This window comes from Sphingomonas sp. (genome assembly GCF_024508665.1).
Lineage (GTDB): Bacteria > Pseudomonadota > Alphaproteobacteria > Sphingomonadales > Sphingomonadaceae > Sphingomonas.
On the sequence record NZ_JANINP010000007.1, the window covers coordinates 1 to 57,671 of the forward strand.

Here is a 57,671-nt window from a genome sequence, read left to right on the forward strand (position 1 = left end):
TCTTTCCCCGTGGTCCAACTTCACCGAGAAACGAGTCGGTCACAGTTGAGCCACAAAACTCACAACTCACGCGGCGGCCGCGAGGTGCGGATTTGCTGGTGGAGCGTAGCTCACGGCCTCAAGTTCGATGCCGTTTCCATCAAAGAAATAGAAGCGGTTCAACACCGCATGGTCGAGCATCGCATCCGCCAGCAACCGCGTCAGCCGCGTGCTCTCATCTCGAGCACCTTCAGCTTGCGCGCCTGCGAAACGTCCATGCCGCCATAGGTCGCCTTTCACTTGTAGTAGGTCGCGCTGCTCACGTCGTGCTTACGGCACACGTCCGCGGTCGACGACCCAGCTTCCTGCTCACGCAGGATCGCTATGATCTGCTCCTCGATAAACCTGCTGCGCTTTATCTCCGTCCTCCTCAATGAAGGACTCTGGCTCAAACTGGAGGAGTTTCAGGGTAGCACGTCACGAGCCCCGCCGATCCCGTCGCGTCAAACGTCGATTCATGCATCGCTCAGCGGCGCTTGCATATAGCGCGAAAGGATGCGCCCCTATGGAATTCCGTATTCTCGGGATAATTCAGCCGCCCGGAGCTCGTCCATCCATAAGGAAAGCCGACCTGGAGTATATCCGTCGCTAGGTTCCATTTCGCGCAACGGAGTGAACTCTACCCCCATTATATTATTTTCGACGACGATGTCCCGAACGCGGGCTGTCGCAAAAGTGAAGAGCGGCAACGGCCAAATCATGAAAACATCGCTTCCATCCCACTGATCCGGATCGAAAAGGAGGCTTGGCTCCTTCAATCCAGAATAGTGAACGCGCCCGCAGCCGGGGCAAGGTCCTTCGTCCAGATGGATTCCGCTCTCGGGCCTTGCCAGCCCACCCCAGCCCGTGGGACGCAGAACGGAGTAATGTCCCGGTGGTGGAATACCGGCGCCGCTCTTCAGATTGGCATCGGCGAGGCGGTATCCACTAACATCGTTGCCACGAAGTATGTCGACAGCTTTGTCCCCTATTAATATGTCTCTCGTCCATGACCACATGAAATCAGCGGCAGAGTTCTTTTTCCTTGCAACGAACTCATACGGCGGGACGATGATACTCTGCCCATTGTGATCGGGGTCAACGTCGCATGGAATCGAATTGTACTGCATTTTCCCCCATTCAACTGTTGGTCCACGCAATGGCGGAGATAGGAGAAAGATGAAGTCAGTATCGTTCAGCAAAAGTCCTTCTCCATTTGGTTGAGTTGCCTCATAACATCGCTAGGTGATGCTAGAGGATTTTTGGAAATCCACGCGCCCCATGTGCCATTCCAGTCTCCTCCCTCTGTGGTGTGCAGTCCATAAGGTTTGCAACGATGAAGCGACCTGGGGATCGGCAGCAAGTATTGTACATCATTTATGTTAAAACCCCTCGCTGCGAAAAAGCTTTCATATTGCTGCGGTAGGAGGTGATGAATTTCAATTGGGTCGGATTGCGCCTTTGCCTGCGGGATAATGATCTCCCCGAGGCCACGGAAAAAGCCGTTGAAGCCGGACGAGATGGAGTTTCCGAGACCGTGGAAGCTCCCGTAGCCGTACCAAGGCCCGAAGCCGCCATAATAATTGAAGCCGAACCAATCGTCGTCCCACCAGCTGTCGCCCGGTCCTGATCCATTGCCATCGTCACCGCCGGGCACTTTGATTGGACCGGTTACGTGGCCGCAATCCTGGCTGTGGTCGTAGGGGCACGGATCCAATCCGGTCGGATCGGTTTTGTTGATCGGGTTGTTGCGGGCATAGGCATAGAGGTTCGGCAGGTCGCCATAGCCGATCGGATCGGTCTGCATGAACCGACCAAGCGTCGGCGAGTAGACACGCGCCTTGTAGTAATAGAGGCCGATCTCCGGGAGATAGGCCTGGCCGGTATATTGCAGGCGTCCGCTATTGCCCGAACCCGGAATGCCATATTCGTCATAGCTGTCGAGCGAGGCGCGCGCGCCGCTGATGTTGCTCGTGGCGATCACGCTGCCGCGTTCGTCCGTATGATACCAGGTCGGTGCCGTGAGACCGGCGCCTTCATAGGCGAAGGCCGGTTCGTCGGTGGACGCGCCCGGCACGAACCGGCGCAGCCGCGTGTTGCTGCCATTATATTCGGCGGCTATTTGCCCATCGATATATTGGAATCGCGTCGTCGTCCCGCTCGTGGCGATCTGATAGAGGCGCCCGAGCGGGTCGTAGGTGAGCGTCGCTCCGGGTGCGGTCGTGAGAAGATTCTCGGAGCTATAGCCATACGTCAGGCTTCCCGATGCCGTGAGGTTGCCGCGGACATCGTAGCCGAAGCTCGTCGTGCCGGCGGCGGTATATTGATTGAGGCCGTTGGTCGTGTGGTTGCGGTCGGCATTGGCTGCGTTGGTCCATGCGTAACCGTCATTGGTGGATGTTCGGCTCGCGATTTGGCCGGCCGGGTTGTAAGCATAGGTGAAACCGACATTATTGGCCGTCGTCGTGAAGCTATGGGTGAGGCCGCCCAGCCGCGAGACGGCGTCGTAATTGTAGCTGGAGCCCGCGCCATAAGGGCTCGCCATCGACGTCCGTCGACCCAGGCTGTCATAGCCGTAGGTCGTCATCACCGTCGAAGTGCCGACGCCCTGATAGATGCCGGTCATTTTGTTGGCGGGGTTGTACGCAAAGGTCGTGATGGCGCCGTCGGGCCAGGTGATCGCGGTGCGGTTGCCCGCCGCGTCATATTGGTAGCCGATTGTCCCGAGTGGTCCCGTCTCGCTCGTTTGACGCCCGAGCGCGTCCCACGCCTGGTTGATGGTCTGCGCCGAGGTGGCGGCGCTCGTCATTCGACCCAGCAGGTCATAGCCATAAGTGACGTCGAGTTCCGTCCCCGGCAGATCCTTGGTCTTCAGCCGATTGAGAAAGTCGTAAGCGTAGTTGATCGTCGTTGCGCCGCGTAGCCTGCGGCTGGTGACATTGCCGTTCGCGTCGTAGCCGAGCTGCTCATAATCGGTCGTCGAACTGGTTCCAGATCCTTTGGTGGGGCTTGGGAACTGGGTCTGCGACAAGCGATCAAACCCATCATAGATGTAGGTCGTCTTGTTGTTTTCGGCGTCCGTCAGCGTGAGCAGACGACCGTCATTCGTATAAGTCAGCGTCTCGTCGTCGGACGCATCGCCGGTAGCATATCCGCTGGTGATCTTGGTGGTCTGGTCCGCGCTGTCATAGGTGTAGCGCGTGATCTGGTCCGAGCCGCTCGACCCGGTGGTGGAGAGCGTGCAGGCCGCCGGAAGCGAACCATATACCACCGGGTTCATCCGAATTGCCGTACAATCCAGCCGACCCGCGGCGTCGTAGCTATACTGCGTCAACGAATAGGTCGTGCCTGCCGAATTGGTCGTGACCTGGCTTTTTCGGGCATTGGCGTCATAGACGATCGCAGTGTTTTCATAAGGGGTGAAGGCATTCCAGGCGGTGTCGGTCACATCCGTAACCGTCCCTCGCTCCACGAGCGTCGCCCGGCCATCGTCATTGTAGCTAGTCCGCAACGCCAATCGCGCTAGCGGCCCTGTCGCATCGGGATCAGGTGCGATTGAACCGACGATCTGGCGATCGGCATTGTACCGAGACGTCTGTGTGTCTGCCGTACCCGAAAGCGGCCCATCGACCGTCAGGTTGTTCCCGACATAATCATAGGTGTAGGCGGTCGTCGCCGTCGGCGAACCGTTGCCGGCGCCCTTGCTCGAGCTGACGGGAAGCAGGTTGTTCATCGTGCCCGCCACTTGCGGGCCATAATTGATGCTGGACTTCACTTCGTCCGTGGTGCCGGCGCAAGACGCCGTAGTGGCACAGGTCGATATGCCGGTCTGCATCGAGATCGGAAGCCCCGATGCCACGATCATCCCGCCGCTGTTCTTGTAATAGCCCTGATACGATGTGTAGCTGTAGGTAGTCGTCGGCCGGATCGCGCCAGCCGTGGCCGCCGGATAAGTGACGGTTGTGAGTTGGCCTGTCGACGACGAATAGGTGAAATCCGTTTGGTTGCCCTTGGCGTCCTTCACCCAGACCGGTTTGTTGCACGTCGCCGCGACCGAGCACGACGTAGGATAATTCGCGGTGACGACGATGTCGGCGAGCGTCGACGAGGCCTTGGCCTTTTTCAGGATCTGAGTGACGTTGCCGCGCGCGTCATAAGTGTATTGATCGTAACCCGCGGTGGATGTGCCCTCGGGCCAGATCACCTTGGTGATCCGGCCGTAGCTGTCGGGCATATAGGTCGTCTTGCGGCCTAAGGCGTCGGTGTCGGTGAGGAGGACGCCCTTGGAGGTGTCGGCGGTCGTCACCCTTTTACGCGACAGCGAGTCATTGCTTGTCGCGGTGAGCGTGGTTCCGGCCAGCGACCAGCTATAAGTCGTCGTGTGGCCATCCTTCAGCACCGACGATACCCGGCCGTCGGCGCCGTAGCCCACGGTCATGGTGTCAGTGGCGGAGGCGGCGCGCTTGTACCCGATGACGCGTTGCGAAGCGTCGATCGTGTACCGGCTGACGCGGTTCGCCGGGTCGGTGACGGTGATCGTCGTGTTGGCCCCGCTCGTTCCGTAGGCATAGGTCGTGATCGGCCAGGATTGGGAGAGGCTGGTGCAGGTAAGCGCGGTGGGATCGCAATAATCCACGCCGCTATTGATCGCGGTGGCCTTGGAGACCTTCAGCCAGTTCGCCAGGTTGCCGGGCTGAATGGCCGTGTTCGAGACATATTCATATTTGAGGTGGTATCCTCGATTGCTCTGCACCGAGGTGACGCGGGTCAAGTAGGTCGGGGGATTGCTCAGCCCGAGCATGTAAAAGGGAGCGGCCAAGTAGGTGATCGTCTCGGTCGTCCCGTCGGGATGCACGATCTTGTTGGCCTGGGCCTTTCCACCGTTGGGAATTACATCGAAGCTGATGACCGTGCCGTCCGCTTCGGTATAGTTAGCCGTCGTGCTCGTGGTCGTGAGGGTCGCGCCATTGGCTTGGTCGGATACCCATATACCGCCGCTCAGCGTGAAAGTGTTGCTCGCGCCGCTCAGGCTGACCTTGATCGTGGTGGTAGTGGAGTAGTAGATTTCGATATCGTACTTATCGCGCCAGAAGCGTGCACCCCACCAGTAGCGGGTTTGGCTAAGGCGGGCGTCGTCGCCGCCGATCGACATGTCGGTGGCGCTGACGATGAGGGCGCCGGACGCCCGATCGACGCCGTTATCGTCAACCACGGCACTCACGGGTGGGGCAGGAACATCCGTCGAACTCTGCGCGAAGGCTGGTGCCGCGAGACCGGTGCACAAGATGGTGGTAACGCACAAGATCGAGGAGCGTACGTGCAGGCTGCTGCGCCCGGCAATCGCCGAGTTTGTCATGTTCATTCCCCAGAATTTTCGAGAGTATCGAGCGCGACCGACGCTCATGGCGCGCCGGTTGTCTTCACGTTGGTTCGGTTGTCGGCATGGTCATGCGTGTACTGGGCGGTGACGCCATTGTTCACCGTGCCGGCATGGACGACTTTGATCAGCCGGCCCTTGGCATCATAGGTGTAGGTAATGGTTTCGCTTGCACGTGCGACGCCGACCACCCCTAGAAGCAGGACGGCAACCAATCGAAGGCTTGGACGCAATGTCGATCTCCCCCCTTTCCGCGTGAATCACGGGTCTCGAAAAGGGAAACGTTTGGAGCCACTCGCCCCCGCAGCGCGTTTGCCGACAAATTTGATCCAATTCGGATAGATGATGACCCGGTGCGTCCAGCAATTGCGTCAGGCATCCATAAGTGATGACGCCGTTCCTGGATAAATTCGCTCAGCCCAACTGCCTATGTCGTTCGGGCACCCCGTGCGAGAGGGCAGCTACTTTGCCGGCTTGCTGGCATCATGCCGGATGGCGAGCGGGCGCTGACGGCAGTGATTGAGGAGGCCTATATCCAGGGTATCTCGGCCCGCTAGATCGACGGTCCGGTCAACGCGCGGGTATGGACGGAATCCGAAGATCAAGGTCAGTCGTCCGTGCGAGGAGATTGACGAGCGCTTCATCGCCTTTCAGTCGCCCTATCAAGAGGGACTGGCTCTACCTGTGGATCGACGCCACATACGTCAAAGTCAGGCAGAACGGCGTCATCGTCTCGGTGGCCGTGATCGTTGCGGTGGGCGTTAACAGCGATGGCCGGCGTGAAGTTCTCGGCATGAACATTCGGTCCATCGGAAGTGGAGACCGTTCGAGATGCGGTAAACTTCGACCTCGCGTCAGATTGCGCCCCAAACGAACGACATATTACGTCATCCGCGAGCAGGGCATAAAATGTTGGCTATGACGTCGAAACTACATCGGTGGGCGCATGCATTCCCGCGTTCCCGACGCCTGAGCGCGGCACCCAATGATCTTTGTCTTGATGCCGCGCCGCGCGGGCCGGGGCGGACCGCGCGGCGCGGACGGGCGGCGCGTGTAGCGATTCGGGAAAACCACAACGCGCCTGCAGGGTGGTGCCCTGCGCTCAGGGGTAAGAGCGCAGGATTAAGGAGCCACCGCCCTGATCCTATGGCCTGTCGCCATCATCCGCAGGCCGTTCGCATCGGCGGACTGTTCGCGGCGATGTCGATTCCGCGTTGCAGGGCAGCCCTGAACGAAGAATCGCGAAATGGGATGCGCGCCAGGGTCGCGGCGGCGAACCCCGCCTTGTCGCGCAGATTGCGGTCGTACGCCGCCGCTGCGTCATCCAGCCGATCGGCGCTCGCCAGAGCGCTTACCTCGAGGATTTGCGCGAGGACATAATGCGGATGGGTCGTGCGAATGTCGCGCACCAGCTTCAAACATCCCGACGTGTCGCCGAGCAACAAGCGCGCCGTCGCAAGCTCGCCCATCGCGATGAAGCGGAACGGATCGATCGGGGCGAGGTCGAGCGCTTCCTCAAGCGGTGCAACGCCGCGCTCAGGATGGCCATCCAGGCAATGCGCGGTGCCGAGCAAAGCATGAGCGGCAGCAAAACCCGGTGCGATGCCGGCGCTGCGCTCGAACTGGCGGCGCGCACTCGCGCCATCGCCTTGCCATAGATCGAGGATGCCGACGAACAGCGGCCCGCGTGCGTCGGTCGGGTCGCCGCGCAAGGCGCTGCGCGCCAGCGGCATGAGCGCGCCGCCGCTCGCAAGCGGCGCGCGGCTTGCCCACAAGGCGCCGATTGCCTGGTGCGCCTTGAGCATCGCCAGTTCGCCATGATGCGGCTTGAGTTGGGCGGCCTGGCGCAGGAGGCGTCCCGCCACGTGCATGCCCGCGCTGGTGAACTTCTGCAGATGATGGCGTGCGCGCCACAGGAGCGTTCCGAGATCGGTGGCGCTGTCCTCGCTGGACAGCCGATGCCGCTGCTCTGTCCGATCGACGATCTGGGCCATCGCATTGGCCGCACGCAGCAAGGGCCGCCGGACCTCGGCGATGCCGGCATCGAGCGATACTTCCGAGGTCTGGCTCCACAGCACCTTGCCATGCGGCCGCTCGGTGAGCACCAGGCTGACAAGGCCGCGCCGTGCGTCGCTGACGAGATCGGTCTCGACCACATAACGGCTGCGGGGCGCCGCCACCCGATCGGAGGCCGGCGCGACCACGGCCAACCACCGCATTTGGGACAGCGAGTCGACGAGCGTCCCGGTCACCGCGGTAAGCAGTGGATCTGGAATGTCGCCGCCAGTGGTGTCGCGCGCCGCAATGATGGCGACTTCGGCCTCAAGCGGGACGTCGGCTTGAGGAACTGCCTGCACCAAAGGTGCGTCATTGGCCGTGATGCGGCGATAATAGCCCCTCATCTCGCGCAGCCAGTCCTCGAAATCCTCTTCGCCGGGAATGTCGATGCCTTCGAGGAATTCGCCCGTGCCACGCGAACGGCTCACCGGTCGCCGGATATCGATGTCGACGACAGCGAAATCGAGCGTCACCGAACGGTGATTGGCCTTGAGCCAGGCAATGCCGTCCGGCAGGCACTTGCGTAACCCCGACAATTCGCGGCGCAGGCTCGCCTGGGCTTGCAGGACTTCGCGCGCACCCCATAATTTTTGCTGCAGCCAGGCGCGCGACCGCTCACCGGTGTCGGCGGTCGCGAGCAGGCCGATCAACGCGAGTCCCTTCTTTGAGCGGATTTCGATGCGGCGTCCGTCGCGCAGGGTAATACGCGGATGGCCGAGCAGATCGACCCGCACGGCGTAATAATCGTCTCCCCGCGCCATTGTTCGCATAAAACCCGATAGTATCTATAGCCACGGGCGAACGGGCCAAGTAGCGAAAGGCCGCAATAAAAAGAATTGGACATTTTCGACACGGCTTTCGCCGTCTCATATTACTTGATCCATTTCGGCTGAATTCACGCTTTACGAACTTTGTACTCACGATCCGCGAGCGTTGAGGCGGCAAGGGCGCGCCCAAGACGCTGGCGATAGCTGCTGCTCGAGCGGCGGCACGCTGGCGTCCCCACTCAACCAACCGGGGGAACCCATGCGGAATATCAAGGTACGTACTACCAAGAAGACCCTGGCGCTCGGCGTCGCCGGCGCGGCCCTCGCGGTCGGGCTGTCGGGCACGGCGCATGCGCAATGCGCAACCACGGGCGCGGCCGTCGATTGCACCGGCACGGTCACCGCGACCGACGTCAACACCGCAACAGCCGGTGTCGCCGGCAGTGATGTCACCGTCACGATCGGTACCGGCGCAACGGTTACCCAGCCCGGCGCGACCGTGTCGCCCGGCCAGCAGGGCAGCGTCGTGATCGACAATCGCGGGACGCTCGGCACGACCGCCAATCCCGTCGGCATCAGCTATTCGGGCAGCCCGACGCTCGCGACCAATCAGCTCACCATCACCAATTCCGGCATCGTCGCCGGCGGTATCTCAGTAGGCGGCGTCGGCGGCCCGATCTCGATCACCAGCAGCGGCGGCATCGCCGGAGCGGTCAGCGCGCAAGGTCGTGGCGATGTCACCATCGCGACCACCGGCACGGTCGGCACGCCGGGTACAAGCATGGTCTCGAGCGATCTGCGCTCGGTCGGCGCCTTCAGCATCGACTCGGTCGTCGACAGCACCAGCAACACCGACACGACCGGCGGCGTCACGACGACCACCAATACGAACAGCCAGGATCTGGTCGGTGGGACCGGCTCGGTCTCAATCGGCGCGGGTGCCATGACCGGGACGGCGGCAGCCTATGGCATCACCGGCGCGACGGTCGATGTGGCGGGGGCGATCGGTGCCGACGACCAGGTCGCCGGAGCGGCGGCCGTGTCGCTGTTCGTGACTGGCCATCAGGCCTCGAGCACCACGACGATCACCGACGGCACGACCAACGAAACCGATACGCATTACGAAACCGCGACCACGGGCGGCACGTCGGCGATCGATGTCCAGACGACCGGCAGCCTTTCCGGCAATGTCGCCGTCTATGGCCTGGGCGGCGCCTCGCTCAATGTCGACGGGACGATCGGTCTCGACGGCGGCAGCCTGACGAGCTCGGTTCAGTCCAGCGGCTACACCTATGCGCGTGACACCAAGTCGGTCAGCGCGCCCGGCACATCGCACTACGAGGAGACCTCTTCCTACGCCCGGACCGGCGGCAATGCCGATGCGACGGTCGGCTCGACCGGCGTCGTCAATGGCAATCTCACGGTCCGCGCCGATGGCGATGCGACGCTCGCCAATGCCGGCACGATCGCGCGCAATGCGACCGTTTCGGCCGAGCAATATGTCGGCGATGTCGATCACGCATATACGAGCGACTATAGCGCGACGACGACGGCGGACGGTGAAGTCGACGTCTCGACCAGCAGCGGACATGACCGCTACGACTTTGCCGGCGGCACCGCCAGCGCGACCAACGACGCGGGCGCGTCGATTGGCGCAATCAACGTGACCGGCCTGACCGCGGCGTCGCTCAGCAACGCCGGCACGATCGGCGGCAATGCCTCGGTTCGCTCGGGCAGCGTCAATGCGACGGCCAACGACTTCGCCAATTCCGACACCTTGACCTATACCAATCTGTCGGGTGGCGGCACGGCCCTGACCAAACGCGTCATCGACAATAGCTCGAACAGCAGCACGGCCGCGCTCGGCGGCACCGCTTCGCTCGAAAACAAGACCGGCGGCCTGATCGACGGTTCGGCAAGCGTGAGCGGCTTGGCCGGAGCTGATGTCAGCAATGCCGGCCGCATCAATGGCAATGTGTCGCTCTCGGCAACCGGCAACGACACCACCAGCGGCTCGACCTACAACGCTGTCTATAATTACGACAGCACCGGTACCTTTACCGACAGCACAACCACCTCGGGCTCGACCAGCACGTCGAGCGCGACCGGCGGCGATGCGTCGTTCGGCAATGCCGGCATGGTGGTCGGCGGCGTCTCGGTCAACGCCAATGGCAATGCGACCATCGCCAATTCGGGTCTCGTGACCGGCCAGACCTATGTCGCGACCTATGGGTCGAACGACCAGTCCGCCAACAGCCAGACCAATGGCTATGCGATTGCCGCCGACGGCACCCAGACTTCCACCTATGATGCAAGCTCGAGCAGCTCGAGCGCGATCACCGGTGGCGACATCACCGGCACCTATGCCGGCGTCAACGGCGCCTATCAATTCTCGCCGACCGGCGCGAGCGACGGCTCGGTGGCGCAATATGCGGCGGGTTCGAGCACGGCGACCGTGACGGGCACCATCATCGGCAATTTCACCGGCGATGCCGGCGGCGCGTCCAATGAGTCGAGCAGCACGGCCTCGTCGACCGACATCTACGTCCCGTCCGCAGGCACAACCCCGTCGACCGAAAGCTATGTCGGATCGAACGAGGCGGCGAGCAACACCACCTATAACGACGCTGCAAGCGTGCTGGCGGTGAATGGCGGGACGATCGTCGGGAGCGCGCAGCTCTACGCCAATGGCGATGCGACCGCCTCGCTTGGCAATGATGCGTCGATCGGTGGCAATCTGTCGGTGTCGACCAACGGCTTGTCGGGCTATGGTTCGACGAGCAGTTCAGCGTTCAACGACTCCTATGAAGGCGGTTCGCTGGTCGCCAGCGACTATCAGTCGCAGTCGAGCAGCAGCCAGACGGCCGGGACCGGCTCGGTCGCGGTTACGATCGGCAAGGCGACCGTCGGCGGCTCGGTGTCGCTGAACGGCGCCTCCGGCACCAACAGCTTCTCGCTCGCCGGCGACGGCGAAGTGGGTGGCTCGGTGTCGCTCAACAGCCTGTCGACGACAACGGCGACCGATTACTCGGACGTCTACTCCCTGGCCGGCGGCAGCTCGACCGAGACCGTGACCGGCAATTCGAGCACCACCGGTACGGGTGGCGACGTCACCGCGACGGTGGCCGGCGTGGTCGGCAACACCCTCAACGGTGCCTATGCCAATGGCAGCTCGGGCGGGTCGGGCGACCTCTTCTTGCGGACCAATGCGGGCAATGCTTCGGCAACCGTCACGGGTCAGGTCGGCGACCAGATTTCGGTCGCAGCCTATGGCACTGACACTACCAACGGCTCGGTCACCGACTATGCCGATGGGTCGGTCAGCCGCTATGCGACGACCGCCAGCTCGACCGCGACCGGTGGTACCGCCACGCTCGCGATCGACTCGGCTGACGGCCAGAATCCGGTCAATTTCGGCAACATCACGGTTGCCGGCCTGGCCGGCTCGACCGCGACCGTCTCGGGCGACAGCGTCGTGCTCGATCGTCCGGGCGGGGCATCCTTCTATGTCGGTCGGGTCGGCTACGACACCGTCTCGGCGAGCGAGGATCTCTATCCGGCGACCGGTCTCGCCAGCGGCACCCGCTCCTATAGCGAAACGGCCGTCGGCGGCGCGTCGTCGCTCACCAATGACGGCCAGATCGGCTATGACGGCGGCGCCTCGTTCGGCGGGTCGAATGCCTATGTCGGCGTGTTCAGCGCGACCGATGCGGCGCTCACCAATACCGGCCGCATCTACGGGTCGGTTGGGGTTTCGGCCTATGCCGACGACTTCGCCAGCTCGACCAGCATCGTCAATCTCGGCGACGTGACGCGCGTCGATACCGTGACACGCACCTATTCGGTCACGGGCGGAACCGCGTCGTTGGTCAATAGCGGGCTCATCACCGGCAATAGCTGGCTGGCGGCGGGCACCGGAGCCATGACCAATAATGGCGTGGTGCGCGGCGACGCCTCGTTCGGCACGCGCTTCGACAATTATGTCACGCGCTCGGTCGATACCGTGTCGCAGATCGGCGTCGAGAAGCTCTATGCTACGCAGCCGCTCATCGCCCAGACCTATACGTTCAACCAGAACGGCCTGTTGGGCGGCTCGGTCTATGTGAACGGTGCCTTCGGCTATATCGACGATGCCGACGGCAATCCGGTCAAGACCAGCGACATCAATGCGACGATCAACCTCAACAATGGGTCGGTCACTGGCGGCGGTGTCTATGCTGAATATGACCAGGCGACCGGCGAACGCTACACGACCACCAATGTCAATCTGGTCGGCGGCGGCTATCTCGGCCTCGATGGGACCGGCGTGGCCGCGCTCGGTACGGCCTTTGCCGGCGTCGACCCGGCGATCGCCGCGGCAGGCGACCTGTCGGGTTATGAAGGCGGGGCGCGCGTGCTCGGGGTCAATACCCTGACCAAGTCCGGTGACGGGGTGTTCACCATCGTCGGCGCCGCCTACCAGCCGGTCAGCAACGTCAATCCGGTTGCCGATTACACGCTCGATCTCGGTCAGTTCGAGATCCAGGGTGGCGAAGTGCAACTGGCGACGTCGGGCAACGAAACCTTCGGTATCCGTGGCGATGTCCAGAATGATGCGAGCTTGGTCCTCGGGACGCGCGTCGTACTTCCCGCGCAGCAGTTCGGGTCGAACCTGACCAGCCTCGGGACCCAGGGTATCGATGGTGTGGCGATCTACCAGAAGGGCAATTTCGTCCAGAATGCAGGCGGTAGCCTGACCGTCGGGATGATGCCGTCGCTGGTGCGCGTCGTGGATCCGTCGCTGAGCGGCGTCGTCCTTTCCAACGAACCGCTCGGCACCCAGCAGGTGGTGTTTGGCCAGGGCCTCTTCACCACGCCCGACAAGGCCTGGGGCTCGGCTTATGCTGCGCTTGCTCCGAGCTCGTATACGCTGGATGGCAACCTGACGCTCAATGGCACGGTCAACCTGGTCACGCCGAAGGGCGGCCTGTTCCTGAACGGCCAGGCGCTCGACTTGTTCGATGTGTCGGGGACGGTGACGGAGAACGCGACCGTCGCAACGTCGTCGGCCAACAATTTCGTGACGTTCGACGTTGCGGAAAAGGCCAATGGCAGCCGCACGCTGGTTCAGGTGGTGGCGACCCGCAAGGGCTATGAAACCGCTGCGACCACGACCAATGCCAAGGCGGCCGGGACGGCGCTCACCAATGCGCTTCCGGGCGTGGTGTCGGCGCTCACCGCGGACGCCCAAGGCAACGGCACGTTCACCTCGGTCAACCAATATTCGCTGACCCAGGACTTGGCGACCGTCATGGCCGGCCTCGACAGCCAGCTGACGATGGCAGGCGCCAAGCAGGCGCTCACCGAACTGGCTGGCGGGTCCTATTATGGCTCGCTCGTCACGCTCAAGACGACCGCGCCTTTCGTCGACGTGCTCAGCAGCCGCCGCCTGCCGGAAGGCGCCAAGGGCTTCAACTTCTGGCTGCAGCCGACCGGCGAATTCGCTCGCACCAGCGGCGATTCGACGACCGGCGCCTCCAAGCTCTCCGCTGACAATTATGGCGGATCGCTCGGGTTCGGTGTGGCTACGGGAAGCGGCGAGTTCGGCCTTGGCTTCGGTTATGGCCGTACCAACAGCCACTCGGAGGACGGGCTCGCCCGGGCAACGGCGGACACCTACCTGCTCGGCCTTTATGGTCGCCAGGACTTCGGTCCGCTGACCATCGCGGGCGATCTGGTCTATGGCTGGAGCAACTGGGATGCCGATCGTGCGTTGCCGACGCTGTCGCGCAACACCAGCGCGACCTTCGACAGCAAGGAAGTCCGCGGCGATCTGCGCGCCGAATACGGCCTCCAGTTCGGTGCCGCCACAGTGGCGCCGTTCGGGCAGATCGAATTGCGCCACTACAAGTTCGACGGCTTCACCGAAGAAGGCGCCGGCGCGGTCGATCTGGTGGTCGACTCGACCAGCAAGACGGTCTTCACGCCGACCATCGGTGTGAAGCTCGGCACCGAATATCAGCTGTCGCAGACCAAGCTGCGGCCGGAGATTTCGGTGAGCTACAGCTTCATGGGCGACAACAACTCGTATCGCGACGTTGCCTATGCCGGCGCGCCGTCGAACAAGTTCCGGCTCCAGGGTGTCGATCCGAACGGCTATCTTACCCTCCAGGGTGGCGTGACCGCGGAGATTGGGACCAAGTCGAGCGCCTTCGTGCGGGGTACCTTCTCGACCAGCGGCGGCAATGATGTCGCCGGTGTTCGCGCGGGCGTCGTGATCGGCTTCTGACGATACCCGCCGGGGCACCGCTCGGGTGTCCCGGCGGTCTGAGCGGTACCATCGAGGAGAGCCTGCCGACCGGCAGGCTCTCCTTTTTTTTGAGCGCCTTGGTGGCGACGGTCCTGCGCTTGGTCCGTTTGTTGGAACGCGTAGAAAGCTCGGCTGGCGGCCCCTATCGGGCAGGCCGATTGCCGCGCCGCGCGATTGGGTCGGATCGCGCGGCGCGGTCTTCAGAACAGGCGTGCCAGGAGGGAGGCAACGCTTGCTCCTAGGGCATAGGCAGCTGGTGGGTAGGGGTTTCCACCGGCCAGTAGCTAATGCTGGTTTCGGACAGGAGATGGCAGCGGACCCACCGCTCGACCCTGAGGGCAACTTGCTCATCGAGCCAGATCAGCGACCGTCGCCCGTCTTCGGGGTCGAGGGCCCGGTGGATGGCGCCGGCCTCGAGCAATTTGGTGATCCAGCGCAATGCCGTGGTCCAGGGCGCTTCCGCGGCGACGCAGGCCGCCGACACCGCGATCGGACGTCCCTCGATCCGGCAGACGAACAGGTCGAGGAGCAGGTCCCAAGCCGGATCGGCAAACCAGCTTCCCTCCAGTATCGACGTCCGCGCGCGGCGGCTCGCGAGATAGGTGCGAACGGCATTTGCCATGTCGTCCTGCGCTGCCCATCGCGGTGAGGGAGACGAGACCGCATCCGGGCGGGGCGTTGTCCGCATGCCCGGCGCGGCCCCGCCGCGGCAATGTTCAAGCGTTGCCAATGTGGCCCGCAATTGTTCGATCTTGCGATCGAGGGCGGTCGGATCCGTCGGTAGTTCGAGCAGCCAATCGAGCATCTGGATGGTCATCGGCAATCCCCCGCCGACGGTCGATCACGACGCCGATAGCCAGCGTCATGGCCAAACCGAACGGCCAATAAGCGTGCAGGAGTGAAAATAGGGCCGGTACATATCCGGGCGCTGTCAACGCCATCGCCTGCGCGAGGACGGCGGTAAGCTGGAAACCCGCCAGCCAGACGGCGATCCAGCGGTCGCTTTGAAGCGCAACGAGCGTGAAGGCCGCAACCGGCAACACGTCTAATGCGAGGAATGCAAGCGGCATCGGCCCCTTGTCGCCGCCGCCACGAAAGATTGTGGGGGCAAGCGATGCCGTTACGATCAATGCTGCGAGAGCACTCCCGGCCCGACCGCCAAGGGCCACGCCGGCACCACAGGCTCCCAAGCCTAACATCCAGAAAACGGGCGCCGCAAGCATGTCTGCGACGCGCATTGCCACGCTCTTTTCCGGGCATGTCTGGACAGCTCAGGCAAGCAGCGGCTCGACACGATGTGCGCCGGTGAAGGCGTGAGGGCGCCGCCGGGACAGCCGGTTGCGACCTCGCGTTGATCGCTGCGGTCCTTGACCAGGGGCAGCCGGGTAATCAGCTGGCGCCGGTCCTCGCGACCCTCGACCAGCTTGCCGCCATGCGTGGCGATGCGCGAATGGAGATCCTGGGTGACGGCCAACGGAAGATCAGAACCGTCCGCGGTTTCGAGGACCGATGGTACCATCTGGACATGGGCGAGAAGTGCCTGATCGGTCGACTTGAGCGCGGCCTGGGTATCGGCGGCCACCACACGAACACTGTTTTCGGCAAGTCGATGCATAAATCCTCCCATGTGCGGGAAAAGCACCCTGGTGCTTCCCCGCGAGTTCGCCGGCGCCACTGTTCAGAGACCGACTGGCAGCCAGCTGCCGTTGCCGCCCGGTCACCGGCGTAGACCCTTGGCTTCGGTCATCCGCTGGACCCAGCGTGCCGGTCCGGCCGATGGCCGGCAAGCGTCGCCGCTTGACTAGTCAACGGCTGACTATCCAGGTGGCGAGGGCCAGCCGTGCGGTGCCGACAATCGAATATGTGGCCCGAGGCGCGCGCGCCTGGATAACCGCCGTGAAAGCCCCGCTGTGGCACCGGCAGCGCGGCGGATGCGTCCCGCACTGGCGGGTTCGACCGATCCCTCGGGTTCTCAGCGTCGGTCTTCGGAGCTCGAAGCGGCCTGCAGATCGCGGCAATCCTGCATTAAGTGCCGTGCCATCCGGTCAGCTGCGGATGCGCGAAAGCGGCCTTTCGATGATGGCGCTTGGCGCCCGGCCGGCCTTCTTGCTTGCAACGGCTTCGCCGTCCTCCGCTCGGCGCTTCGGCCCAAGGGTGCACGCAAGCCGTCCGGTCGCCCGGGACATCGCCATCGAGGCCGCAATCGGGCGGTCGCGATGACACTGACACGGAGGTTTTCATGGCACAGATTGGCAGCTTCACTCGCGACGATGCCGGCGCATTTTCCGGCACGATCCGGACCCTCACGCTCAACGTCAAGGCAGTGATCAAGCCGGTCACGGCGGAAAGCGACAAGGCGCCCGACTATCGCGTGACGGCAAGCGGCGGCGTCGAATTCGGGGCGGGATGGTCCAAATCGTCGCGCGAGGACAGGCCCTATGTCTCAATCAAGCTCGACGATCCTTCCTTTCCGGCGCCGATTTATGCGACGCTCGCCGAGGGCGAGGACGGCCAGCATGTCCTGATCTGGTCGCGCTGACCCGCGCGAGGGCCGCGGCGCCGGGGGCGCCGCGGCCTCAAGGGTGTCGAAAACGCGCATCGCCGATTTCGACACTCTGCCGGACCCCGACCATCTGGCAACCAACTCCGACCGAGCGGCCTCACGCGCCGTCAACCGGACAGGCACCTATGGCGGACGATGACATCCAGCGGGCCGAGCGCGCCAAACGCGGCAGCCCCTATCTCAACACGGCCCAGGCCGCCCATTATCTGGGCATTTCGGAGCGCTCCATGCAGCGCATGCGTGCGCGCAACGAGGGTCCCGTTCCCCGACGCCATGCCCGCATGGTGCAATATCATATCGACGATCTCGATGCCTGGTCGCGCGCCAGAGCCGACGGGCGGCAGATATGAGCGGCCCGCTTACCGCCTTGGACAGGCCTGCCCAGCAGGCCGATGCGCGGCTCCGCCGATGGTTTTACGGCCTCTATCTGGCCTTCGGGCCGCTTGCCCTGACAATCTTCGACCCGCCGGCGCCGCGGCTCTTGTGGAATGCAAGCGCGAGCATGCCGCGGGGGCTCTACCGCGTTCATCCCGGCACCACGCCGCGGCGCGGCGACGTGGTGGTCGCGCACTTGTCGCCCGCCATGCGCGACCTCGCCGCCGCGCGCCGGTATCTTCCCGCCGGCGTGCCCGTCGTGAAGCCGGTTGCCGCCGTCGCCGGGGACCGGCTTTGCGCGCAGAGGCGCGTCATCCGGGTTAATGGGCGACACCTCGCCGACCGGCTGGCGGTGGATCCGGCGGGGCGGGCTTTGCCGATCTGGCAAGGTTGCCATGTCCTCGGCAAAGGCGACGTCTTTCTTCTGGCAGATGCGTCGCCCGATTCGTTTGACGGGCGCTATTTCGGGATCACCCATCGCACCGACCTGGTGGGCACGGCCGAACTGCTATGGCACCGTTGATCCTTCTCCTGGCAACCGTTCAGGCACCCGCTTCGAGCGAGGCTGCCTCCGATTGGCGGCCCTTCGTCGCCGAGGCAGCGGCGCGTTTCGGCCTTCCCGCAGCCTGGATCGAGCGAGTCATCGCTGTCGAAAGTGGCGGGGTGGCCGTCACGTCGAAAGGGCCGATCCGATCGGCCAAGGGCGCCATTGGGCTGATGCAGCTGATGCCTGACACCTGGGCGGTGCTCCGCGTCCAGCTGCAACTCGGCGACGAACCGGATGACCCTCGCGACAACATCCTTGCCGGAAGCTGCTATCTGCGGATGATGTACGACCGGTTTGGCTATCCCGGCCTGTTCGCAGCCTATAATGCCGGGCCGTCGCGCTATGCTGCCTGGCGCGCGGGCCGAATGACACTCCCGGCCGAAACCTGGCAGTATGTCGCGCGGCTCGGTGAATCCTTGCCCAGAACGAGACTGCGATATCGCGCAACCCTGCGAGCCCCGGCAGGTGTGCCGGGATCGGGGAAAGAGGCTTCCGAACCTGCCGTTGCCGATGGGGCGAGTGCTGATTTGTTTGCCATCCCCAACCGTGCGCGATGAGGCCAAGGGTGGGAGAGGCTGGTCTTGGTCGTCCGAGCATGACGGACGCCGGGGCGTCTCTCAAGGCCCGCGGGTACCCCCCGATTTGCTGCGCAAATCGGCTCCCCCCGCGTCCGCTGCGCGGCGCCGCGGCCGAGGCCGCGACGGCCCTGACAGACGCCCCGGCGCCCTTCTTTCGACTGTTGTCCTCGATCGCGAGGACGACAGCGAAGGAGCATTCCAATGACCCATTTCGAGCCGATTTCGACCGCCGCGGATCGCGTTCTATCATCCTTGATGGCTGGCCTGGAAGTGGAGTTCGGCCATGTTGCCGGGGCCGCATTGGCAGCGCGGTTTCTCGCGGCCGAGGAGGTAGATTTCTACTGGGAAGCACGAAGCGACGAGCGATGGATCGGCTGCTACGAGCAGCGCGACGAAGACGATGTAGAGCTCGATCGCGTCGCTATCCTGGGAACGCTTGCTGGCCGCTGGTTCGTCGCGACGATGATCGTCGATGGCGACGGTAACCCCCGGGGGATGATGGGCAAGCGGACGTTTCGCCGCCGCAGCGATGCGCTGCGCATTTTCGCGCATTGACGCGATCGGCAGACCGGGAAGGTGCGGTCTTCCCGGTCCTCATTTCTTATCGAGCGCGCATTGGCGCCGCGCGCGTCTCGCCCACGCCGGAAAGGCAGATCGGAATGGTTGAGCGTCGCACGGGAGGCAGGGAATGCCGGGAGAAGGGAGGGGAGGGAGGGGAAGGCAAGATAAAGGCAACGCCTCCCCGCGGTTGCCAAGTGTTTGTCTGCACGTCCGTTTTTTGGGAGGTTGGCAAGTGTGCCCGGGAGCACCGCGGCCGAGGCTGTATGATCGCTCTGTCGCCGCTCACGCGGATAGGATGGCGGGAGGGCGGTCGCGATGAGTGATGATGAGGATTTCACACCGCGGCTCGGCCGGCAAAGGGCGCAAGGCAACAGCAAGAGTGCACGCCGCTATCTCGCCGCCGTTATCGCTGCAGCGGCGCTAGCCGGCGCTGCCGGTGGTCCGCGCGGGCGACGATTCACCGGAAGCAGGATAGGGCGTGGCGCCAGCATGGCACGCGTCTTGGTCGGTCGGGATCGCCTTGCAGGCTTCAGGGCCCGTCGCGCGATGGTGAAGACCAGGTTGGTTCGTCTGGGTAGCAAGGGCGTTGCCGGAGCCCGCGCGCATTTGCGCTACATCCAGCGCGACGGCGTTACGCGCGACGGGTTGCCGGGCGAACTCTACGCGGCAAATGACGATTCCGTAGACGGCAAGGCCTTTCTCGAGCGCGGCGCCACCGATCGCCACCAGTTTCGCCTCATCGTTTCGGTCGAGGACGGTGCCGATTATGCCGATCTGAAGCCTTATGTCCGCCGGCTGATGCTCCAGGTCGAAGCAGATCTGGGGACGACATTGGATTGGGTTGCAGTTGATCATTTCAACACCGCCCATCCGCATACCCACATCATGGTCCGCGGGGTCGACGATCAAGGGCACAATCTCGTGATTGCACCCGAATATATAGCGCACGGCATGCGGGAACGCGCAGCCGAACTGGCGACGCTTGATCTCGGCCCGAGAACTGACGCCGAAATCCAGGCAACCTTGCGCCGTGATATCGATGCGGAGCGGCTGACACAGATTGACCGACAATTACTGCGCGCAGCGGATGGCGATCGGCATCTGTCGGGGGTGGCCCGTGACCCATTCATCCAAGCCCTGCGTGCGGGGCGGCTGCAAAAGCTGGCCACAATGAACTTGGCTAAGCCCATATCCAGCGGGCGTTGGCAGCTGGCGGAGGATCTCGAGAAGGTCCTTCAGTCGCTTGGCGAGCGCGGGGACATCGTTCGGACAATGCAGCGCGAACTGGCGGCGCGCGGACTCGAGCGCAAGCCGGTCGTCGCTTTGCCTGGCGAAGATGCATCGGGTGCCATCGTTGGAAGCGTGATTGGCCGGGGATTGGCAGACGAACATCGCGATCGTCATTATCTCATCATCGACGGCACCGACGGCCATGCCCATTATGTCGACATCGGTCGGCCTGACGCAGTTCCGCCTCTCATTGAAGGGGCTATCGTCCAGATCATTCGGCGGACAGCATCTGCGCGCGCGTCGGACCGGCTCATTGACGAGGTCGCGGCGGCGCACGACGGCCGCTATTCCCTGGATGATCACTTGCGATACGATCCTTGGGCGAGCCCGGCTTACGCCGAAGCCCATCTCCGGCGCCTCGAGGCGCAGCGCCGGGCAGGTCTGGAGATCGAGCGGCATGGCGACGGCTCTTGGACCATTCCGCGCGATTATCTGAACCGCGTCACGGCACTCGACGAGAGACGGCTTGCCGATCGTCCGATCGAGCTCGAAATACTGGCGCCGCGCCCTCTCGCGGACATCATCCATGCGGACGCTGGTACCTGGCTCGACCGCCAGCTGGCTGGGGAGGATGTAGTGCCCGCGCGCGATGCCGGATTCGGTAAGGAGCTTCGATCCGCGCTTGCGATCCGCCAGCAATGGTTGCTCGAGCACGATCTGGCCGATTTGGTCGATGGCAGGCTTCGGGTGCGGCCCCTCGCCTTTGAATTGCTGCGGCGGCGGGAGATTTTGCGGTTAGGCAAGGAGGTGGCGCAAGAACTCGGCAAGGAATTCGTCGAGGCGCAAAAAGGCGAGTCGATCGCTGGAAGGCTCTCACGGCGGATCGATGCTGCCGGCGGGCAATATGCCCTTGTCGAAGGGAGGCGGGAATTTGCCCTGGTCCCTTGGCGGCATGTGCTTGAAAATCGGCTCGGCACGGCGGTGACCGGATTAATGCGTGACCATGACGTTACTTGGCGCTTCGGACGCGATCGAAATGGTCCTCAATTGTGATGGCATTCGCGGCGGTAACTGGAGTTCGCTGTGATCTGAAACCACTTTGGTGCGGCGGACTTCCGTGGCCATTCAAATACAGTTCTTGTACCCGAGCTTCTCAGCGCTTGCACTGGCCTTACCGAGCCGTCTGCCGATACCAGCGCTGGAGCGACGCCTTCATTGATCCCGCCGCCGAAGACATAGACGCCGGACGCCTTGGCCTCATCGATCACCGCACGGGCGTCGATACCGGCTTTCCTGAATTCCTCCTCGCTCAGACGCATGGCTTCGCTCGGGAACGAGATGAGGTACTTAGTCATCCCGGTACGATGGACCGCGTTCCCCCTGTCGGCAACAGCGCGGGGTCAGTCAATTGGCGTCGAGTTTGAATGGCGGCTATCGAGAAGCGGGCTCGGGAAGGTTGTCAGTCCGCTCCCGGCCCAAACGCTGCCCGGCGGCATCAACATAATTTGCCCGACGGGAATGCGCCCCAATTGTCGCCATTCCGCTCAGGCTTTCGGCCACCCAAAACCTGGCATTCGCTTTGTCGATAGACTCGCTGGCCTAGGTCTCGGCGGGCGGAGCAATTCGGATAGCTCATTTGCAAGTTGAGCCTTACCGGATAGTCATAATCAACCGGTTCTACTAACTGCGGCCGATGCCACACGGCGCCCTCAACCCCGATGAGCTTGGACGTAAGGGCGAAGGTCGATTCGAGGAAATTTGGTTGGAGCCCGATGCTTATTACGTTTCTCGGTGCGAAGTGACCCCATTTCGGGTCAATTTTATTATTGACCCAAAATCGGGTAAATTTTAATGTTGACCCATATATGGCCAAATTCGACCTCTATGCGGTCTTGATGGGCGACTTGGTGCGCAGCGAGAGCAATGCGGCCATTGGCGAACTGCATCACCATTTCAACGACGCCGTCGATCGTCAAAACGATGAACGCGCACCCGTCGTGGCATCCCCGCTCACGATCACGCTTGGCGACGAGTTCCAGGGGTTATTGGTGTCGTTTCTCGAAGCCGCCTCGGCAATGCGCGCGATGCGGCTCGATCTGCTCGCAAAGGGCATCGAATGTCGGTTTGTCGTCGGTGCGGTTTCGCTTCGCACGCCACTCAACGACAAGCGGGCTTGGAACATGATGGGCCCTGGACTTGGCGCGGCACGCGCTAAGCTCAATGACAAGCGGAGCCCGTCGCTTTACCGTTTCTCCTTCCCAGACGATCCCCAGTTGGAGCGGCTGCTCGACGCGATCGGCGCCAGCCTCACCGCGATTGAGCGGCGTTGGACTGATGTCCAGCGGGCCGACATATTGGCGGCGCTAGACGGAGTTACTGTCGCGGAGATTGCGCAGCACCGCAACGTGTCGGTGCACACCGTTTACAAGGTCCAACGATCCGGTGAGCTCAATCTCTACATGACCCAATGGCACGCCGTTATCGAAGCGCTTGCCGCATTAGATCGAAAGGCGGGGAGGGGCTGATGCTGCAGATCCTTCACGCGCTGACCTACACTATCGTCGGATATTTTCTTCTCACTTGGTTCGGCAACGTTCTCTGTCGTCTGATCTTCAATCTGACTGGGCTCAAGGATGCGACCGCCAGCGACGGCGAGCCGGCGCACAATGCCGGCCGGTGGATCGGCACGCTCGAACGGATCATCCTCGCTATCGGGGTAGTTCTGCAGCGCTGGGAAATTCTTGCCGCGGTCATCGCCCTCAAGACAGTGTCGCGCTTCAAGGATTTGGACGAGCGCGACTTCGCAGAATACTTCCTGGTGGGTTCGCTGTTCAGCATCCTTTGGGCAATATTGGTGGCTAGCGCCTGGCAAGCCTACGACCATAGTGTGGGCGTCGATCTGCGTCATCGTGCCACGATTCTCCTAGGCGCGGACGATACTAAGCCAAAGACGTGACCACATCGTTAGAATCCCTCCGGTTATTGTGGAGACCTACTCGGCCCAGGAGCGATGAACTCGTCGGATCGCCATTCCACCATCGCGAGATTGACCGCGGTCGTGCGCCGGATCGGCGACCGTAAAGGTGTGCCCGATGCCGGCGCGATGGCGCCGGACTGGCCGAGACATCGCACCCAAGCATCGCCTAATATCGCTCGGATTGAAAGCCCGGCCAGCGCGTTCGAGCATTGCGACCGCCACGCCGCGCTCGACGCACTTTTCCGATGGCCGATGGGTGCTTCGGTCAGGCCGTGGCTTTTCGCGGACGTCCCCGCTTGCGCGGCCGTCCGTCCACCTCGGTGGTGACTTTGCCCGTCAGATCTTGTTCGTATTGCCTCAGCCCGCGGATCACGGTGCGGCGGAATCCGGAGCCCATCTCGAACATGTCGATCACGAGGGCGTGAAGCCGATCGGCATCGCGCTTGGTGACCGCGTCGACGATTTCGCGATGCTTGCTGTGATGGTCGAGAACGAGATCGAGCTCATAGTCCGCGAAGAGATTGATGTAGCGCTCCAGCCGCGCGTCCAGGTCCATCCAGATGCGCATCATGACGGGCGAGCCGCATCCCGACAGCAAGGTCGAGTGGAGCACCGAATAGGCGCGCTGCCACATCTCGCGATGTTCCGGATCGTCGAAATTCTTTTCGACCTTGAGCGAGCGGTGAAGCTGAATGACGACCGCCTCTTCCCAAGCGTCGTCGCCATTCTCGAGCGCCATATCGAGCATCAGCAGGTAGATCGCGCGATAGGCGCGTGAAAGATCGCTGTAATCGGCCAGCGATACAGGCGCGACGCGATGCCCCTTCTGGTGCTCATGCACAACCAGTCCGCTGGTCGAAAGCCGCAGGATCGCTTCGCGCACCGGGCTGTGGCCGACCTCGTAAAATGAAACGAGCTGCTCGACCTTGAGCCGGTCGAGCGGCGCGAAAACCCCGCGAATGATATCGCGGCGTAACCAATATTCGAGTGCCAGCGTCGGATTACGATCAGGATCGACCGGCGCGACAATTGACGGCGCGGTGAAGTTCTTAACGGACGGCAGGTCGGTCGGCACCCTGAAACTATTAGACGAGCCTCGCAGCCGCGCAACCAGCGCGCCCTCGAACCTCTGGCTGGTCTGAAGTCGACCGGCGTTCTCGCGAGGCTCGGATAAAGGCGGTCTCGCGGCGGGCTTGGTTGAAGGCATTCTTGTCAAAACTGTTGCGCCCGTCCGGTGGCCTCAATCGCGAGAAAAATGCCACATAATTTATCGAAAACGCAATAATAATGTATCATATGATAAAATGACAATTGACATGGCTATAAAATATCGAGATTTGGTGAGCGCGGACCAGCCGTAATCAGGCGACTCCGACGCGGCGGCTGGCAATCGACCCCCGCGCGAATGAGAGTCCGAAGGACCAGGAAGGGGAGGGAAATGAACAGCAACAAGGTCAATCAGGGGCGGCGACTCCGCGGCCCGAAACTGGCAGGGTTATCGGCCTTCGCGCTGGCGACGGTGCTTGGTTGGGACGGCGCTGCGCACGCCCAGACCGCGCCAGCCGCCGATGCGCCCCGGACCGGCGCGGCCCCGATCACGGACGACGGTAACAGTTCCTCCGGTCAGAATGAGCAGGACATCGTCGTCACTGGAACGTTGCTGCGCGGCGTGGCGCCGACCGGCACCAACGTTATTGGCGTCAATCGCGACGCGATCGTCGCCAGCGGCGTCAATTCGTCCAACGACCTCCTCGCCAAAATCCCGCAAGTGGGCAATTTCGGCACGATCCCGGTGGGCACCGCTCAATTCGGCCTCCCGATCGTCCGGCCCAACATCCGAAATCTCGGCGCGTCCGGCGGCAGCACGACATTGGTGTTGATCAACGGCCATCGCGGCGTCGGCGCGGGTATCCTCCAGACGACGGTCGACCCGTCGATATTGCCGCCCGAGATTCTCGAACGGGTGGAGGTGGTGCCCGATGGCGGCTCGGCGATCTACGGATCGGACGCGATCGGCGGCGTGGTCAATTTCATCACCCGCAAGCGCTTCGACGGCGTCGCCGCCAATCTGCGCTACGGTGTCGCCGACAACTATCATGCGATCGACGGCAACCTCACGGTCGGCAAGGATTGGGGTAGCGGGTCGCTATATGTCGCTTATGCCTATGTCCGGCACGACGATATTCTCGGCGCCGATCGCGGCTATGCCTCGGCCAACCGGACATCGAAAGGCGGCGGTGACTTCCGCGTCACAACCTGCGCGCCCGGAAACGTCCAGGTCGGCGGGGTCAACTATGCCCTTCCTGGCTTCATCGCCGGCAGCGTAAACAAGTGCGATCAGAATGCTTATGCCGACCTTTTCCCGCGCGAGCTTCGCAATTCGGTCTTCGGCTCGCTGACGCAGCACCTCAATGCGAACGTCGACTTTTCCATGACCGCTTATTGGTCGCGGCGGGATACGACCGTGCTTGAGGCACAGGGGATGATGTCGGGTATCATCACTGCCCTCAATCCCTATTTCCACTCGATCACCGGCGAATTGCAGCAGAACGTGTCGATCTCGTTCGCCAACGCCTATGGCAACAGCCTGACGAGCCGGCAACGGTTCGAATCCTATGGCGCCACGCCCGGCTTCGCCTTCTCCTTCGGCAACAACTGGCAATTGCGCGCTGAGAGCAATTTCGGACGCAGCTACAATCTCGTGCGCGAACGCGCGCTCGACACGACGACCGCGACGCTGGCGCTCGCCGGGCTCATCCCTGGCGCCGCGCTCAATCCCTACAACCTGTCGGCCAGCGACCCCGCGGCACTTGCCGCCATCTCGAACTACGAGAATTTCGGCGACGCCACCCAAGAGCTCGCCGAAGGACGCCTGGTCCTCGACGGCAGTCTCGCCCGGTTACCCGGCGGCAATGTCCGCCTCGCGGTCGGCGTCGAATATCATTACGAGAATATCGCCGCGCGCATCGCGCAAGGCGCGATCGGATCCTATGCCAATGCGCGGGTTTCACGTGCGTCGCGCGACGTCCGCTCCGCTTATGGCGAATTGCTGATACCATTGGTCGGCGCTGACAATGGCCGGCCCGGTTTGCGCGGACTGCAGATTTCAGGTTCGGTTCGCTACGACGATTATAGTGACGAGGGCGGCACCACCAATCCCAAGATCGGCATCAACTACAAGCCGTTCACCGACCTCGTGATCCGGGGCAATTACGGCACCTCGTTCCACGCGCCCAGCCTCGCCGATACGACCAGCACCTCGGACTCGCGAGCGACCGTGCTGCCGTTCAGCCCGTTCCTTGCGCCGAGCGCGTCGCCGCTCGACGTCCTGCGTTCGACCATCGTGCTGGCGGGCGGCAACCCCAATCTGAAACCCGAACGCGCCGACACCTGGTCGGTCGGCTTCGACTGGACGCCGGCCGCGGTCCCGGGGCTGGTCGCCAGCGTCACTTATTACAATGTCCGCTTCAAGGACGCGATCGGCCTCGCGCCGTTCGTATCGCCGACTCTCTATACCGACCCCAATTATGCGAGCTTCTACATCCTGAGCCCGACGCTCGCCCAGGCCAAGGCGGCGGTCGGTAAATTGCTGGTGGTCGGCACGCCGAGCATCGACAGCCTCTATGCCGGCGGCGGCGTGCCGTACGTGCTGATCGATGCCCGCCGCAACAATCTGGGTGCGGTCAATACCGACGGCATCGACTTCAATCTCGCTTATATACACAAGACCGGCTTCGGCATGGTCAACGCGAGCATTGCCGGGACCTACACGCTCAACCGCAAATCGGCAGCGATCGCCGGGGGTGCCTTCAGCAACGACCTTGACAATGGTGTCGGCCGAGCCGCGTTCGTTGCTACCCTGGGCGGCAAGGCCGGCGCGTTCACGGGATCGGTGTCGCTCAATTACAAGGGCGGCTATCCGATCCTCGGGGTCAAGCCGCAGACGCGTATCGACGCGTTCAAGACGGTCGACCTCTATCTCGCCTATGACCTTGGCGAACATGGCATCCTGAAGAACGCGATGCTGACGCTCAACGTGGATAATGTCTTCGACCAGGATCCGCCCTGGCTCAACACCGCCACGGCCTATACCAACGGAAGCACGCTAGGACGACTGGTCACTTTTGGCCTGCGGACCAAGTTCTGAGAGGACCATGCCGGCACCACGACCGTCATCGGCCGCAACGGGGCTCCTCGCGATCGGGGCTAGGTTCGCTGTCGCAGCCGCCGCTGGGATTTCGCTGGCAGCGATGTCGCTTTGCGCCGCTTCGGCGGTCGCAGGGGAGGGCGAGGTTACCCCATCGGCGCTAACCGTCGAATATACGGACGCGGCGCTCGGCATCGACGAGCCGGCGCCGCGTCTTGCCTGGCATCCAGCCGCCGACCGCCAAACCGCCTACCGTATCCGTGTCGCCGACAGCGTGAATGCGCTGGCCAGCGGGAGGATTGTTTGGGACAGCGGCAAGGTGGCCTCGGATGCCGATGCCCAAATACCCTATGCCGGCCCGGCGCTCGCGTCGCGCACGCGCTATTGGTGGCAGGTCAAGACCTGGGACTCGAATGGCCGCGAGAGCGGCTGGAGTCGCCCCGGCTGGTGGGAAATGGGATTGCTCCGCCCGTCGGACTGGGCCGGCCGCTGGATCGCCGGACCCGAGCGCCGCGATCATGACTGGGGCGACGTGAGCTTCGACACGGAGCTCACCTTGACCGGCGGATCGCTCGATCTGCTGTTTCGCGCGCGCCCGGCCGGCAAGGTCTATGGCGAAGCCTATGTCTGGACGCTGAGCGACGACAAAACCGGCCCCGTGCTCATTGAGCGCGTCCGCCATTATCCCGGCGGGAGCAGTTCGGCCGTTACTGTCACCGAGATCAAGCGCGTGCCACTCACCGGTCTGGTGTTGCGCAACGTACGGCATCGGGTGGCGATCACAGCACGTGGCAGCCGGATCGTTACCGCGATCGACGGCAAACAGGTCGACCTGCTCGACGACGGCGCTCAGAAAAAGGGCACGATCGGTTTCGCGTCCCGGGAGCCGAATGCCGCGATCATCCATTCAGTGCGCGTAAACGGCACCGGCAGCCCCTCGGTGGCGATCGATTTCCGGGCGAACGACAATCCGTTCGTTGGCGGAACCGTGGAGCGGGAGGGGCTGGTCGTCGCGGGCGGCGTCCCCTCGGTCGATATCGTCCTCCCGCAGGAGGCGCCGGCGCCGCTAGTCCGCAAGGCCTTCGTCCTGCTGGCCAAGAAGATCGTCGCCGCGCGACTCTACGTCGCGGGGGCGGGCTGGCCGCGTCTCCACCTCAACGGATCGATGGTGGGGGCGACCGCACTCGCCAGCGGCTTCACCGCTTATGACAAGCGCGTTCTCTATCAGACCTATGACGTGACCAACCGCGTCCGTCCCGGCGCGAACGTTCTGGGCGCCGAATTGGGGCGGGGCTGGTACGGCCTGACCGATCCCAACGAATGGTATTTCAACCAGGCACCCTGGCACGGCGAGCCGGCGCTCAAGGCGCAGCTCGAGGTGGCTTTCGCCGATGGCTCGCGGCAGACGATCGCGACCGATCCGAGCTGGCGGACGATATCTGGACCGACGCTCGACGACTCGCTCCATCGTGGCGAGCGCTATGATGCGCGGCTCCTGCCCACCGGCTGGGACGCGGCGGGGTTTGCGGCAAAGGGCTGGACCGCCGCGCTGGCCGTCGCCGGTCCCGCGGGCGTGCTGCGCGCGGCCAATCTCGAACCGATCGCACCGGTCGAGGAGATCAAGCCGATCGCGCTCAAACAGGTCAGGCCCGGTGTCTGGGTCTATGACTTCGGACGCATATTTTCCGGCTGGACGGCGATCGACGTGGCGGGACCGCGCGGCAGCACCATCTCCTTGGTGGCAAGCGAGCGCATCGGCGATGACGGTATGGTCGTGCCTGCCTCCGGGCTGATCGATGCCCAGCTCCAGACCGACCGCTATACGCTCGCGGGCAAAGGACGCGAGCTCTGGCAGCCGAGCTTCGGCTATCGCGGCTTTCGTTATGTCGAGCTGCGCGGTTTTACCGGCGTGCCGACGCTGGCGACGCTCACCGGCAAGGCGGTGCATTCATCGGTTGCCCTGGTCGGCACCTTTGCCAGCGCCAATCCGCTGCTCGGCGAGATCGACCAGGCCGCGATCCGCACCATCCTCAATAACATGCACGGCTATCAGACCGACACGCCGACTTATGAGAAGAATGGCTGGACCGGTGACGCCCAGGCATCGGCGGGCGCCGCGGTACGCAGCCTCGGCGTCGCCCGCGTCTGGAGCAAGTGGCTCGCCGACTATCCCGACGCACAGGCTCCGAGCGGCGAACTGCCCGAGATCGTCCCGGCGACACCGTGGTACGGTTATGACAAATCGCCGGGCTGGCAATTCATGTGGGGACCGACGACGCCATGGGATGTCGCCGCGATGATCCTGCCGTGGGAGCTCTACCAGACCTATGGCGACACCCGCGTCCTCGAGCAGATGCACGACACCCAGAAGCGGCTGGTCGACTATACCGCCACAATCTTCAAGGCGCCGGAATACCGCCACGACAGCGGTCTCTCCGAATGGAGCGCACCGGGGGGCTTCGACATCTTCAACGCCAATAATGGCGGCATCGACGCAGTAACCGCCGCCTATTTCTTCGAAGAGGCCAACCTACTGGCCAAGTCGTCGGTCGTGATCGGCAACCGGGCCGATGCGGACCGTTATTCGGCTTTGGCCGCGGACATCCGCCGCGCCTACAACGCGCGCTATTGGGATGCGGCCAATGGCTGGTACCGGACGATCGATAAAGGTGTCGCCAAGCAACCCACCCAGACGCAGAACATCCTGCCGCTCGCTTTCGGCATGGTGCCGGCGGGCGAGGAGCAGAGGGTCGCCGATGCGATCGCGGCCGACGTCGATGCCCGTGGTTTGCGAGCGGGCGTGTTCGGCACGCGGTATCTCCTCGATATCCTGAGCGACTACGGCCATGCCGATCTAGCCTATCGGGTCGCGATCCGGACCGACGAACCGAGCTGGGGTTTTTGGCTGAAGAACGGGCACAAGACCCTGTTCGAATCCTGGGGTCTTAACGCGCGGTCGCGCGACCATCACTATTTCGCGTCGATCTCAGACTGGATGCGGCAGCGGCTCGCCGGCCTGCGCCCGGGCTCTCCGGGCTATCGGAGGGTAATCGTGCGACCGGCGATTCCGCAGGGTCTCGCCTGGTCCTCGGCGACCATGGCGACCGCGCAGGGAGAGGCGCGCTCGGCATGGCGCGTTGATAACGGCAAGCTCACGATCACCGCAGTCATTCCCATGAACAGCAATGGCGAGATCTGGGTGCCGGCCGGCTTCGGCGCCGTCGGGGCGCCGCCGCCAGGCGCGACGCTAGTGCGCACGACCGGTACCGCCACGATCTATGCTGTCGGGCCGGGAACGCACGACTTCGTCACGGAAGGACGTCGATGAAAAGGTCGCTCGTCACACTCGCCTTGCTGTTGGTCGCGGCCGGCCCGGCCGATGACGGGCCCGTCGCCCGGACCGACGGCGGCAATGTGCGCGGCTCGACCGTGGCCGGCATCACCAGCTTCAAGGGTATTCCCTATGCGGCGCCGCCGGTCGGACCCTTGCGCTGGCACGCACCGCGGCCTGCGGCCGCCTGGACCGGTACGCGCGATGCAAGGCGCTATGGCAACGACTGCATTCAGGCCCGGCTGCCTGGCGACGTCGCCAATACCGACCTGCCCATGAGTGAGGATTGTCTGTTCCTCAACGTCTGGACGCCGCGCGGCGATGGCCGCGCCAAGCGGCCGGTCATGGTCTATATCCATGGTGGCGGCTTTTCGACCGGGTCGGGCAGTTCCGCGATCCTCGACGGCAGCCGTCTGGCGGCGCGCGGCGTCGTAGTGGTGACCTTCAATTACCGCCTCGGCCGGTTCGGCTTTTTCGCCCATCCCGCACTCACGCGCGAAGCGGCTGGCGGCGCGACCGGCAATTGGGGTCTGATGGACCAGATCGCAGCGCTCAAATGGGTCAGGCGCAACATCATCGCGTTCGGTGGCGATCCCGCCAACGTCACCATTTTTGGCGAATCCGCAGGGGGTGAATCGGTCGATCGGCTGATGGTGTCGCCCGTCGCCAAGGGGCTGTTCGCCAAGACGATCGCGGCTTCGGGCGGCGGGCGCGACAATTGGCCCGACCTGAGGATGGCGGAGGCCAAGGGCGTGGCGTTCGCGGCCCGCGAACGCGCCGGCAATCTCGCCGCGCTGCGGGCTCTGCCCGCCGACAAGGTGCAAGGCGGCATCAACCTGCTCAACGGCGACGAGGCGCATTATTCGGGGCCGATCACCGACGGGCGGATCGTGACCGGCGGTGCCGATGCGCTGTTCGCGGCCGGCAAGGCGCGCGGCATCCGCTACATCGTGGGCTCGAACAGCGACGAGCTCGGATTCATCCCCGCGCCGTTCCTGACCGGCTTTGTTGCCAAGGCGACCGCCGCTTTGGGTGCCGGCGCTGGGGCAGTGCGCACGGCCTATGGTTCGACCGCCGCATATGACCGGCACATCCCAAGTGATTTCACCTTCAGCGAGCCGGCCCGCGCCCTCGCCGCGCGCCAGGCCAAGGCCGGGGCGCCGGTCTGGCTCTACCGTTTCGGCTATGTGAGCGAGGACAAGCGCGCGACCCTGGCCGGGGCATCGCATGCCTCCGACGTGCCGTTCCAGTTCGACAATCTCGCGGCCGCGGGCGGCAAGGTCAGTACGGCCGACATGGGAGCCGCCAAGCTGGTCGCCGATTATTGGACGCAATTCGCCAAGACGGGCGATCCCAACGGTAAGGGGCTCCCCGCCTGGCCGCGCTTCGATGCTCGCGCCGGGACGATGCTGCTGATCGATAACTACAAGGCTGCGGTGACGACCGCCAATGTCCCCGAGCTCGAGGCGATCGCGGCCGTCCGCGACGGCGCCAGGGCGACACGATGAGGAACCCATTAATGCGGGTGTTGACCTGTTTCTTCGCTTTGTTTGCGCTTTTGGCCGGCGGCACTGCCGCGGAGGCGAGGGAAAGCGAGACGATCAAGCTGTTCCCGAACGGCGCACCGGGATCGATGGGGCCGATGCAGCCGGAGACGACCGCGGACCAGCCGCCGTTCGGGCATGTCACGCGCAACGTTTCGCATCCGACGCTGACGGTCTTCGCACCCGATCCGAAAATCGCGACGGGAACAGCAGTGATCATCGCACCGGGTGGCGGTTTCCATCTGCTGTCGATCGAGAATGAAGGCACTGGCGTCGCCGCCTGGCTCAACAGCCTCGGCATCACCGCGTTCGTGCTGCGCTACCGGTTACTGCCGACCGGCGACGATTTCGGCCCATTGTTGATGCGCCGCCTGATGAACTTCAGCGAACTCGAAGCAGCGATTGCGCCCCTCCGGCCGCTGGCGACCGCCGATGGCGAGGAGGCGGTGCGCTACCTGCGCGCCAATGCCGCGCAGTTCGGGGTCAAGCCGGACAGAGTCGGCATGATGGGGTTCTCGGCCGGCGGGGCGGTGGCGACGTGGACCGCGCTCGCCGCGAAGGCGGACAGCCGGCCCGATTTCGTGGTGGCGATGTATCCAGGCCTGGTCGGCGGCCCGCTGGCCGTGCCGGCCAAGGCGCCACCGCTCCTGGCGATGGTCGCCGATGACGATCCGATCGTCCGGCCCGAGAGCGACCGGCTGGTCAAGGCGTGGCAGGCAGCCGGCGCTGATGCGACCCTGGTGACCTTTGCAAGCGGCGGTCACGGCTTCGGTATCGCCAAGAGCGGCAAGGCATCGGACGCCTGGACGGCGCGGGCGCAATCATGGTTCGAGGCGAAGGGGTTGCTCAGGAAATGAACAGGATCGCGCATATCGGCGCCTTGGGCGCGTTCGCGGGCGCGCTACTTGCCTCGGGCGGGCGTCCCGAACCGGCAGTCGCCCTTCCCATCGCCGATCCGGCCACGGGCAGCTGCGCCGCACTCATCGGGCTTGCCTTGCCTGGCGGCAAGGTGGCCGCCGCCGAGGAGGTCATCAAGGGCGGGATGGTCTCGACCCAACAGGGATCGCCCGGCTTGCCGTCGCAGGCGGCGTTCTGTCGCGTTCATGTCGAGCTGACGCCGTCACCGGCTTCGTCGATCAAGGTCGAGGTCTGGCTGCCCCAGATGGCGGCCTGGAACGGCAAACTGCTTGGCGCCGGCAATGGCGGCTATGGCGGCAGCCTGCTGCTGCCGCAACTGACCATGCAAGGGGCGCTCGCAAAAGGCTATGCCACGGTCGGCACCGATATGGGCCATCTCGGGACCGCCGACACTGACGCCAAATGGGCGCTCGGCCAGCCGGACCGGATCGCCGATTTCGGCCATCGCGCCAATCACCTGGCGAATGCGGTCGGCCGTTCGGTGGTCGCGGCATATTATGGCAGCAAGCCCAAGGCGGCCTATTTCCAAGGCTGTTCGGACGGTGGGCGCGAGGCGTTGATGGAGGCGCAACGCTATCCCGACGATTACGACGCCATCATTGCCGGCGCGCCGGCCAATGCCTGGACCCGCCTGATGACCGCTTTCATGGCTGACGATCGCGCGGTGTTCGGCCGGCCCGAAACGGTCATTCCGAACGCCAAACTCAAGTTGTTGCAAGACGCCGCGATCGCGCAGTGCGATGCCAAGGACGGCCTCAAGGACGGGGTGATCGACGATCCCCGCACCTGCCGCTTCGATCCCGTCGTACTTCAATGCAAGGCTGGAGACGGACCCACCTGTTTGAGCGCGGGGCAGGTCGAGGCGGCGCGTGCTTTGTATCGCGGTGCGCGCGACGCCGGCGGCAAGCCTTTCTTTCCTGGCTATATGCCGGGCGCGGAAGCGGTGCCGGGGACATGGGATGTCTGGTTGACCGGCCCCAAGGCCCAGCACGGCATCTTCGCCAGCGAATTCTTCCGCTACATGGTCTATTCGAACCCCGACTGGCAGTCCGCTTCCTTTAGTCTCGTCCGCGACTATCAGGCCGCACGGCGGCTGGCGCCGGTCCTCGACAGCGACAATCCCGATATCGGCGCCTTCCTGAAACGGGGCGGCAAATTGCTCCTCTATCACGGCTGGAACGACGCCGCGATCGCACCCGAGAATAGCATCTCTTACTACCAATCGGTGCTCAGGCGTCAGCCCGATGCGGCGCGATCGGTGCGGCTGTTCATGGTGCCGGGCATGTCGCATTGCCTCGCGGGTCCGGGTCCGAACGTGTTCGACGCGCTTGGTACGCTTGATCACTGGCGCCAAGGCGGGGCGGCTCCCCAAAGCATGATCGCCACCAAATACGACAACGACCTGTTCGGGTATCTGGGCTTTCCGGCCAAGCCGGTACGGACACGGCCGCTCTGCGCTTATCCCCGAGTAGCGCGATGGACCGGCAAGGGGTCGAGCGACGACGCCGCCAATTTCACTTGCGTGGCCCCCATCCAAGGAAAATGAGTCTCACGATCAGTCATGTTCGCGGCCCGACCGCGCCGCCGTTGATCGAGCAGACGATCGGCGAGGCATTGGCGGCCGCCGCCGTGCGTTGGGGCGACCGCGAAGCCTTGGTGTCGGTCGGGCAGGGGGTACGCTGGACGTTCGCGGACCTCCTCGACCAGGTCGACCGCTTCGCGGCGGGACTGCTTGCCCTCGGGCTCGAGCCCGGCGAGCGGATCGGTATCTGGGCACCCAATTGCGCCGAATGGACCGTGACCCAATTCGCGGCGGCCCGGGCCGGATTGATCCTGGTCACGATCAACCCGGCCTATCGCACGTCCGAAGCGGCATTCGCGATGGCCAAGGCCGGGCTCGCCGCCTTGGTGTTCCTCGACCGCTTCAAGACCAGCGACTATGCCGCGATGGTCGCCGAGCTGGCCATCTCCTTCAGGTTGCGCACGATCATCTGCATCGGGTCGAGCAACGACGGCGGCTGGATCGGCTTCGCCGACGTCGCCGCTTACGGTCGTCCTGCGGACCACAGCCGGCTGGCGATGATCGCGGGCACGCTTCGTGCGACGGACGCGATCAACATCCAGTTCACCAGCGGCACCACCGGCCAGCCCAAGGGGGCGACGCTCAGTCACCGCAATATTCTCAACAACGGCTATTTCGTAGGGCGGGCCCAGCAGCTCGGCCCGGGCGACCGGGTTTGTATCCCGGTACCGCTCTACCATTGCTTCGGGATGGTCATGGGTAATCTGGCGTGCATTACCCATGGTGCCGCGATGGTTTATCCAAGCGCGGGGTTCGAGCCCACCGCCGTCCTCGCCGCGGTCGTGGGCGAGCACTGCACCGCGCTCTACGGCGTCCCCACCATGTTCATCGCGATGCTGGCCCATCCCGAGCTAGCGGGTTTCGACCTCTCATCGCTGCGCACGGGCATCATGGCCGGCGCGGTCTGTCCGGAACCGCTCATGCGCCAGGTGATCGACCGGCTGCACATACCCGATATCACCATCGCCTATGGCATGACCGAGACCAGCCCGGTCAGCTTCCAGACGGCAACCGACGACACCATCGAGCGTCGCATAGGGTCGATCGGCCGCGTCCAGCCGCACCTCGAATGCAAGGTGGTCGACGAAGAAGGAGCGATTGTTCCGATCGGCACGCCGGGCGAATTATGCACGCGCGGCTATTCGGTGATGCTGGGCTATTGGGATGAGCCCGAGAAAAGTGCCGCCGTGATCGACAGCGATGGCTGGATGCATTCCGGCGACCTCGCGGTCATCGACGCCGATGGCTACGGCACCGTCGTCGGCCGGCTCAAGGACATGGTCATCCGTGGCGGCGAGAACATCTATCCGCGCGAGATCGAGGAATTCCTCTACGGCCATCCGGCGGTCGAAGACGTCGCCGTCATAGGCGTACCCGACGCCAGGATGGGCGAGGAAGTCTGTGCGTGGATCCGTCTGCGCCCCGGCGCGAGCAGCGACGAAGAGGAAGTCCGCGCGTTCTGCCAGGGGCGGATCGCGCACTATAAGGTGCCCCGCTACGTTCGCTTCGTCGACGCCTTTCCCACCACAGTGACCGGCAAGGTCCAGAAATATCTGATCCGCGAGGCGATGATCGCCGAGCTCGAACGCGTCACCCTCAACACCAAAGGATGAAACAATGAAATCGTTGCTGATCGCCACCTTGTTCGCACTTCCCGGCACCGCGATGGCGCAGACTGCCGTCATGCCGGCACCGGCACCGGCGCCCGTTCCCGCGCCTGGCCAAGGCGGGGCTGCCGCTCCCGCCACCGCATCCGCGAAATTCACCCTGGACACCCCCATCCAGGACATCGTGGCCGATACGCAGGGCAAGGCGGTACTGGATAAGAACCTTCCTGGCCTGGTCGACCTGCCGCAATATGAGATGTTCAAGGGGCTGAGCCTCAAGCAGGTCCAGCCCTATTCCAACGGCAAGCTGACCGACGAACTGCTCGCGAAAACCGCGACCGACCTCGCCGCTATCAAGTGATGCGGAGCACGTCCCTCTTGGCCTGTGTCGCGGTGATGGCGCTGGTCGCAACGGGTACCGCCGCTCCCGCCCGGCCACAGGCGCAAAAGGATCGCATGATCTATCGCGACAAGACCGCGCCCCTCGAAAAACGCGTCGACGATTTGCTCGGACGGCTGACGCTCGAGGAGAAGGTTTCGCTGCTTGCCGGCGCCAGTTCGATGAAGCTGCACGCGATCCCGCGGCTGGGCGTGCCGGAAGTCAAGATGACCGACGGTCCGACCGGCGTCCGCTCTCCCGAGGGCAATCCGGCAACCGTGTTTCCGGTCGGCGTCGCGATCGCCGCGACGTGGAATCCCGAAATCGCGAAGGCGGTCGGCGGCGCGATAGCTGAGGAAGCACGGGGCTATGGCGCGTCGGTGCTCCTGGCGCCGACGATCAATATCGTGCGAACGCCGCGCTGGGGCCGCAATTTCGAAACCTATTCGGAGGACCCGTATCTCGCCGGGCAACTGGCGCTGGGCTATGTCAGGGGTGTGCAAGGCCGCGGCGTCGGTGTCTCGGTCAAGCATTTCGCCGCAAACAACCAGGAAACCAATCGCTTCTTCGTCGACTCGGTGGTCGACGAGCGCACGATGCGCGAGATTTATCTTCCTGCCTTCGAAACCGTGGTGAAGGACGCCGACCCGTGGTCGGTGATGGCATCGTACAACAAGATCAACGGTACCTATGCCAGCGAGAATCGCTGGCTACTCACCGACCTCCTCAAGACCGAATGGAAGTATCGGGGCTTCGTCGTTTCCGATTGGGGAGCGACGCATTCGACCGCGACCGCGGCCAATGCCGGTCTCGATCTCGAAATGCCGGGCCCGGCCAAGAATTTCGGCGACAAGCTGGTGGCCGCGGTCCGTGCCGGTACGGTGAGCGATGCGCAGATCGACGACAATGCCCGGCGCATCGTGCGGCTGATCGTTCGCAGCGGCGTGCTCAATGGTCCCTTGCCCAAAGGCGAGATTGGCGGCGAGCGCCATCGCGCGGTCGCCCGCGCGGCTGCCGAAGAAGCCATCGTTCTCCTCAAGAATGCGGGCGTTCTGCCGCTCAAGCCTGGAATCCGAACGCTCGCGGTAATCGGTCCCAATGCCGATGGCGCGCGCATTCAGGGCGGCGGCAGTTCGGCCGTCGTCCCGTTCGCCAAGCTCGAAACGCCGCTCGACGTCATCCGCGCCGCCTTGCCCGGCGTGCGGATCCTCTACGAAAAGGGCGTCGACAGTGAGGAAACCCCGGCCGCGCCGTCGCCCACCTTGTTCAGCCCTGTGGCGGCCAGTACCGAGACCGGACTCACCGCCAGCTACTTCACTAGTACTGATTTCAGCGGCCAGCCGGTCAAGACGGAGCGCATAACCGACTTCAGCAAGCGAGTGAGCGGCAACATCGCGAGTGCGCAGGTGGTTGGCTATAGCGCGTTGCGCTGGACGGGCATATTCAAGGCGCCGGCTACCGGCACTTATGAATTCAGCGTGCGCGGTACTGGCACGGCGACGCTGTCGCTCGATGGCAGGACTGTCATCGACAAGACGACACCGTCGACACCCGACAATCGCGACGTGACCGGCCTCGCGGTGCCACGCCGGACGATCAAGGTCGAGCTAGAGGCAGGGCAGACCTATCCGGTCCGCCTCGACTATGTGACCGGTCAGACTCCTTATGAAGCATTGTCGTTGGGCGTGAGGCTGCCGCGCCCTGATTTCGATGCCGCCGTCGCTGCCGCGAAAAGTGCAGATGTTGCCATCGTCGTGGGGGGGGCAGCGTCGCTGACCGAGGGCGAAGGCTATGATCGCATGACAATCGATCTGCCTGGCGAGCAGGACAGGTTGATCGCCGCCGTGGCGGCGGCCAATCCCTCGACCGTGGTGGTGGTGAACGCCGGCGCCCCGATGGGCATGCCATGGGCGGACAAGGTCTCCGGGATCGTCGATATGTGGCTGCCCGGCCAGGAGGGGCCTGCGGCCTTGGCTGATATCCTGACCGGCAAGGTCAATCCCTCGGGTAAGCTGCCCGTGACCTTTCCGATGCGCACCGCCGACGATGACGTGTCCCTGACCGGCTTGCGCAGCTCCTATCGCGAAGGACTGCTGGTCGGTTACCGCGGCTATGAGGCGAGATCGATCACACCATTATTCGCATTCGGGCACGGCCTTTCCTACACGACCTTCGCTTATGGCGGCCTGAAGATTCCCGCCCGCGCGACGCCGGACAAGACGATGGTCGCAACTATCGCCGTTACGAACACCGGCAAGGTAGCAGGCAAGGAAATAGTCCAGCTCTATGTCGCGCGTGCCGACCGCACAGCAGGCGAACCGGTCAAGCAGCTCAAATCCTTCGCCAAGATCTTCCTGCGGCCGAGCGAGACAAGGACCGTGGAGCTTGCCCTGGATTCGCGCGCCTTCGCCTTTTGGGACGCAGCGACGCATCGCTGGACCGTTCAGGCCGGTACCTATCGCGTGATGGTCGGCGGCGCGTCGGATGATATCCGAGCTATCAAGGAAATCGTTATCAGCGCGACGAAAGCGGTCGAGTGATGCTGGGAAGCGTCCCAATTGGGAGCAGGTCGATCATTACGGCATGTAAAGCGATTTTCGCTTGGCTCGAACGGGCATAGCCGTCGTGCCGGTCACCAATTCCGTCCTTTCCGTCTGAGATGCCGCCTCAGCGCAGAGATCAATGTCTGCAACGGGGTCGGGGACCGGTGGCTATACTGGCCAGTTGTGACGCGTCAGCTACGCGCCCTAATTTCGGCCGTTCGCTGGCGACTGCGGCATATCCGAAACCGGTCGTTAGATCGGTCCGACCCCTGGGAGTCTTCAATTGGGTGATGGGGGGGTTAGCTGCCGCAGATCTGGACAGCGGCGTCCGACTTCCGCAGCATAAACAAATGGGAAAACTTGCGGCAATTTACGAGCGAAAGGGCGCGTTGTTCGTCACGGCCGCCCATCGAACCATTGCAGGATTCTGGATTGACGACGAGCGCGTAGACACTCTCGATCGACCCATGCCCGAAGATTTGGGCCGAGCTGTCGAAGCGGCACTGGCTCGCTCGCAAGATGGTGTTGCCACGCCGCCGCCAACAGCGCGACCCGACAAGCCGCTGTTGAGGGCAGCTGGTGTGAGTTCGTGGGCAACGTTCATGAAGTTGTCCAAACACATCAGCGTTTCGCTTGATGGTGACGTGCTAAAGATCACCCCATACCGCAACCTCGGCGGGAAAGAAGGCTTTGAGCCGCAGCAGAATGTGGCGGTCGCACTTCCAACTTCTGCATCAACCGTAGGCACTAAGCTTATCGAAATGCTCAACGAGGCAGAGTGACGCCAAACGTCCGCTATGGGGCCGTGGTCGCCATGCGAGCCGCTCTGGGTTGTTCGTCAGCTACGCGCCCTAGTTTCGGTCGTTCCGTGACCTACCTGCCCATGCCGAAAGCGGTCATCTGCATATCGTCACTTTTCTGCGAGTTCGGCGACGTGTCGTTTCGCCGATTCGTTGCTCGGATCCAGCTCCAGCACGCGTCGATACTCACGTAGCGAAGCTGCGGCATCTCCGACGACATGATAGGCCTGCGCCAAGCTATCATGTGCGTTCGCGCTGTTGGGATATTCGTGTGCGATGAAAGCGAATAGCGGTACAGCGTCACGCGCGCGTCCGGTGCTGAGCAGACGATAACCCCAGTCGTTGAGTTCGCTCTCAGGCCATACGAGGTCAGGATTGCGCGCCTTGATCGTAGCCGCCGCTGTCGCAGCATGGTCGTATCCCTGTTCCTCCAGCGCGATCCGGAGTGCCGGCACGCCGGCGAGCGGCAGATCGGGAGCGTACAGGGAGGCGATCTTATCGACCATATCCTCGGGAAACGAACCCGCCAGGTTGGTGAGGATGACCACGCCGACGTGATCCTCGGGATAATAGAACACCGCCGCGCGCCCGCCGCCGGTCATGCCCACCGCGCGGTGGCTGCCGCGAGAGAAAACTTCCCATCCCATACCCCATTGCCCGGTCGTCCCATTGGTAAACGACACAGGCGTCCACATTGTCTCGCGCGCGCCCGTCGTAAGCAGCGAACCCTGCGAAACGGCGATCAGCCAGTTTGCCATGTCGATCGCCGTACTGTTGAGCCCCGACGAGGCGCGCCGGAATGGCAGGAAGCGTTCCGATGCCTCCTTCAGCGTGCGCGGCGCGTCGGGCGCCGCACCGCTATAGCCGTTCACGAACGGGCCGGGCAGCGACCAGCGATAGGTCGGCACCCTGTTCGGGATCATGTCATAGGCATCGCCATAATATGTGTGGGCCATACCAAGGAGCCGCAGCTGCTCCTCGGCAAGAGGCGCATCGAGGGCTTGTCCTTCGAGCGTGTTGAGCACGCGCTGGATGAGCGTGTAGTTGGTCTGGCAATAGTCGAACCGAGCGCCCGGCGGGAAGCGGACCGGTTGCTGCTGCACCCATTTCCATGCCGCGGCGGCATCGGTTTCGACAGTAGGCGCGCGCATCACGTCGGGCAGGCCGGATTGGTGGCTGAGCAGCTGACGGATCGTCACGGCGCGCCATGTTTCTGGCAAATCCGTCAAATAGCGTCCGACCGGCGCGGCTAAGTCGAGCTTGCCCTCGTCGACCAGCCGCATCGCTGCGACGCCGGTGAACGCCTTGGTGATCGAGTTGATCGCGAAGACCGTGTCGTCCCGCGCCGGCAGCCCGAATTCGACGCTGCCGATCCCGTAGCTGCGCGAAAGGACAATCTTGCCGCCCTTGACCACCGCCATCGCGAGACCGGGGATCCGGAGCTTGGACATCTGCGCGCCGAGATAACGATCTACGCCAACCGCAGGATCGACCTGTGTGTCTTGTCCCAACGCAGGCATTGGCATGGTGGCGAGGATCAGTAGCGCCGTGTCGCGCATAAAGCGCCGGCGGCTGGCAGGCCGGAGGATCGGGCTCATAATAGTCTCCAAGGATTTTGGGCGTGGTCAAAATAGGGAGTGGACGCGGGATCGGCGCGCGCCGGGTGTAAGCGTGGGTCATTCCTCTTGACGCTGGGGGAGGCGAGATTTGTCGATCCGGGCGGCGACCCCAACACTACGCCCGGCGAGGTTGGGTATGCTGAAGCGGATCGATGTGCCGATGACCTTGGCTGCGTCCGGCAGGCTCAATCCATAATCCTGTTGCAGCCACTGGATCAGTCCGCTGCCGGCCGACTTCAGGGCTTCATCGAGCGATCCAGCCTGTCCCAAGACCATCAATTCGGTGGGCGACTCGATCCGCGGCACGCTAATTGCCTTGTTCTTGATCAGGTCAATCCGGATGACGACGTCCATTGACGTCTCCAAGGCGTATTGGCTGGTCTCGCCGTCACCCTGCAGCGCATGAGCGTCGCCAAGGTACAGCAGCGCCCCGGGCTGTTGCACAGGCAGATAGACGGTATTGCCTTCGACGATCTCGGGAAAATCCATGTTGCCGCCAGCGCGTCCGGTGTCCCCGGTCGAGAGCGGCGGCGAACCGAATCCACTCGCCAATCCCAGCCCACCGAGCATTGGCCGCAGCGGAACGCGGTAGCCCTCAAGCTTGCCGGTTGCGCCTTCCGGCGTCGCGAAACCATGGTCCCGATCGAGGCGCCAGCGAACCTTCCTGCCCAGCTCACCCGCTTTTGCAGCAAGTCCCGGAGTCAATGCGCGCGCGACGATAGTATCCAGGCTATCGGCCCAGTCGCGATTGGGCGTCAGCTTGACGATGTGGATCGCAAGAGTGTCGCCGGTAGTCGCACCGGCGATGAAGAAGGGGCCGGTCTGAGGATTGCCAAACAGGGCTCGCGTCTTTCCCGTCGAGTCGATGCCGCCGGAATCGATCGTACTGGTTCGCAAAGTGTCGCCCGGCCATAGCGTCAAAACGGGTGTTCGTTCGGCCGAGAAACTGTTGGCAAAATCTGTGGGTTCGAAGTCGACGACCCGGGGTCCCCCAGCCGGCCGATCGGGAACGCGACGCGCGGTCAGGTGGAACTGCAGGCGCCGGCCGGGAAAATTGTTGTCAGGATAGTCCGCCGTGCCTTGAAGCGTTCCATCCGTCGGCCTGGCTTCGAACCGATATGTTGCGCCGTGCGCGTCGGTGACAGTCAGCTTCAGTACGCTGCCAGACCAGCTACCCTTTACCGTGTCACCGTCCCAATCGCCGGAGATCAATGGGCCATCAGATCGCAGAGTGAGGGTGGAATGTTCCGGATTCCCGAAGCGATTGACCGTCAAGATCCAATGGCCATCCACGGGCGTCGCTGCACATGCCGGGGACGGGAGGCCGACAACAACCGCAAGACCGACATAGCGCCACATAGAGTTTTCCTTCGAATCGATTACGTCTGTAGTCGATGCGGTTTTAGCTGCAAGTGTTTCTTCCGGCAGTCTAGTGAGGTGGAGATTGCGATCAGTGGATGATCGGAAAAAGCAATGGATGCAGTTTCTGCGCTAGCGCCAAGACTGGTATTGGCCCATAGGGAGGCTGATGAGAAGAAGATCCCCCGGTTTCGCGCGCGAGATGCTTCAAATGTGCGATGTCTACGCCAGCGAATTAGACCGAGTTCAATCCAGTTTCATGTCATTTTTCTTCTGGCAAGTAACTGCCATTCGTCGAAGTCTTCGAACTGCCTGAAATCGGGCGTTCGTTTTGTGCGGCAGTCAAATGCCTGCCTAATGGGTGGATAAACTTCAAGCGACTTTTCCGGCAAAGGCAGCTAGACCAAATTAAGGCGCTGCTTCAACGGCGAACGTGGAATCGGCGCTGCCGACGAGAGCAGACCAGCATGTAAAGTGAGGAAGCGGTGGTGCATCGTCAACGGATCAGAAACTGCTTCAGATAAAACCGATAATTGACCACGTCATAACTGCTGCGATATCCCTCTTTGTCGGCATGGTGAATCAGGAAGCGGATCGTCCGATTGTGATATCCCTTTAACCACGTCATCTTCGCCTTGACGGAGGCGTTCATCGCCAACGTTGCCAGGGCGAGATTCGATAGGATCATTCGCTTGTGCTGCCGGAGGAAATCTGCCCAATCGGCCTCTTCGTCGAGTAGGTGGCGCCAAGCCCACAGATAGTCGAGTTGTAGGAGATCATTCGGTAGCTGCGAGGTGAACTCCTTTAAGTCTTCTATGAGGAGGTGGCTGTCGACTCCGTCGTAATAATCGTCGGCGTTCCGAAGTGCGCTATCCTCGGCCTCGACCCGCCTATAGAGCGCATCGACGAGGTCCGGGTCGATCACAATCCGGGGTTGGATCGCATATTTGCTCTCAAGTTCATATGCGCGGACGAGCGCCGGGCCGAAGAGAACGTTGCCATCCGTCTCATCGAGATAGATCTCGCCAGCGGAAATCCCTCCACGAACAAAAATCCCCTCTCGGACCATCTCGCACTGTGCGACGACCATGTCGCGCAACTCCAGCATGATAGTGTCGGCGCTGGGCTCCCGACCGAACAATCGCACCCGCACGACGCTGTCCGAGAAGGCGATGGCTCGAACGATCGGATCGGCCGGCGCGGAGAAGTGCTGGCCGTATAGATCCCGAGAAGACGAGAAACGCTGCAAGTGGCGGACTGCGCGCGCGATCGTCGGGGCGTCTGCGGTTTCGATCAACGATCGAAAACCGAGAATGTCGACGAAAGTCACTAAGCCGAATGCATAAGAAACGACGTCTTGCTCCATCCCGAACTATGATCTTAGATGTCTGGCAGTGGTCAAGCTGTCCCGAACTCGATTTGAAGCGTTGGCGGCAGCGGTCGGCAGCGATCCCACCGGATGGCGATCACCGATTCGAATATCGCATAGCGGCAGCCCCGCATTGGACGTGGTCACAGGACTTAACGGTATACCGTCGGGTGTGATAGTCGAACTCTATGGGGGCGCGTCCGCCTGGAAATCTACCTACGCACTTCAGTTGGTGTCGGCTGCACAGCGGGACGGAAGCAAGGCGCTCTACCTTGACGTCGATTACGGGTTGACGCGCGAGCGCGCAGTCCAGCTCGGGGTCGATCTCGACCGATTGCTGATCTGCCACCCCGAAAGCGGTGAGGAGGCGCTGGAGGTGCTATACCGCTTGGTGCTCTCGGGCGGTATACGCATCGCTGTCGTCGATAGCATCGCGGCCTTGGTGCCGCAAAGCGAGCTGGTGCAGCAAATTGGCGAGGTACCCCTCGGGCTGCAAGCACGATTGATGACGGTCGGCATACGTCGGCTTGTTGCCGCCGCTCGCAAAAGCGCAACGACAGTGATTCTGATCAACAGGCTGTTCAATATTGACCGAGGGCAAGGAGTGCTCGTCCCCGCAACCCCGGGCGGCCAAGCTGTCCGTCACTTTGCGGGATTGCGAGTTCGATTGAATGTCGGCGATCCGATCATTTCCGACGGCGTCTGCATCGGTGAACTAATTGAACTTTTTGTCACCAAGAATCGATACGGTTACGACGGGGCATCGGTGACTCACGGCATGTATTTCGATCGAGGTTACGATCCCATTGAGCAACGCAATGAATTAGCGCGAATAATCGGTCTACCGGAGCCATCGTGCGATCTGTCATCAACCTGGCTCGATGACGACAGTGCTGCTGCAGTATTCAGGACGCTACAGAAGAAGCGTGTTCGACGAGAGGCGAGCTTCATGGATCAGGAGAACGAGGCTGATTTTATAGACTTCGAGAATGACGGGCCGCCGTTTTAGCTTTCAAGGTTGTGTCGTGCGCGCTGCTCCCGTGCGCCTGGGAGTTTGCGGGTGCGGTCGTGCCCCGCGCGTGAGCACTGATCGCCGGCATGGTAGCGCGCTTAGTCGAAGAGATGGGCCTCCCAGCCCGCAGCTTGCCTCCCAAGCTTCTCCATAGCCTACTGGCGCACACAAGGCGTGGACTCGATTACCCCGCGAAGCTTGAGTTCTCTTATGCGCCCCAATCTCTGCCGTTCAGCTGAGCTAAGCACGACCTAAAACCTGCCGTTCGCTCATTGCCCCAGGAGCAGCGGCCGGAGCGGCCGACGTTCGGACTTAGCTGTCGCTCCGCCAATCGTGTCCCAATGGCAGCTTCTAGCATAAGCGCACGTTCCGATCGCCGCCACCGCTCGGGCTTCCGCAACCGCACGCACCAACCACTTCTGCCGTCAGTCCTCCTTCCCCCGAAAAGCCGCAACGAAGGCGTCCATGACTGCGACGAGCGCCGACCCTGCAGGACCCGGCGCGCACAGCAACCACACAGCGCAGGGAGGCGGTGCGTAGGTTTCGAGCACCTTCACGAGACCGCCGGATGCGAGGAGCGCAGCCGTGCCTCCGAACCAGCCTGCGCGATCCCAGCTCCGAGCGTCGCCGCTGCGCGCTTGGCGTCCGATCCGTCGACGACGAGTGCGAAGGCGGGTTGAAGACGGCGCACGCCGCCGCCCCTGCCGCTGCCTCGCCGCCTCCACTCTATTCCCGGCCCTCGCTCCCGGTTTCGATCAGGAGGACCGACATACCGCCGTCCTCGTCGTACTCCACTGACTCGGGTGGCCGCTCGCGGTCCTCGCCGTCGCCGCTCGGAACAAACGCCTCCCCGGTCGGTGGCAGCGGCGGCCCACCGCTGGCTGGATCCTGAAAGCAGAGGACCGATTGTCCGCGCGTCCCGCCGATATGCGGATAGCGTTTGAATGATGCGGTCCGCGCGGCGGCGAGGCGCAACAGCTCCTCGACGGTCACGTCAAAATGATTGTTGGGGGCGCCGGCTACGCTGAGCGCGAGGGGGCCGGTGATCTGCTGAGCCGCGCGCCCGCGCGGATAGGCGGTCGAATAGAGCATGTTGGCGAGCAGGCTGCCAAGATCTTCAGCGCCGGCGGCAAGCGCCGGGCCGGCCGGATCGGCGGCCATCCACGGGAACAGATAGGTATGCTGCGGATAACAGATTGCGCAGCGCCCGTGCGGATGGGCGTCGTCGTCGACCAAGCCGTACCAGCTGCCGCCAGGATTGGGGCGGATCGTGCGATGGCCTGGCAGATAGGGTGCGGCGGGCCGGCCACCGCCACGCCCGTGCAACGTGAAGTCGGGCCAATGGCGATAGAGATATTCCTGATGGACATCGGGGGTGCTGGTCGGGACGCCGTCGACTATGCGCTTAGCCTGAAGCAGCAGCGCGCGGCGCGACGGAGCAGCGCCGATATGGTCATGGACGACGAGCAGGTCGCCGAGTTCGGGCTTCACCGGTCCGTCGAGCGGATGATCATAATGCGCCTTCGGCGTCTGGTGGATGAGAACGCCGGTAACGCGCAGCGAGACGCCACGTCGGGCAAGGACGGGCCGCCATTCGGCGGCGAGCCGCGCCGTGCCGGTTTCGACCAGCGCCCAGACATGTTCGACTTCCTCGGGAACACGGTGCCGCGTCACGCGATGAGCAGCGGCGAACGCATCCCATACGGCCTCGCGCGCGCCCTCCACCAGTGCGGGGAAAAGATCGTCCGGGATCATCGTCGCACTCCTGCTGATTTCGCCATGACAGCCATCGTAGCGCTGCGTCGGCTTCGCTCAATCGGTGTTCGCTCGAAGTCGACCTGACCGGATTGATTCCGCGCGGCTTTCTCGACGCCGCCATTGTGGGGTAAGCGGAGCGTCATGCGCAAACGCTCGACAAATGCCCGTACCGAACGCGCCGGGCTAATTGCGGTTGAAAAGGCCTGCAACGAACTGAACCTGATCTGGCGCGATCTCTTTCAGGAGGATGTCGGCGTCGACGGCACGATTGAAATCGTCGTCGGCGACTTTCCGTCGGGCAAGCTGGTTGGTGCGCAGGTCAAATCGGGACGAAGCTATATCCGATCGGAAACAGAGGACTCGTTCCGTTTTTACCCGCGCGATGGCGATCTGGATTATTGGGGGCAGCTGTCAATCCCGCTGTTCCTCTTCGTCCATGACCCCGAGACCGATATCACCTACTGGCTCGATGTCTCGCGTCACATCCAGGCACGCGGCGATGACCCGCTCGGCACCGCCTATCTGTTGGTCCCCAAGGAAAATCGCCTTGGAGAACGGTTCGCCGACTATCTGCGCGGTCTGTTCGACCTCTCGGTCTATGACGACGCCCAATTTGCAGCGCTGCGTGCCGAGCTGGAAGCGATCACGCATACGGGCGGCGTGGGCGCGGGCGAGGTGACCGTCACCGCGCTCGACCTCTTCGTCGGGGGCCTGTGGGGGTTATGCAGCAAGCTGCAATTCCATTCCAGTCTGCTCGCGGATGTTTTTCGCAAAGCGGTCTATGAGCGCCGCGCCGACATCGTGGTCCGGTATAGCTTCTCGCGCGCCGATCTCTACCCGTTCTTCATCGCCTATATCGCGGCAGTAACCACCCACCATTTGGCGACGATCGACGCCGGCGACATCAACGAATCGCTCTACCGCAAGCTCGAATTCCCGACCTTCATTGCGCCGCTGACCACCAATGGCCGCCGGTTCGTCGACTATCTGCGTGCCCATGGAAGAAGCGACGCTCACGACAATCGGTACTTCACGCTTGCGGTGATCCCGCATGCACAGATCGAGGTTTATTCGCGCTTCGATGGCGAGAGGGACGGCCGACCAGTGTTCGGTCCGTACACCGATGTGCTCGGGATCAGCTTCAACCCGCATCTCGACTATTACTATGTCGAGCATTGGCGACGAACCGAGCCCGAAGGTCCGGCGAGCCAGGTTATGGCGCAGAACGCATTCTATTTCGAGCTGACCGATTATATCGAACGGACGTTTCACGGGGTCGACAAGGATACGATTCTGCTTCGTCATCTCGACATCCCGCTGACCCCGCTCAGTTGCTGGCTGGAGCGATGGTACGAGTCAGAGCAACCGATGGCGGGTTCGGCATTCGGAGGAAAATCTAACGTCGAGAATTACGGCCTGCACGACGAACTCCTGTCGATCTTCGGCGCCGCCGGCGCGGTCGATCTCAGCGAGCCCATCGTGCCGCGCCTCCCGCTGTCGCGTCTGGGCAGCGGCGAGCTCCTGCGGCGCGAGACCGGCTGAGCCGCGCTTAGCGATACCGCGACGAGGAAAGCCAGCTTATGCCGGGTCGCTCGCATTAGGGCCGCGCCGTACGGCAGCAGCACCGGCTCATCGACGTCTTGGCCCAGCGACCGGTTCTGGTTCGGCGGACCGATGACGATCAGGCAGGCCCCTGCGGTGGAGCCCGGCGATAGCATCTTCCGTCGCCTCCTCGCTGACGTCATCACGACGCGGCATGCCTATGATCGTGCCACGCTGCCCGATCAGCTCGCGCATCAGCCACAGCTGGAGGTCGGTAAGCGCCGTAGCATGTTCCCTTCGGTTAGGCGGCTGGCGGTTGTCGGAGCGGGGCGGCACGCCGCTCATCGGCCCTGCCGCCGGAATATAGCGCGAAACACACGACCAGCAGGATGATGCCGCCGACGATCTCGAACGTCGAAAGGAGCTGTGGCGCCCGGCCCGTCAGCACATAGCCTGCGCTGCCGCTGGTGGTGATGGTGGATGCGCTGAGCCACAAAAAATCGGTGATGGTAGTGGGCGAAGATTGCCACACCGAGAATGGCAGCAGCGCATAGAGCATGGCGTAGTCGATGATGAGCTCGACATAGCTGTTGAGCGCGAGACGGACCCGCCACGCGGCGGTAAGATCACTGCCGGCCGGCTTATCCTTCAGCTGATCCACCGCGTCGCGATAAAAGGCGATGAACACCTCAGCGCAGCGCGACCAAAGAAACCAGCCCCAGATCCAGAGCGGCGACCAGGCGCCTGCGCGAAGCGGCCGCGCATTGTTATCAAACCTGACGATCAGGGTTGTGATCGTCGCCACGGCAATTACCAGATAGACGACGTTGAGCACGACGATCACGTAAGTGCGACGCTCTGGATCGCGGGGTTTGAGCCAGGCGGCGAGCCGCCACGTCGGCGAGATCACACTGGCGGCCAGGCTCAGCGCAAATTTCGCAATCGCGACTTCGCGCGGATGGCGCGCGACGATATCGACAATCTTCCGATCGAGCGCGGTGGTGGGTGCGGTCATTCCCACAAGGTGCCACGTTGCGATCCAATGCGCGAGCGCGACGCGCGGGAAGCATCGGATTGCGCTGGAGCTCCGCCAGTAAAGATGCGCGTTGCAACTGATGCCGTGCCCGTATGCAGAGATTGCGCGACATCGCGAACAGCGCGGTGGAAGCCGGTCTAATCGTGAGTCTAGATGGGCAAGCCTCTGAAAGCTGCCATCCCGCAACCGGCCCATTTTGAGGCGTAGGTAGAGCATCTCGTTTACACCGAGACGGCGGCGGATCGAACGTCAGCTTTGGCTAGTTTTGAAGCCGCAAGCTGCAAGTCCGCAAGCGGCCCATAACCAGACGCCCCTCGGATCATCGCGCTAGTCGCCTGGTCCGTAATTGACTCGAGCGGAAATTCAGTGACGCGGAGACATGGCGTGATTTGGCGTGCTATGTCGCCGTCAGGGTGCTGCACCTGCGGCCCGGCTTCTGAAATCTTGCTCCTCGCTTCCGACGTCCCGGTCGGGAGGGAGCTTTGCCATGACCCCCACCAAGCTGCTCGTTGGTCAGATTGTCTTAGTCTTCGCGATTACGATCGGCGGAATATGGGTGGCGACGCAATGGGCGGCAGCATCACTCGCCTACCAGCCTGAGCTCGGTGTACCGTGGGTCATCCTGCTTGGCCGGCCTATCTATCGGCCTTGGGCTATCTTCCCCTGGTGGTATCATTTCGATGCCTATGCGCCGGCCATCTTCGACCGGGCCGGCGCCCTTGCAGGGGCGAGCGGATTTCTAGGGTGCGGCGCGGCTGTCGGCAGTTCGCTCTGGCGCGCACGCCAGCGGCGTATCGTCACGACCTACGGATCGGCCCGTTGGGCGTCGGCCTCCGATATGCGCCGCGCCGGCCTATTCTGCTCGACCGGTGTCTTTCTCGGCGGGCTCGGCGCGCGCTTCCTCCGGCACGATGGACCCGAGCATGTCATGGCATTCGCGCCAACCCGGTCCGGTAAGGGCGTGGGGCTGGTCGTGCCGACGTTGCTCGGCTGGACCGGGTCGGTCGTCGTGCACGACATCAAGGGTGAGAATTGGCAGCTCACCGCAGGCTGGCGATCCCGCTTCTCGCATTGCCTTCTCTTCAACCCGACGGACGCTCGCTCGGCCCATTACAATCCGCTGCTCGAAGTCCGCCGCGGCGACCATGAGGTGCGCGACGTCCAGAACATTGCCGATATCCTCGTCGATCCCGAAGGTGCGCTCGAACGGCGCAACCATTGGGAAAAAACCAGTCATTCCCTGCTGGTCGGCGCGATCCTTCACGTCCTCTATGCCGAGGAAGAAAAGACGCTCGCGCGCGTCGCCACGTTCCTCAGCGATCCCGGGCGAAGCTTCGTGGCCACTCTCCGGCACATGATGACTACCAATCATCTGGGCACGGTCGAGATGCCCAAGGTTCATCCCGTCGTCGCTTCCGCCGCCCGCGAATTGCTCAACAAGAGCGAGAACGAGCGGTCGGGCGTGCTGTCGACGGCCATGTCGTTTCTCGGACTCTATCGCGATCCGACCATAGCCGCAGTGACTTCGCGCTGCGACTGGCGGATCGAGGATCTGGTTTCAGCAGCCGCTCCCGTTTCGCTCTATCTGGTGGTCCCGCCGTCCGACATCAGCCGGACCAAGCCTCTCATACGGCTGGTGCTCAACCAGATTGGCCGGCGCCTGACCGAGCATCTGCGCGGAGAGGAGCCCGACGGCGGACACCGTCTGCTCCTGATGCTCGACGAATTCCCCGCGCTCGGCCGGCTGGACTTCTTCGAGACAAGCCTCGCGTTCATGGCAGGCTATGGCGTGCGAGCCTTCCTCATCGCCCAGAGCCTCAATCAGATCGAGAAAGCTTATGGCGAACACAATGCGATCCTAGACAATTGTCACGTACGCGTCGCCTTCGCGGCCAATGACGAACGCACCGCCAAGCGCATTTCTGACGCACTAGGGACGGCGACCGAGCAGCGCGCGATGCGGAACTATGCCGGTCACCGTCTCGCGCCGTGGCTCGCGCATGTCATGGTCAGCCGCCAGGAAACCGCTCGCGCCCTGCTGACGCCCGGTGAGGTCATGCAATTGCCACCTGCCGAGGAGCTGGTCCTCGTGGCCGGTTGTCCGCCCGTTCGCGCAAGGAAGCTTCGCTACTACAAGGAGCGCGCGTTTCGGCGGCGGATATTGCCGCCGCCCCCACTGAGCCCTGTCGCCTATCCAGATTGCCCGCCATGCCGAGCGCACGATTGGGAGGGGTGCGTTTGCCCGGTCGACCCGCAACTGGCGTCACCCGTCTCACCTCCGGATGACACCGAAGCGAGCAGCCTGGAATCCGTCGTGGAACTGGCCGGGCACGAGCGTCACAGCGCAGCAACCGCCAGCAACGATCCGCTCGGTCTCGGCGACGATGATGACGAGGCAGCCCTGATTGTCGCGCCTGTCGAACCGCTGGGCACCGCGCGTTCAGCCTACGCGGTCGATGCGGGCGACCGGTTGCAGCCCGCTCTCCCTCTGGACTTCTGATCATGGCCGAGCGGATCCGTCACCAATTGTATCTATCGCGACCCGTTAGCGACCGGCTCGAGCAGCTCGCGGCGCGGCCCGGCGTATGCAAATCGGCCATTCTCGCGGACGCGGTCGTCGCTTGGCTCGATCGGCGCGGCGCATCGGAACTCGATGACCGCTTCGGCATGCGGCTCGACCGGATCAGTGCGGCCTTGGCCCGGCTTGAGCGCAATGATCATGTCCTGCTCGAAACGCTCGCGCTTTTCGTCCGCTACGAGCTGGCTGTTCAGCCACCGCTTGCCGAGAACGATGCTGCGGGCCGCGCGCGCGCGGCCAAAAGGTTCGATGCGTTTGTCATCCAGGTCGGGCGCCAAGTTGCAACAGGCAAAGCCAGCATTGCGGCTGACCGAGACGGTGCAAAGTGAACGGCACCTCCACCGATCGCAGCCGGGCCATGCTACGGACCGCGATGGGCCCGGCGATTGCGGCCGCCATGAGCGACCCGCTCGTGGTCGAGATCATGCTCAACCCGGACGGTGTGCTTCGCCTCGACCGGCTCGGCGAGGGACGTATCCCGACTGGTGTCACCATGGATCCTTCCCAAGCAGAGCGGATCATTCGGCTGGTCGCTGCCCATTGCCGCGCCGAAGTGCATGCCGATGCGCCGATCGTGTCAGCCGAGTTGCCGGCAAGGGATAACGGTGCCGCGGGCGAGCGGTTCGAAGGCTTACTGCCGCCCGTGTCCCGAGGCCCGTGCTTTGCGATCCGTAAGCCGGCCGAACGCCTTTACACGCTCGCGGACTATGTTGCCGGCGGCCAAATGACCGGCGCCATCGCCGCAGTCCTCCGTCAGGCGGTGGTCGACCGGCAAAATATCCTGATCGCGGGCGGCACGAGCTCGGGCAAAACGACGCTCGCCAATGCGCTCCTCGCCGAAATGGCGACTCTCGACGAACGCGTCGTTCTGATCGAGGACACGCGCGAATTGCAGAGCCCGGCGGCCGATACCGTTGCGCTCCGCACGAGACCAGGCGTCGTCGGCATGGCCGATCTGGTTCGCTCTACACTGCGGCTCAGGCCCGATCGCATCATCGTCGGTGAGGTGAGGGGCGGCGAAGCACTCGACCTGCTCAAGGCATGGAATACTGGCCACCCCGGTGGGATCGCCACGGTCCATGCCAATTCCGCGGCCAGCGCGCTCCTTCGGCTCGAACAGCTTGTCCAGGAAGCAGTCGCAAGCGTGCCGCGCTACCTGATCGCCGACGCGATCGACCTTGTTATCTTTATCGCCGGGCGTGGCCTCGCCCGCCGGATAGACTCCGTCCTGCGCGTGACGGGCCTCGCGCCCGATGGTGGCTACGCAACCGCGTCACTCGATCCAGACATCCTTGCCTCCAACGGAGATCAGTCATGAAACGATCAACGACACCGATCCGGCGCAGCGCGATGATAGCAGCCGCTGCCGCTATTGTCGGGGCATCGGATGCCCATGCTGCGGGCTCCGGCATGCCGTGGGAACAACCCCTGCAGCAAGTGCTCGAATCGGTCCAGGGGCCGGTCGCCAAGATCGTCGCCGTAATCATCATCATCGTCACCGGACTGACACTAGCATTCGGTGAAACCGCCGGCGGCTTCCGTCGGCTGATCCAGATCGTGTTCGGGCTGTCGATCGCGTTCGCCGCCTCCAGCTTCTTCCTGAGCTTCTTCAGCTTCGGGGGTGGAGCCCTGGTCTCGTGATCGGCGTACACCACCACCTGGAAGGCTTTGAGGTACCTATCCATGCAAGCCTAGGCTCGCCCATCCTGCTGGGAGGCGCGCCGCGCGGCGTCGCCATCGTCAACGGAACGATGGCGGCCGCGATCGGGCTCGGCCTCCAGCAATGGATCGTCGGCATCGTGTTGTGGATTGCCGGGCATTCGCTCGCAGTCTTCGCCACGCGCCGGGATCCGCATTTTGCCTCCGTCCTGATCCGGCACCTTCGCCAGAAGGGATATTTCGCTTGCTGAACCTTGCTGAATATCGCCGTCGTGCTGACCGCATGGCAGACCATCTGCCTTGGGCGGCATTGGTCGCGCCGGGGGTCGTCCTCAACAAAGACGGCAGCTTCCAGCGCAGCTTCGCGTTTCGAGGCCCGGACCTCGAATCGGCAACCGAGGCAGAACTCGTGTCCACCTGCGCGCGCGCCAATAACGCGCTCAAACGGTTTGGCAGCCGCTGGGCCCTGTTCTTCGACGCGGAGCGCCGCGCGGCGGCATCCTATCCCGCCAGCCCGTTCCCGGACGCTGCCAGTTGGCTGGTCGACGAGGAGCGGCGCGCTGCCTTCCTCGCGGAGGGCCGCCATTTTGAAAGCCGTTATCACCTGACCCTTGTCTGGCTACCGCCTGCCGATGCGGTCGAACGGGCCGGGCGCTCGCTCGTCGACCGGCCGCATGCCGACCGCACGCGCGACTGGCGGCAGGCGTTGGCGGCGTTCGTTGCGGAAACCGATCGCGCGCTCGACCTTTTCGGTGGCTTCATGCCCGAGTTTCGGGCGCTCGACGACGCCGAAACGCTCACCTATCTGCATGATGCGATCTCGACCCGGCGTCATCCGGTCGGCGTCCCCGGGACACCCCTCTATCTCGACGGGCTCCTGTGCGACACGCCTCTCACCGGGGGGCTCGAGCCACGGCTGGGCGATGCCCATCTGCGCACGTTGACCCTGCTCGGCTTTCCCAATCTCAGCCGCCCAGGCATCCTCGATGCGCTCAATCACCAGGATTTCGCCTATCGCTGGGTCACGCGGTTCCTGCCGCTCGACAAGGCCGATGCAACGAGCGTCCTGACCAGGCTGCGCCGCCAGTGGTTCAACAAACGCAAGTCGGTCACAGCCCTGCTGCGCGAGGTACTCTACAACCAACCTGTCCAATTGACCGACAGCGATGCCGACAACAAGGTTGCCGACGCCGATGCAGCGCTCCAGGAGTTGGGCGGCGACCACGTCGCCTTCGGCTATCTGACCACCACGATCAGCGTCTCGGACGAAAGCCGCTCGACGGTGGAAGAAAAGGTTCGGGCACTTGAGCGTGTGGTCGCGGGCCTGGGTTTCTCCGTTATCCGCGAAAGCGTGAACGCGGTCGAGGCTTGGCTCTCCTCCCTGCCGGGGCAGGTCTATGCGAACGTCCGCCAGCCGCTCGTCCATACGCTCAATCTTGCCCATCTGATGCCCTTGTCGGGCGTCTGGGCGGGACCGGAAGGCGACCAGCATCTGCAAGGTCCTCCGCTGCTGCTCGCCAATACCGCCGGCACGACACCGTTTCGGCTGTCGGCCCATGTCGGCGATGTCGGGCACATGATGGTCGTCGGGCCTACGGGTGCCGGTAAATCGGTGCTGCTGGCACTCCTCGCACTTCAGTTTCGCCGCTACCCCGACGCGCAAATCTACCTGTTCGACAAGGGGCTGTCGGCGCGCGCGGCGGTCCTTGCGATGGGCGGTGTGCACCACGTGCTCGGCCTCGGACCGGACCAGGGGGAGACGCTCGCCTTCCAGCCGCTCCGGCACATCGACGACAGCGCCGAGCGAAGCTGGGCAGCGCAATGGCTGGGTGCGCTCGTCGAGCACGAACATGTAGCGATGACCCCCGAGCTGAAGGACGCTTTGTGGTCGGCCCTTAACAGTCTTGCCTCGGCGCCGGTCGAGGAGCGGACGCTTACCGGACTTGGCCTGCTCCTCCAGTCGAATGACCTGCGTGCGGCCATTACTCCCTACACGCTGGACGGGCCCTACGGCCGGCTGCTCGACGCCGCGGAAGAAGGTCCGGCGCTGGCCGGGGTCCATTGCTTCGAGACCGAGCAGTTGATGGGCCAGCCGAGCATCGTCGCCCCGGTATTGAGCTATCTCTTCCACCGGCTGGAGGCACGTTTCGACGGTCGGCCAACGCTCCTCCTTCTCGACGAGGCCTGGACCTTCCTCGATCATCCGCTGTTCGCGGCGCGCCTTCGAGAATGGCTGAAAGTACTGCGTAAGAAGAACGTGTCGGTGGTCTTCGCGACCCAGAGCCTTGCCGATATCGGGGAAAGTACGATCGCGCCCGCCATCGTCGAGAGTTGCCCCCAGCGGCTGTTCCTGCCCAACAACCGGGCGATCGAACCGCAGGGCGCAGACATCTACCGCCGGTTCGGCCTCAACCAGCGGCAGATCGAACTGATCAGCCGCGCCGTTCCCAAGCGGCAATATTATCTGCAATCGGCACGTGGCAACCGGCTGTTCGAGCTCGATCTTGGCCCGATCGCGCTTGCCCTGTGCGGCGCGTCCGATCCCGCCACTCAAAATCGTATCGACGCCCTCCTCGCCGAGCACGGCCAGCACGATTTCGCTGCGCGGTTCCTGGCTTCCGCCGATCTCGGCTGGGCTGCCGATCTCATCGCCGAGACTTCCACCCCCGCCTGAAAGGATCGCTCATGCCCATCATCACGCTGCCCATATGGAAGCATGCCGCCGCCGCCGTGTTGAGCGGGGGAGCGTCGGCCGTCTTGGTCGCAAGCGTCGCCATCCCGGCTCTGCCGGCAAGCGGCCAGATCGCGGTGTTCGATCCGACCAATTACAGCCAGAATCTGCTGACCGCGGCGCGGGCGCTCCAGCAGATCGACAATCAGATCCAGTCGCTCCAGAATCAGGCGCAGATGCTCGCCAACCAGGCGCGCAACCTCAGCCGGGTCGATTTTCCCGAGCTTTCGCAATTGACCTCGACGCTCCAGGAAATCGACCAGCTCATGGGCAAGGCCCAAGGGATCGACTTCAAGGTGACAGGGCTCGACGATCAATTCGCCCGGCTCTTCCCTCAACAATTCGATGCCGCACGCTCTTCCGACCAGCAGGTCCAGGGCGCGCGCGCCCGGCTCGATGCGGCGATGGCAGCTTTCCGTCAGACAATGGCGGTCCAAAGCAAGGTCGCCGAAAGCGTCGCGGCGGATGCCGGTACCCTCTCGAGCCTGGCCGCCAAGAGCCAGGGCGCCGAAGGTGCACTTCAGGCGCAGCAGGCCACGAACCAGCTTCTGGCGCTCGTCGCCAAGCAGCAATTCCAGATCCAGAATCTCATGGCGGCGCAATTCCGCGCCGATGCGACCGAAGCCGCGCGGCGCGCCGAAGACAGCGTCGAGGCGCAAGGGCGCGCGAAGCAGTTCCTCGGGTCGGGCTCGGCCTACACGCCGCAGTGACGAGACCGGGCGTGGCGGCTGCCCACCCCCTCCGGCCGTCACGTCCGTAGTCCGCGGGGCATCGGTGCCGGCTCCCGCCGGTGCCTCGCGGGCACCTATTCGATCGA

42 protein-coding genes and 2 pseudogenes are annotated in these 57,671 nt (G+C 63.4%); 28 read left to right on the forward strand and 16 right to left on the reverse strand.

Translation table 11 applies throughout. The features are described 5' to 3' along the window. Nucleotides 1–159: 159 nt before the first annotated feature. The 4 genes and pseudogenes from Q0L25_RS15125 to Q0L25_RS15140 all read right to left on the reverse strand — a co-directional run. A pseudogene (locus Q0L25_RS15125) lies at nucleotides 160–398 on the reverse strand (transposase); the annotation flags it as partial. Nucleotides 399–542: 144 nt separating this feature from the next. Then, the gene (locus Q0L25_RS15130) at nucleotides 543–1,220 is read right to left on the reverse strand and encodes a hypothetical protein (RefSeq protein WP_296615750.1); all 678 of its coding nucleotides are present in this window, start codon (nucleotides 1,218–1,220) and stop codon (nucleotides 543–545) included. Beyond that, nucleotides 1,214–5,239: an RHS repeat-associated core domain-containing protein gene (locus Q0L25_RS15135; protein WP_296615752.1), complete on the reverse strand. Its 4,026-nt coding sequence runs from the start codon at nucleotides 5,237–5,239 to the stop codon at nucleotides 1,214–1,216. Before Q0L25_RS15135 ends, Q0L25_RS15130 begins: the two co-directional genes overlap by 7 nt. A gap of 179 nt (nucleotides 5,240–5,418) precedes the next feature. Beyond that, nucleotides 5,419–5,628, reverse strand: coding sequence for a hypothetical protein (locus Q0L25_RS15140; RefSeq protein ID WP_296615754.1), 210 nt, complete (start codon nucleotides 5,626–5,628; stop codon nucleotides 5,419–5,421). A gap of 214 nt (nucleotides 5,629–5,842) precedes the next feature. On the opposite strand from Q0L25_RS15140, the pseudogene Q0L25_RS15145 reads away from it, so the two are divergent. Continuing rightward, nucleotides 5,843–6,197: pseudogene (locus Q0L25_RS15145) on the forward strand (transposase); the annotation flags it as partial. A 358-nt stretch (nucleotides 6,198–6,555) separates the two neighbouring features. On the opposite strand, the gene Q0L25_RS15150 reads toward Q0L25_RS15145, so the two are convergent. Next, nucleotides 6,556–8,214, reverse strand: a complete 1,659-nt coding sequence (locus Q0L25_RS15150) for an SARP family transcriptional regulator (RefSeq protein WP_296615755.1) — start codon at nucleotides 8,212–8,214, stop codon at nucleotides 6,556–6,558. A 265-nt stretch (nucleotides 8,215–8,479) separates the two neighbouring features. On the opposite strand from Q0L25_RS15150, the gene Q0L25_RS15155 reads away from it, so the two are divergent. Further along, nucleotides 8,480–14,488, forward strand: a complete 6,009-nt coding sequence (locus tag Q0L25_RS15155; protein WP_296615757.1) for an autotransporter outer membrane beta-barrel domain-containing protein — start codon at nucleotides 8,480–8,482, stop codon at nucleotides 14,486–14,488. 259 nt (nucleotides 14,489–14,747) lie between these two features. Here the strand turns inward: Q0L25_RS15155 and Q0L25_RS15160 are convergent, their stop codons facing one another. The 3 genes from Q0L25_RS15160 to Q0L25_RS15170 all read right to left on the reverse strand — a co-directional run bounded on the left by Q0L25_RS15160 (nucleotide 14,748) and on the right by Q0L25_RS15170 (nucleotide 16,124). Continuing rightward, entirely contained in the window at nucleotides 14,748–15,131 is a 384-nt protein-coding gene (locus tag Q0L25_RS15160; protein ID WP_296615759.1) for a MarR family transcriptional regulator, read from the reverse strand. A gap of 94 nt (nucleotides 15,132–15,225) precedes the next feature. Next, a complete protein-coding gene (locus Q0L25_RS15165; RefSeq protein ID WP_296615761.1) occupies nucleotides 15,226–15,639 on the reverse strand; it encodes a hypothetical protein in 414 nt (137 codons plus the stop codon). Between the two features lie 62 nt (nucleotides 15,640–15,701). Continuing rightward, nucleotides 15,702–16,124, reverse strand: a complete 423-nt coding sequence (locus Q0L25_RS15170) for a hypothetical protein (protein ID WP_296615762.1) — start codon at nucleotides 16,122–16,124, stop codon at nucleotides 15,702–15,704. Between the two features lie 624 nt (nucleotides 16,125–16,748). Here Q0L25_RS15170 and Q0L25_RS15175 point away from each other — a divergent pair. The 6 genes from Q0L25_RS15175 to rlxS all read left to right on the forward strand — a co-directional run bounded on the left by Q0L25_RS15175 (nucleotide 16,749) and on the right by rlxS (nucleotide 21,416). Beyond that, nucleotides 16,749–17,048, forward strand: coding sequence for a DUF736 domain-containing protein (locus Q0L25_RS15175; protein WP_296615764.1), 300 nt, complete (start codon nucleotides 16,749–16,751; stop codon nucleotides 17,046–17,048). Between the two features lie 149 nt (nucleotides 17,049–17,197). Next, nucleotides 17,198–17,422, forward strand: a complete 225-nt coding sequence (locus Q0L25_RS15180; RefSeq protein WP_296615766.1) for a helix-turn-helix domain-containing protein — start codon at nucleotides 17,198–17,200, stop codon at nucleotides 17,420–17,422. Continuing rightward, nucleotides 17,419–17,970 (forward strand): S26 family signal peptidase, encoded by a 552-nt coding sequence (locus Q0L25_RS15185; protein WP_296615768.1) that lies wholly within the window; start codon nucleotides 17,419–17,421, stop codon nucleotides 17,968–17,970. Before Q0L25_RS15180 ends, Q0L25_RS15185 begins: the two co-directional genes overlap by 4 nt. Next, nucleotides 17,958–18,551, forward strand: a complete 594-nt coding sequence (locus tag Q0L25_RS15190) for a lytic transglycosylase domain-containing protein (protein ID WP_296615771.1) — start codon at nucleotides 17,958–17,960, stop codon at nucleotides 18,549–18,551. Before Q0L25_RS15185 ends, Q0L25_RS15190 begins: the two co-directional genes overlap by 13 nt. A 222-nt stretch (nucleotides 18,552–18,773) precedes the next feature. Then, nucleotides 18,774–19,127 (forward strand): hypothetical protein, encoded by a 354-nt coding sequence (locus Q0L25_RS15195; RefSeq protein ID WP_296615773.1) that lies wholly within the window; start codon nucleotides 18,774–18,776, stop codon nucleotides 19,125–19,127. 321 nt (nucleotides 19,128–19,448) lie between these two features. Then, the gene (rlxS, locus tag Q0L25_RS15200) at nucleotides 19,449–21,416 is read left to right on the forward strand and encodes a relaxase/mobilization nuclease RlxS (RefSeq protein WP_296615776.1); all 1,968 of its coding nucleotides are present in this window, start codon (nucleotides 19,449–19,451) and stop codon (nucleotides 21,414–21,416) included. Here the strand turns inward: rlxS and Q0L25_RS15205 are convergent. After that, on the reverse strand, nucleotides 21,407–21,718 hold the full coding sequence (locus Q0L25_RS15205; RefSeq protein WP_296615778.1) for a transcription initiation protein: 312 nt from the start codon (nucleotides 21,716–21,718) through the stop codon (nucleotides 21,407–21,409). The two genes, rlxS and Q0L25_RS15205, sit on opposite strands and share 10 nt — an antisense overlap. Before the next feature lie 510 nt (nucleotides 21,719–22,228). Here Q0L25_RS15205 and Q0L25_RS15210 point away from each other — a divergent pair. Together Q0L25_RS15210 and Q0L25_RS15215 are read left to right on the forward strand one after the other, a co-directional pair. After that, nucleotides 22,229–22,888, forward strand: coding sequence for a SatD family protein (locus Q0L25_RS15210; protein WP_296615780.1), 660 nt, complete (start codon nucleotides 22,229–22,231; stop codon nucleotides 22,886–22,888). Continuing rightward, nucleotides 22,888–23,319, forward strand: coding sequence for a hypothetical protein (locus tag Q0L25_RS15215; RefSeq protein WP_296615781.1), 432 nt, complete (start codon nucleotides 22,888–22,890; stop codon nucleotides 23,317–23,319). Before Q0L25_RS15210 ends, Q0L25_RS15215 begins: the two co-directional genes overlap by 1 nt. A gap of 286 nt (nucleotides 23,320–23,605) precedes the next feature. Here Q0L25_RS15215 and Q0L25_RS15220 read toward each other — a convergent pair whose 3' ends face one another. Beyond that, nucleotides 23,606–24,415 (reverse strand): GntR family transcriptional regulator, encoded by an 810-nt coding sequence (locus tag Q0L25_RS15220; protein WP_296615783.1) that lies wholly within the window; start codon nucleotides 24,413–24,415, stop codon nucleotides 23,606–23,608. A gap of 363 nt (nucleotides 24,416–24,778) precedes the next feature. Here Q0L25_RS15220 and Q0L25_RS15225 point away from each other — a divergent pair, with 363 nt between their 5' ends. From Q0L25_RS15225 to Q0L25_RS15265, 9 genes are all read left to right on the forward strand, one after another. After that, nucleotides 24,779–27,487 (forward strand): TonB-dependent receptor, encoded by a 2,709-nt coding sequence (locus tag Q0L25_RS15225; protein ID WP_296615785.1) that lies wholly within the window; start codon nucleotides 24,779–24,781, stop codon nucleotides 27,485–27,487. 103 nt (nucleotides 27,488–27,590) lie between these two features. Next, entirely contained in the window at nucleotides 27,591–30,815 is a 3,225-nt protein-coding gene (locus tag Q0L25_RS15230; protein ID WP_296615787.1) for an alpha-L-rhamnosidase, read from the forward strand. Continuing rightward, nucleotides 30,812–32,326, forward strand: a complete 1,515-nt coding sequence (locus Q0L25_RS15235) for a carboxylesterase family protein (RefSeq protein ID WP_296615789.1) — start codon at nucleotides 30,812–30,814, stop codon at nucleotides 32,324–32,326. The genes Q0L25_RS15230 and Q0L25_RS15235 overlap by 4 nt, the downstream gene beginning before the upstream one ends. A gap of 11 nt (nucleotides 32,327–32,337) precedes the next feature. Further along, nucleotides 32,338–33,219: an alpha/beta hydrolase gene (locus tag Q0L25_RS15240; protein ID WP_296615792.1), complete on the forward strand. Its 882-nt coding sequence runs from the start codon at nucleotides 32,338–32,340 to the stop codon at nucleotides 33,217–33,219. Next, on the forward strand, nucleotides 33,216–34,826 hold the full coding sequence (locus Q0L25_RS15245) for a tannase/feruloyl esterase family alpha/beta hydrolase (protein WP_296615794.1): 1,611 nt from the start codon (nucleotides 33,216–33,218) through the stop codon (nucleotides 34,824–34,826). The genes Q0L25_RS15240 and Q0L25_RS15245 overlap by 4 nt, the downstream gene beginning before the upstream one ends. Further along, a complete protein-coding gene (locus tag Q0L25_RS15250; protein WP_296615796.1) occupies nucleotides 34,823–36,475 on the forward strand; it encodes an AMP-binding protein in 1,653 nt (550 codons plus the stop codon). The genes Q0L25_RS15245 and Q0L25_RS15250 overlap by 4 nt, the downstream gene beginning before the upstream one ends. A gap of 4 nt (nucleotides 36,476–36,479) precedes the next feature. After that, a complete protein-coding gene (locus Q0L25_RS15255; protein ID WP_296615798.1) occupies nucleotides 36,480–36,830 on the forward strand; it encodes a hypothetical protein in 351 nt (116 codons plus the stop codon). Then, a complete protein-coding gene (locus tag Q0L25_RS15260) occupies nucleotides 36,830–39,388 on the forward strand; it encodes a glycoside hydrolase family 3 protein (RefSeq protein WP_296615799.1) in 2,559 nt (852 codons plus the stop codon). Before Q0L25_RS15255 ends, Q0L25_RS15260 begins: the two co-directional genes overlap by 1 nt. Before the next feature lie 353 nt (nucleotides 39,389–39,741). Continuing rightward, nucleotides 39,742–40,173, forward strand: coding sequence for a hypothetical protein (locus tag Q0L25_RS15265; RefSeq protein ID WP_296615800.1), 432 nt, complete (start codon nucleotides 39,742–39,744; stop codon nucleotides 40,171–40,173). 128 nt (nucleotides 40,174–40,301) lie between these two features. Here Q0L25_RS15265 and Q0L25_RS15270 read toward each other — a convergent pair whose 3' ends face one another. From Q0L25_RS15270 to Q0L25_RS15280, 3 genes are all read right to left on the reverse strand, one after another. Further along, the gene (locus tag Q0L25_RS15270; protein WP_296615801.1) at nucleotides 40,302–41,789 is read right to left on the reverse strand and encodes a serine hydrolase; all 1,488 of its coding nucleotides are present in this window, start codon (nucleotides 41,787–41,789) and stop codon (nucleotides 40,302–40,304) included. A gap of 78 nt (nucleotides 41,790–41,867) precedes the next feature. Then, nucleotides 41,868–43,169 (reverse strand): acetamidase/formamidase family protein, encoded by a 1,302-nt coding sequence (locus tag Q0L25_RS15275; protein ID WP_296615802.1) that lies wholly within the window; start codon nucleotides 43,167–43,169, stop codon nucleotides 41,868–41,870. A gap of 496 nt (nucleotides 43,170–43,665) precedes the next feature. After that, nucleotides 43,666–44,535: a hypothetical protein gene (locus tag Q0L25_RS15280; RefSeq protein ID WP_296615803.1), complete on the reverse strand. Its 870-nt coding sequence runs from the start codon at nucleotides 44,533–44,535 to the stop codon at nucleotides 43,666–43,668. A 28-nt stretch (nucleotides 44,536–44,563) separates the two neighbouring features. Between Q0L25_RS15280 and Q0L25_RS15285 the strand changes: the two genes are divergently transcribed. After that, on the forward strand, nucleotides 44,564–45,547 hold the full coding sequence (locus tag Q0L25_RS15285) for a hypothetical protein (RefSeq protein ID WP_296615804.1): 984 nt from the start codon (nucleotides 44,564–44,566) through the stop codon (nucleotides 45,545–45,547). Between the two features lie 556 nt (nucleotides 45,548–46,103). Here Q0L25_RS15285 and Q0L25_RS15290 read toward each other — a convergent pair. Both Q0L25_RS15290 and Q0L25_RS15295 read right to left on the reverse strand, forming a co-directional pair. Beyond that, on the reverse strand, nucleotides 46,104–46,241 hold the full coding sequence (locus Q0L25_RS15290) for a hypothetical protein (RefSeq protein WP_296615805.1): 138 nt from the start codon (nucleotides 46,239–46,241) through the stop codon (nucleotides 46,104–46,106). 35 nt (nucleotides 46,242–46,276) lie between these two features. Further along, nucleotides 46,277–47,305, reverse strand: coding sequence for a hypothetical protein (locus tag Q0L25_RS15295; RefSeq protein ID WP_296615806.1), 1,029 nt, complete (start codon nucleotides 47,303–47,305; stop codon nucleotides 46,277–46,279). 144 nt (nucleotides 47,306–47,449) lie between these two features. Between Q0L25_RS15295 and Q0L25_RS15300 the strand changes: the two genes are divergently transcribed. Further along, nucleotides 47,450–48,850, forward strand: a complete 1,401-nt coding sequence (locus tag Q0L25_RS15300; protein WP_296615807.1) for a DUF4365 domain-containing protein — start codon at nucleotides 47,450–47,452, stop codon at nucleotides 48,848–48,850. Nucleotides 48,851–49,151: 301 nt separating this feature from the next. Here Q0L25_RS15300 and Q0L25_RS15305 read toward each other — a convergent pair whose 3' ends face one another. Then, nucleotides 49,152–49,865, reverse strand: coding sequence for a hypothetical protein (locus Q0L25_RS15305; RefSeq protein ID WP_296615808.1), 714 nt, complete (start codon nucleotides 49,863–49,865; stop codon nucleotides 49,152–49,154). Nucleotides 49,866–50,373: 508 nt separating this feature from the next. On the opposite strand from Q0L25_RS15305, the gene Q0L25_RS15310 reads away from it, so the two are divergent. The 7 genes from Q0L25_RS15310 to trbJ are packed head-to-tail and all read left to right on the forward strand — an operon-like array spanning nucleotide 50,374 to nucleotide 57,564. After that, nucleotides 50,374–52,386, forward strand: coding sequence for a conjugal transfer protein TraG (locus tag Q0L25_RS15310; RefSeq protein WP_296615809.1), 2,013 nt, complete (start codon nucleotides 50,374–50,376; stop codon nucleotides 52,384–52,386). A gap of 2 nt (nucleotides 52,387–52,388) precedes the next feature. Then, nucleotides 52,389–52,793 carry a CopG family transcriptional regulator gene (locus tag Q0L25_RS15315; RefSeq protein WP_296615810.1) on the forward strand — a complete coding sequence of 135 codons (405 nt, stop codon included), beginning with the start codon at nucleotides 52,389–52,391 and terminating at the stop codon, nucleotides 52,791–52,793. 29 nt (nucleotides 52,794–52,822) lie between these two features. After that, nucleotides 52,823–53,782 (forward strand): P-type conjugative transfer ATPase TrbB, encoded by a 960-nt coding sequence (gene trbB / locus Q0L25_RS15320; protein WP_296617762.1) that lies wholly within the window; start codon nucleotides 52,823–52,825, stop codon nucleotides 53,780–53,782. After that, nucleotides 53,779–54,105, forward strand: a complete 327-nt coding sequence (locus tag Q0L25_RS15325; RefSeq protein ID WP_296615811.1) for a TrbC/VirB2 family protein — start codon at nucleotides 53,779–53,781, stop codon at nucleotides 54,103–54,105. Before trbB ends, Q0L25_RS15325 begins: the two co-directional genes overlap by 4 nt. Then, the gene (locus tag Q0L25_RS15330; RefSeq protein ID WP_296615812.1) at nucleotides 54,102–54,374 is read left to right on the forward strand and encodes a VirB3 family type IV secretion system protein; all 273 of its coding nucleotides are present in this window, start codon (nucleotides 54,102–54,104) and stop codon (nucleotides 54,372–54,374) included. The genes Q0L25_RS15325 and Q0L25_RS15330 overlap by 4 nt, the downstream gene beginning before the upstream one ends. Continuing rightward, nucleotides 54,368–56,797 carry a conjugal transfer protein TrbE gene (trbE, locus tag Q0L25_RS15335; RefSeq protein WP_296615813.1) on the forward strand — a complete coding sequence of 810 codons (2,430 nt, stop codon included), beginning with the start codon at nucleotides 54,368–54,370 and terminating at the stop codon, nucleotides 56,795–56,797. The genes Q0L25_RS15330 and trbE overlap by 7 nt, the downstream gene beginning before the upstream one ends. A gap of 11 nt (nucleotides 56,798–56,808) precedes the next feature. Next, the gene (gene trbJ, locus Q0L25_RS15340) at nucleotides 56,809–57,564 is read left to right on the forward strand and encodes a P-type conjugative transfer protein TrbJ (protein WP_296615814.1); all 756 of its coding nucleotides are present in this window, start codon (nucleotides 56,809–56,811) and stop codon (nucleotides 57,562–57,564) included. Nucleotides 57,565–57,671: the final 107 nt, after the last annotated feature.

What these genes read in the sequence shown, in the direction of transcription:
- Q0L25_RS15195 (WP_296615773.1), top strand. Translation starts at nt 18,774, where the DNA reads ATGACCCATTTCGAGCCGATTTCGACCGCCGCGGATCGCGTTCTATCA.
- trbJ (WP_296615814.1), top strand. Translation starts at nt 56,809, where the DNA reads ATGCCCATCATCACGCTGCCCATATGGAAGCATGCCGCCGCCGCCGTG.
- Q0L25_RS15250 (WP_296615796.1), top strand. Translation starts at nt 34,823, where the DNA reads ATGAGTCTCACGATCAGTCATGTTCGCGGCCCGACCGCGCCGCCGTTG.
- Q0L25_RS15180 (WP_296615766.1), top strand. Translation starts at nt 17,198, where the DNA reads ATGGCGGACGATGACATCCAGCGGGCCGAGCGCGCCAAACGCGGCAGC.
- Q0L25_RS15270 (WP_296615801.1), bottom strand. Translation starts at nt 41,789, where the DNA reads ATGAGCCCGATCCTCCGGCCTGCCAGCCGCCGGCGCTTTATGCGCGAC.
- Q0L25_RS15155 (WP_296615757.1), top strand. Translation starts at nt 8,480, where the DNA reads ATGCGGAATATCAAGGTACGTACTACCAAGAAGACCCTGGCGCTCGGC.
- Q0L25_RS15265 (WP_296615800.1), top strand. Translation starts at nt 39,742, where the DNA reads ATGGGAAAACTTGCGGCAATTTACGAGCGAAAGGGCGCGTTGTTCGTC.
- Q0L25_RS15305 (WP_296615808.1), bottom strand. Translation starts at nt 49,865, where the DNA reads ATGACCGCACCCACCACCGCGCTCGATCGGAAGATTGTCGATATCGTC.
- Q0L25_RS15210 (WP_296615780.1), top strand. Translation starts at nt 22,229, where the DNA reads ATGGCCAAATTCGACCTCTATGCGGTCTTGATGGGCGACTTGGTGCGC.
- Q0L25_RS15295 (WP_296615806.1), bottom strand. Translation starts at nt 47,305, where the DNA reads ATGATCCCGGACGATCTTTTCCCCGCACTGGTGGAGGGCGCGCGCGAG.
- Q0L25_RS15325 (WP_296615811.1), top strand. Translation starts at nt 53,779, where the DNA reads ATGAAACGATCAACGACACCGATCCGGCGCAGCGCGATGATAGCAGCC.
- Q0L25_RS15240 (WP_296615792.1), top strand. Translation starts at nt 32,338, where the DNA reads ATGCGGGTGTTGACCTGTTTCTTCGCTTTGTTTGCGCTTTTGGCCGGC.
- Q0L25_RS15310 (WP_296615809.1), top strand. Translation starts at nt 50,374, where the DNA reads ATGACCCCCACCAAGCTGCTCGTTGGTCAGATTGTCTTAGTCTTCGCG.
- Q0L25_RS15275 (WP_296615802.1), bottom strand. Translation starts at nt 43,169, where the DNA reads ATGTGGCGCTATGTCGGTCTTGCGGTTGTTGTCGGCCTCCCGTCCCCG.
- Q0L25_RS15245 (WP_296615794.1), top strand. Translation starts at nt 33,216, where the DNA reads ATGAACAGGATCGCGCATATCGGCGCCTTGGGCGCGTTCGCGGGCGCG.
- Q0L25_RS15150 (WP_296615755.1), bottom strand. Translation starts at nt 8,214, where the DNA reads ATGGCGCGGGGAGACGATTATTACGCCGTGCGGGTCGATCTGCTCGGC.
- Q0L25_RS15225 (WP_296615785.1), top strand. Translation starts at nt 24,779, where the DNA reads ATGAACAGCAACAAGGTCAATCAGGGGCGGCGACTCCGCGGCCCGAAA.
- Q0L25_RS15215 (WP_296615781.1), top strand. Translation starts at nt 22,888, where the DNA reads ATGCTGCAGATCCTTCACGCGCTGACCTACACTATCGTCGGATATTTT.
- Q0L25_RS15190 (WP_296615771.1), top strand. Translation starts at nt 17,958, where the DNA reads ATGGCACCGTTGATCCTTCTCCTGGCAACCGTTCAGGCACCCGCTTCG.
- trbB (WP_296617762.1), top strand. Translation starts at nt 52,823, where the DNA reads ATGCTACGGACCGCGATGGGCCCGGCGATTGCGGCCGCCATGAGCGAC.
- Q0L25_RS15175 (WP_296615764.1), top strand. Translation starts at nt 16,749, where the DNA reads ATGGCACAGATTGGCAGCTTCACTCGCGACGATGCCGGCGCATTTTCC.
- Q0L25_RS15170 (WP_296615762.1), bottom strand. Translation starts at nt 16,124, where the DNA reads ATGCATCGACTTGCCGAAAACAGTGTTCGTGTGGTGGCCGCCGATACC.
- Q0L25_RS15205 (WP_296615778.1), bottom strand. Translation starts at nt 21,718, where the DNA reads ATGACTAAGTACCTCATCTCGTTCCCGAGCGAAGCCATGCGTCTGAGC.
- Q0L25_RS15280 (WP_296615803.1), bottom strand. Translation starts at nt 44,535, where the DNA reads ATGGAGCAAGACGTCGTTTCTTATGCATTCGGCTTAGTGACTTTCGTC.
- rlxS (WP_296615776.1), top strand. Translation starts at nt 19,449, where the DNA reads ATGAGTGATGATGAGGATTTCACACCGCGGCTCGGCCGGCAAAGGGCG.
- Q0L25_RS15260 (WP_296615799.1), top strand. Translation starts at nt 36,830, where the DNA reads ATGCGGAGCACGTCCCTCTTGGCCTGTGTCGCGGTGATGGCGCTGGTC.
- Q0L25_RS15160 (WP_296615759.1), bottom strand. Translation starts at nt 15,131, where the DNA reads ATGGCAAATGCCGTTCGCACCTATCTCGCGAGCCGCCGCGCGCGGACG.
- Q0L25_RS15255 (WP_296615798.1), top strand. Translation starts at nt 36,480, where the DNA reads ATGAAATCGTTGCTGATCGCCACCTTGTTCGCACTTCCCGGCACCGCG.
- Q0L25_RS15230 (WP_296615787.1), top strand. Translation starts at nt 27,591, where the DNA reads ATGTCGCTTTGCGCCGCTTCGGCGGTCGCAGGGGAGGGCGAGGTTACC.
- Q0L25_RS15235 (WP_296615789.1), top strand. Translation starts at nt 30,812, where the DNA reads ATGAAAAGGTCGCTCGTCACACTCGCCTTGCTGTTGGTCGCGGCCGGC.
- Q0L25_RS15300 (WP_296615807.1), top strand. Translation starts at nt 47,450, where the DNA reads ATGCGCAAACGCTCGACAAATGCCCGTACCGAACGCGCCGGGCTAATT.
- Q0L25_RS15185 (WP_296615768.1), top strand. Translation starts at nt 17,419, where the DNA reads ATGAGCGGCCCGCTTACCGCCTTGGACAGGCCTGCCCAGCAGGCCGAT.
- Q0L25_RS15315 (WP_296615810.1), top strand. Translation starts at nt 52,389, where the DNA reads ATGGCCGAGCGGATCCGTCACCAATTGTATCTATCGCGACCCGTTAGC.